The following is a 54,601-nucleotide window of genomic DNA, read 5'->3' as shown; positions in this document are numbered from 1 at the left end:
CTCCCCTCCCCCTCCCCCCCCCCCTCCCCCCCCTCCCCCCCCCCCCCCCCCCCCCCCCCCCCCCCCCCCCCCCCCCCCCCCCCCCCGCAGCACCGGATCATCCTGCGGTCCGAGCGAGGGCATCCGCCTCGGGCCGTCCCCAGATCTCCGACCACCGACAACCCGTGCAAGGAGTCAGGCAATGCTGAAACACAGATACCTCCTCCCATCCATCGCGGCCGCGGCGGCCCTTGTCGTGACTGCGGCCGGCGGCGCGCTCAACGGCGGCTTCGGCGGAACGGCTTCGGCCGCGACGAACGGCACCCTCGCGGCGACCGCCGGCTGCGGCAAGGCCCCCACGCTGGCCAACGGCACCCGCACGATCTCCAGCGGCGGACAGAACCGTAGCTACATCCTGCGGCTCCCCGACGGCTACGACCGCAACCGCCAGTACCGGCTGATCTTCGGCTTCCACTGGCTCAACGGCTCAGCCCAGAACGTCTCCTCGGCCGGCTACTACGGCCTCCTACCGCTGTCGAACAACAGCACCATCTTCGTCGCCCCCCAGGGCATCGACGCCGGTTGGGCCAACACCAACAACCGCGACCTCACCCTCTTCGACGACATCCGCACACAGGTCGAAAACGACCTCTGCGTCGACACCACCCAACGCTTCGCCCTCGGCTGGAGCTACGGCGGAGCTATGAGCTACGCCGTGGCCTGCGCCCGGCCCACCGTCATCCGCGCCGTCGCCGTCCTGTCCGGCGCCCAGCTCAGCGGATGCAACGGTGGCACCACACCTGTGCCCTACTTCGGCATCCACGGCATCTACGACAGCGTGCTGAACATCTCCCAGGGCCGGTCGCTGCGCGACACCTTCGTCCGGAACAACGGCTGCACGGCGCAGAGCCCGCGCGAGCCGAGCCGAGGCAGCCTCACCCACATCACCACCGTCTACACCGGCTGCCGCTCCGGCTACCCCGTGCAATGGGCCGCGTTCGACGGAGACCACACCCCCAGCCCCGTCGACGGATCCTCCAGCCCCAACGACTCCCGCACCTGGACCTCCGGAGAAATCTGGAGGTTCTTCACCTCACTCGGCTCCACCAACCCCACCACCCCACCCGGTAACCCCACCACCCCACCCGGCAACCCGACGACTCCGCCGGTGAACCCGACCACGCCGCCGGCCGGTGGTGCGAGCCAGATCGTGGGCGTGCAGTCGAACCGGTGCGTCGACGTGCCCAACTCCTCCCACAACAACGGCACCCGGGTGCAGCTCTACGACTGCAACCGGGGGTCGAACCAGTCCTGGACCTACACCTCGGACAAGCAACTTCGGGTGTACGGGGACATGTGTCTGGACGCGGCTGGTTCGGGTAACGGCGCGGCGGTGCAGATCTACAGCTGCCACGGTCAGACGAACCAGCAGTGGAACGTGAACTCCAACGGCACGGTCAGTGGTGTGCAGTCCGGGCGGTGCCTGGACGTGTGGAGCACGGCCAACGGTTCTCAGGTGCAGTTGTACGACTGCCACGGGAACACCAACCAGCGATTCAACCTCGTCCCCCTCGCCTGACGACCGTGACCGGCTCGACGAACGACGAGCCGGTCCAACCCACCGTTAGCACGCCGGCCCAGCCGCCTGGCCGGGCCGGCTATGGTGCGCCCGTGGATAACAGAGCCGGCGCTGTTGCGTTGCCGGTGGTCGTGAGCTGAGGCGGGCTTGACGGGTGAGGCTAATGCTCTGACCATGAACGTTCACGGTGTGGGTCAGGCTGCCGTTCGTACGGTGGGTTGACCCCATCGTCGTTGGCGTTCGGAGCGGATGCGACCGCGTTCGCGGCGTTGTGCGGCGAGGACGTCCGGGTGTCGGGCGTTGGCGTTGCGCCACCGTAGGTAGGCGTGGATCGCCCTGGTCGAGGACGGGTGGTTGGGCCGGTTCGACCGGGCGACGGTGAACATCCGCAGCGGTCCGAAGTGCGCCTCGATCGGGTTCGCCCAGGACGAGTACGTCGGCGTGAAACACAACGCGTTCGTATGGGTGTGATCGAGGCACCCCCGAGCGGTGAAGCGATCCGACCTTCGTTCTCCTCACCCGGCCCGGGGACCGGGCGCAGCGCCGTGGGAGACCACGTAGATCAGGACCCCGTGCTCCGTTGCGATTCTCGCCCGCGTGGGCAGTTCCAGAGGTCAGTCGGTGCGGAAACCCGCCACGTGGCGGGACAGTTCCCGGCCGACTGCGCGCCGGCATCCCGTACGTCGACGTGGCGGCCGAGATCGAGGCGAACGTCGACACGTTCGCGCACTTCGCGGAACGCGCCCGCGCCGCCGGCACCGTGGTGGTCCCGGCGATGGCCTTTTTCGGCGGCCTCGGCGACCTGCTGGTCACTACCGCGATGGGCGACTGGACGGCTGCAGACGAGGTGCACGTCGCCTACGGCCTGAGCAGCTGGCACCCGACCGACGGCACGCTCGCGTCGGGCATGGTCTCGTCGCAGCGGCGCGGTGGCCGCCGGGTCCGCTACAGCGGCGGACAGCTGCAGTACCACGACGACGCGCTGCCGACCCTGGAGTGGTCCTTCCCGGCCCCACTCGGCCCGCAGAGCGTCATCGGTGAGTTCACCATGGCCGACGTCGTCACCGTCCCCAGCCACCTGGACGTGCCGGAGGTCCGCACCTACATGACCGCCAAGGCGGCCTCGGACCTGTTCTCCCCCGACCCCACGGCACCGACCGCCGTCGACGATCGCAACCGCTCCGCACAGACGTTCGTCATCGACGTCTTCGTCCGCTCCGGCGACACGGAACGCCGCGTGGCCGCCACCGGTCAGGACGTCTACGCCATCAGCACGCCGCTCGCGGTGGAGGCCGTCGACCGCCTCCTCACCGGCCGGACCCGGGCAAGCGGCGTCGTCTCCGCCGGCGCGGTCTTCGACGCCCCAACTTCCTCAATGCCCTGTCCGCGCACCTCACGCTGCACGCGCCGGCCGACGCCCGCAGCTGACCAGCGACTCGTGCCGGCCCAGTCCTGGAACAGATCGTGCAGCCCGGCGCCAAGGTCGCTCCCACCGCCTGATCATGACCAACGCACTGGAAGAGGCATGCCTCGGCGGCGTTATCCAGGACTTCCTCGGGCACGCCGAGGCCGGCAGCGCGATCTGGATCTTCAACATGGACAAGGACGCTGTCAGGCCACTGATCCCGCGCTTCGCCGCTGTCACCAAGGACATGATCCGCCGGGACCTGATCGAGCTGATCCCGACCGACCGGTACGACGACTGGCCGAACCACGTACCGATGACTGAGTCTGAGATCGACGCAGCTCTCGCAGACCCCTACACCTGGATGTCCGGCGACGCGACCGGACCGATCATGCTGATGACCACCGACCACGCCGACCACCTACTCGGCCGCTGACCCGCCGTCTGCGCCCGGATGCTCGGGATCAGCCGATCCGGTGCTGCGCCGCGGCGATCGCCATGACCACGACGGGCCGGTACGCCGAGTTCGGTTCGCGCGCCTGCGCGTCGGGTCCAAAGGCGGCATCACGAGTGGCGATCCGATAGATAAGTGCTCGCACCAACATCTGGCCCCACTCCGGCAGGTGCGACCAGCGTTCAATCACCTGAGGACCGGCGCCATACCAGCACAAAGCGTCGACCACCGCGACCGCCGCCGCCCACGAGACTGGTCGCCAGTACGGCGACCAGTCGATGATCGCCGGCGCAACGCCGTCGGCAAACAACACGTTGCCCGCCAGATCCCCGTGAACGATCTGCTCCGGCAGATGCACTGGCCGACGAGCCAAAGCGAGCGGCTCCAGCAACTCCAGGTCGGCCGAACTCCCGGAGATCGGGGCCTCCTCCCACGCCACGCGATCTCCATACGACCATGGGTCCTCACGAGCATCGAGGAAGTCCGGACGCGGTAGATCAGCAACAGCGGCGTGAAACGCGGATCCCGCCCGGACCACCTCATCGATCCGCGCCGTGTCGGGTTCACCAGCGACGAGTCGCCATGCCTCCCAGCCATCAACCAACCAGCTCCCGTCCGCCGCTGGCACCGGACGTGGCACTCGGAACTCCGCCGACACCCGCACCACGGCGAGTGTCTCCGCTCGCCACCGCGACTCGTCGGCGCCCTCGGACGGTTTGAGCACCACATCACCAATACGCCAGGTTCCACCCTTGCCGCCGGGTAACACCTCCGGCACGCCTGAAACACCGAACGCGTGCAGGACCTCCAGCGGAGGGCCACTCGTCGCGGACTCCACGACGAAGGATCATAGATTCGCCCGCCCTCGACGCCATCCGGATTTCCCAACCGGGTCAACCGAGCAACGGACCACGTCCGTCGACGCACGATGAGGCCTATCCCAGGTTGCCGGTAGCGCTCGCAGCGCTTCCGGCTACGCCGCCGCTAACGGTGAACAGCCATCGTCACGATCATGGCGCGTTACACACCCTGGCACATGCCCTGCGGACTCGAACAACACCCTGGGCGCCCACAGCATGCCGCCGAGGCACCTCCCGCGACCCTGCGCACCTGAACCGCGACAACCCAACGCCGCGAGCACACCGAACGCGCCACGAAGAAAACGACAGATCGATGAGAAAATCGGCCGACAAACCTGTGAGAACCCCAGACACCGCCTCAGGTCAGGCGCCTGCCGACCGACAACTTCGCCGAGAACCTACAGCCCGTGTAGGTTCCCATTGAAGATGTCGCTTTCTCATGGACATGTCGTCTGACATGTCGCTTGCGACATCTTTGTGAGATGTTGAGCGCCCGACCTCGTACTCGCTCGGCCTCGCGCCCGGCTCGTCGGTTGGGCCCTTGTTCGTCCCTTCGCCCCGCTCTTCGACCAGCCCCATGGCTCAGCTCTTCGCTCGCCGCGCGGCTGCCATCCGGCAGCCGTTGACCAACCAACAGTGTGCGGGCGGCGAACGTGCCGCGGCCGCCCAGTCCGGCGTGCCGACCTATGCCGTCATCGAGGACGAACACGCCGTACATGCCCGCCTCGCCGCTGCACCGCTCCGGCCGCTGGACGTACCGCACGGTCTGGCTGGTGCGGTGGAATGCGGCGGAGCCGCCCGAAAGCCGCACCCGCCAGCCGCTAAAACTCGCTTTCTCCTGGAGCGGCACGTTCTCGCCTCGTCAAAGAGAACCGAGATCCCAGGCCAGTTTCGTTGAGACGAAGGAAGAGATTCCGGTGAAACCGCCCGACTTCATGAGACGAGCGGGCCGCGTCGGCGGGCGGTTGAGCACTCCGCCGGAGCTTGCCTCATAGGGTCCGTCGGAACGCAGGTCAACGCTTGATCATCCGCTACCTCGATTGAGACCGGTGATCAGCCCTTAACGGTCAGGATTGGGCGCAGTTCGGCGACCGGCTGGGCCACCTCGGCGCGCTGGAGGCTGTTCACCACCGGTCCGACATCCTTGTAGGCCCACGGCGCCTCCTGCTTGAGATCGCGGCGCCATGCCTCGATGATGTCGCGGCGGGCGGCGACCGCCGGGTCCCGGTGGTCGAGCGGGGTGACCACTCGGAACTCGCGCAGGAACGCGTCCAGTTCCGCGTCGCCGCCCCGGGACGCCGCGCCGCGCGGAATGCTGCGGCCCGCGCCGTGGCAGGCGCTGCTGATTGCCCGTACGCTGCCGAGCCCGCGGAGCAGATAGCTGGGCGCGCCCATCGAACCGGGTACGATGACCGGCTCTCCCCACAGCTCAGGTGGACGGTGCGCGTGGTCGGTGACCCCGCCGGCCGGCGTGGCGCCCTTGCGGTGGACCACCGTGCCGTCGTCGCCGGGCCAGAGCAGATTGTGCGGGGACTCGTAAACCAACCGGGAGGAGATGTCACCAGCGACGTCGGCCAGGCCGGCGCGCAGCATCATCGCCAGGAAGAACCGGTTACCGATGGCGAAGTTGGCCGCGTTGGCGAACGCGGTGAGGTACTTCTCCCGTCCCAGTGCGCCGCGCTCGTCGAGCAGCATCGGCAGGATCCGGTTGGCAGGCATCGGCACCCCGCGCGGCCAGGCGGCCCGCGCCTGCTCCTGGCCGGTTGCGTTGGCCTGGTGGCCTAGCGACAGCGAGCCGCTGTGGACCATCAGCACCACCTGGCCGGGCGTCAGTCCCCAGGCGTACGCGGCGGGGCCGTCGTGGATTGCCGAGACGTACTGCAGTTCGGCGAAGTGGTTGCCGCCGCCGACGCTGCCGATGATGCTGTCGTAGCTGGTCCCGCCGCCGCTGGCGATCCAATCGTCAAACGCTTTCGCCGATTCGACCGGGTAGCCGCTGGCATGCAGGCGCACGTCGACGTCGCGAGTGTCGTCCGGACCGACCTGCCGCCAGGCGCCGTCGGCGGTGGCCGGTACGCCGTCGGCGAGCAGCCCGGGCAGCCCTTCGCGGAGCAGTCCTTCCCGCTGGGTCGGGGTCAGGCCGATGTGCCGGCCGCCCTCGAAGAACAGGTGCCGGAGCCGCCCTTCGAGCCGGTCCAGGTGCGGGCGGAGCCGGTCCACGGTCAGGGAGGTGGCCTCTACCCGCATGCCGCAGTTGATGTCGTTGCCGACCGCCTGGGGGATCAGCGCGCCGACGGTGCGCAGCACCGTGCCGATCGGGATGCCGGCGCCCTTGTGGAAGTCGGGGGTGCACACCACCCGGTCGATGCGGGGTTCCTGGTCCAGGCCGGGCGTGGCCTCGGCCAGGGAACGTAGCGTGCGGGTGGTGTCGAGGACGGTGAGCAGCTCGTCGATCGCCGCCGACTCGATCGGTACGTCGGGACCCGCGCAGATCTCTACCGGTACACCGGCGGGGTTGGGCAGGGTGAGCCAGGAGTCATCGGTACGGACCAGACGCGGGTCTGGCCGCTTGAACGCGGACATGCGGGAACCTTTCGTGGCTGCCGAGGGATGTCATGAAGAATCGACACGCGCGTCGTCGCGTGTCGACACGGGACAGAACCCGTCTGTTATCCGGTTGTGTGCCTGACGGTTCAGCAGCCGCGAGGTCAGATCAGGGTAGAGGAGCGGGGATTGATTCCGCGACTCCTTTCAGTCAGCCTCGACGGGTTGGCCTCTGCGAACATGCCCGCGCCGCGCCAGTACCTGCCCACCGACCACGGCAGCGCCACCAGTAACGGCGCAGCGCTTCCGGATACGCCGCCGCTAATGGACGAGGTCATCGTCCAGCTCACCGCCCGTTACAGCAGGTTGTGCGGCTACCTCCGCCCGGTGACCGAGCAGCACAGGCCAACCACCGCGTGGTCATCAAGAAAACGACCGGTCGATGAGAGAAACCCACTGACTAACCGCTGAGAAACCCCGGTAAGGCCCAGGTCAGCCGCCCGACCAACGACAAGATCACCGAGACCCTACAGCCCGTGTAGGTGCTCATCCCCGATGGCGGACTCTCATGATCTTGGCGGTCGCAGTGGCGAATCCGCCAAGATCATGAAAACTGCTGAGTGTCTCTGAATGATCCTCGATCCGGGTCACCGAGGGGTCGACCGACACGATCCACTCGATCGGTTAGCCGTCGTTGAACACGGTCGCTCAAGGACCCCACCCATAAGGTCGGCGGAACACAACCTGCCGGCCGTGCAGCACTCGGGCGACCAGGGTCAACCTGTGTGGGAACGCGGGGGCGGCGGCTCGATTGCTGCGACGCGGTGGAATTGTTCAGTTTGTCGGGTGGGGGTCCTCGGTGAACGCTGTGGCGTGGTCGGCGGCCCACTGCCGGAACGTTCGCGGTGGCGTTCCGAGGATGTCGGCCACCGTGGAGGTGACGTACGCCGGCTGCCCCATCGCGGCGTCCCATGCGGCCAGGAGCATGTCCACCGCCGGGCGTGCGGCTTCCGGGGTCTCGCGCCGGAACTCGTCGGGCGACAGTTCCTCGAACGCGATCGTGCGGCCCAGGACGTCACCGATGATGCCTACCTGTTTCGCCTGACTGAGGGACTCGGGGCCGGTCAGGACGTAGTCGCCGCCGGCGTGTCCGTCCTCGTACAGCGTCCGCGCGACAACCGCTGCCACGTCTCGATCGTTGACGGGGGCCGTCTCGGCCGCGCCGTACGGCCACCGGACCGGGCGGTCGGCACGAATCCCGGCGGCCCACCAGAGCAGGGCGTTCGACGCGAACATTCCCGGCCGGATGATCGTCGAGTCGAGTCCGGTGCCGGCGATGAGCCGCTCGATCTCGGCGTGCAGCGCCGCCATCGGGTTCGGTTGCCGGAAGAACGGGTGCGGGGTCCGGTGCGGCGCGGACAGGTAGACGACCCGCTGTGCGTGGGCGGCCAGCCGGTCGACGACGGCCGCCGCGGTCTGCGGCGGGGCGGTCCAGACCAGGAAGACCGTACTGACGGCGTGCAGCGCGGCGTCGAGCGATTCGGGCACGGTGAGATCGCCGGTGACGATCTCGATGTTGGTGGGCAGCGTCCCCGCCGACTCGGAGCGGCGTACGAGGGCGCGGACCGGCACGCCGGCGTCGGTCAGCAGGTCGATCACGGAGCGTCCGACCCGGCCGGTCGCCCCGGTGACGAGCACCGGAGGTCCGTCAACGGGCGTCATGGCAACCTCGCCATCGTCGATGGGGTGCTGTGGGTGTCTGTCTGTCTCATGACCCTATCAAATCGTTACCGAGTTAAAAATGCAACTCGGTAATGAATGTTACTCTGTCAGGGTGATCGAACCGGTCGGGCTACGGGCCCGCAAGAAGGCGCGAACCCGAGACGTGATCGCTGATGCGGCGATCTCGCTGTTCCTGGCGCACGGCTTCGACCAGGTGTCGGTGTCCGACATCGCCGCGACGGCCGAGGTGTCGAAGCCGACCCTGTTCCGCTACTTCGCGACGAAGGAAGACCTGATCCTGCACCGGTTCGCGGACCACCAGGGCGAGGCCGCACGCGTGGTACGCGACCGCCAGTCCGACATGACGCCGATGACGGCGCTGCACCGGCACTTCCGGGCCGGTCTCGATCGCTTCGAGCCGGTCACCGGCCTCAACGATCATCCCGAGGTGGTGGCGTTTCACCGGCTGGTGTTCACCACACCGAGCCTGACGGGACGGCTCATGCAGTACATGCTCGATGACGAGGACGCACTGGCCGCCGTCCTCGACCGAGGCATCGGGGCCCGACTACAAGCCGCCCAGGTGATCGCGGTTCAACGCGTACTGGCCCGGACCAACTGGCAGAAGATCGCCGACGGACGGACCGCACGCGATGTCCAGCCCGAGGCAGTCGCCGACGCGGACCATGCCTTCGCCCAACTGCGCCGTGGAACAGACAATTCCTAGCCGTTACAGCGGCACACTCCAGCCAACGCCTCCGAGGAATTCGCCAACTCGCTGAGACGAATGCACCGCCAACCCGTTGAGACGGCCCAGCGAAGCGCAGGCCGCGAATACTCACACCGCCAAGATCACCGAGAACCTACAGTCGAGTGACAGGACTTACTGGTGCGCCGCCACGGTTGCCCCGCGCGTCAGCGCCAGTCGTACGTGCGGTCGGTCATGGGCGGCAGCAGTACGGGAACGGGCGGTACGCGCGCGGGCGTGTTCGGGCAGGTCGAGCAGGTGTATGACGACCGCGAGGAACACCGATCGGCCGAGTTGGACCGCCACGTACGCGCCGGCGAACACGACCGCGCGTTCGTTGAACCCCTGGGAGACGGCGACCGCCATCACCATGTTCGCACCGAACATGCTGGCGATGACGACGAAACCTGCATCGAACCCGGGATCAGTTCCACGCCCTTACTGCCAGCTCCGGGCACCATCTCGTCGGCGAAACGCTACGCCCGGAAACGACCGCGGCCGAGCGCCTACGAGAAGCAGACCGCCTGCTCGCCGGTGTACCGGTGGCGCTGGCCGAGTTCGCCTCGGCCCTCGGCGCGATCGTACGACCGTCTGCCGCACCGGCAGTGCCACCGCCAAGGGCAGCGTCTACCAACGCCGGTGCCCCGGTGAGCGCATCGCCGGGACGACCGGCGTCGGTACCAGCGGCCGTCACGCGCCTCGCCGGACGACTCGCCCCGTGGCGAGAGGGCGAGGACGCCAAGCGGTACGCGTTCGACGCCGACCGCAGGCACCTGGACGACGCACCCTTCGTCAGTGGCCGGGTCAAGTCCGTCGCATCGGGATTGCGCCCAGTCCGGGGCGGTGGCCTTCCGGTCACCGTGACCGATCACGTCGAGGGAAACGTCGCCGCCCGAATGCGCGCCGACGACGGGCCGCGCGAGGTCACCCTCGTGATCAACAAAACGCCGTGCGATGACCGGCCGTTCGGCTGCGACCAGCTACTCCCTCACTCATCCCGGCTGGGTCACGCCTTACCGTGCATGTGGTAGAAGCAGACGGACCCCGATTCCACCGCACGTACGAGGGCACCGGGAAGGCGATCGCAGCGTGAGTTATCGGATGATCTGGACCGGCGACAGCCGAACGGTCGCCACCGTTGCCGAGGTGGATGCGGCGCTCGATGACATCGCCGCACAGGCCGCCGTTGCCGTGCTCCCGTTCGTCGTCACGGTCCTACCGGCTGGCAGTGAGCACCTGTCCCCGTTCGACGAGGACTTCCCGGACTGCCTCGAAGTCGGGCTCGGCCACCCGGATCGGGCGTTCGTGCGTTGGATGGGCGACGGCGGCGGGTACGGCTACGACCCGGATCTCGAGCCCGGACCGACCGGACTCCGGTTCGACTACGGTGGACAACCGCTCTACCCCGAACCTAACGAGCTACGAGTGAGCCCGCTCCACGCCCGGCGGGCCGTGGACGAGTTCATCGCGACCGGTAAGCGGCCCACCCACCTGCACTGGCAACCGGCAGAATGAATGCGGGGAAGGCGCCGCCGAACCTGGCGCACCATCCTTTTCTGAGCTTCTTAACGCATTGTGCTGTCTCCTCATGCTCGGGCGAGTTGCCGGGTCCACGGCTAGATCGTGGCAGGGGCGGCCGTCATGGACGGAAACGACAACAGATCCAGAACGTACCCGAACAACCGCCGTCGGCGGCCGATCGCGGCTCGCCGCCGCCTGCGAGGTCGGCGCGGTTGGCGGCGTCCATCCCGCATCGAGATATGCGGGCGTGACGGCAGACCCATACCCTGTCAGTTCGTCAGCGGACGGCACTGCCGATGATCTGGTCGGCCTCCTCGGCCAGGTTCGTGAAGTCGGCGGTCACCGCCTCGGCGCGCATGGCCCGCGCCCGCAGCAGGGCCTCGACCCCGCGTGCGGCAGCCAACTCGGCGCGGGCCAACCCGAGACCGGCCCGGATCCGCAGCAACGGATAGCCCAGCCGCTCGCCCAGCGCGTACGCCTCGCCGAAGCAGCGCTCCGCCTCGGCGAGAGAGTTGGCCCTGAGCAGGGCGTCCCCGAGCGTGAACAGCAACTCCGCCTGGGCCCGCTGGTCCCCGGTCGTCCTGGTGAGCGCCAGCGCACGGCGGGCGGCGTCCACCGCGGCGTCGTGCTCGCCCAGCGTCGCGTACATCTGGCTCAGCTCGTCGAGCACGCACAGTTGGCCGGTGGGCGACCGGGTTTCGACGAAGTAGGCCAACGCCTCCTCCAGGTGCTCGCGGGCCTCCGCCATCCGCCCGAGCATCCGTAGCGCCATGCCCAGGTTGGACCGGTTGCCCGCCGCCGACTGCCGCCCGGCTGCCCGGCCCTCGTTGAGCCGCAGGGCCGCGGCGAAGTGCGCGGCGGCGTCCTCGGCCCGGCCCTCGTCGACGAGCATGGCGCCGAGGTCGTTGAGGGTGACCGCCTCCACGTGGATGCAGCCGCACGCCCGGCTGACGGTGAGCGCCCGCCGGTACCAGGATCGCGCCTCCGGGAGCCGGCCCAGTAGCTTCTGCACCAGGCCGATGTTGTGCAGCAGGTACGCCTCCCCTTCCGGCCACCCGTGCCGCTCGGCGAGGGCCAGGGCCTGCTCGTACTCGGCCAGCGCCTCGACGGCCTGCCCGAGCGACCACAGCGCCTGTCCGATGGTCTGGTGCATCGCCGCCCGGCCCCGCCCCTCTCCGGCCGTCTCGGCGGCGGTAAGCCCGGCCCGTCCGGTGGCCAGCCACGCGGCGGAGTGCCGGCGGACGAAGAAATAGCCGCGTAGCTGGTCGGCGAGCTGCCACGCGTACGCACGGTGATCGTCCCGTTCGGCTGCCTCCTCCACTGCCGCGACCAGTGCGGGCAGCTCGGCGTCCAGCCACACGGTTGCCTCGGCGGCGTCCCGGAACGCGCCGGTGTCCACGTTCGGTACCGGCAGCCGGACCATGCTCGGATAGATCAGCTCTGCCGCTGCGGCCACCCGGGCGAGATAGCCGTCGAGCATGTTCCGCAGCGCCTCGACACGCCGGTCGGCGGGCTCCTCGGCATCCAGCCGCCCGAGAGCGAAGATCCGGAGCAGGTCGTGGTAGCGGTAGCGGCCGTCGCCGGCCGGTTGCAGCAGGTTGCCGTCGATCAGGTCATCGAGTTCCCGCACCGTGTTCGCAACGGTGAGGTCGAGGGTGGCGGCGGCGATCGGGGCCACGAAGTCGGTGCCGGGCAGGAGCGCGAGCAGCCGGAACGCGCGAGCCGTGCGTACCGGAAGCTCCAGGTAGCTCAGCGCGAAGCTGGCTGCGACCCCGACGTCGCCGACCTGGAGCTCGGCCAACCGGTCACGCTGGTCGTCCAGCCGGTCGACCAGGTCCCGCACCGACCAGCCCGGACGGTTGGCGAGGCGCGCACCGGCCACCCGGAGCGCGATCGGCAGCCCGGCGCAGGCCGTGGCCAGCTCGGCCACCGCCTCCGGCTCGACGGCCACCCGATCGGCGCCGGCGGTGGCGGCGAGCAGCCCGACCGCCTCGTCCGGCGAGAACGGCGCCAGGTCGATCACGGCCACCCCGGCCAGGTCGGGCAGCCGCCACCGGCTGGTGATCAGTGCGACGCTGCCCCCGGGACCGGGCAGCAGCGGGCGGACCTGGGCCGCGTCCCGCGCGTTGTCCAGGATCACCAGCACCCGTCGCTCGGCGGTGATGCTGCGGAAGAGCGCCGCGCGTTCCTCGTGGTGCCTGGGAATGCGGCGGTCCTCCACTGCGAGCGCGCGCAGGAACCGTGCCAGCGCCTCGGCCGGGAGGAGCGGCCGTGCGCCGGCGCCGGCCAGGTCGATGTAGAGCTGGCCGTCCGGGTACGCGGAGCGGACCAGTTGCGCCGCCCGCAGCGCGAGCGTGGTCTTGCCGACCCCGGCCACTCCGAAGACCAGGCAGACCGGCGTCGGCTGCCGGGACAGCAGGCCGAGCAGCGTGCCGACCTCCTCGGTCCGGCCGGTGAAGTCACCGGGCGGCGCGGGCGCCTGCCACGGCCGGGGTGTACTGTCCACCGCCGCGTCCTCGGCCGGCTCCTGTCGGAGCACCGCCCGGTACGCCTCGGCCAGTTCGGTCCCTGGGTCGACCCCGAGCTCCTCGCGGAGCCGCCGTCGGACGTCGTGGTAGGCCGAGAGCGCCGCCGCCCGCCTGCCGGTCGCGCCCAACGCGGTGATCAGCCGGGCGTGCAGCGGCTCGTCCAGCGGGCGCACGGTGGCCACCGCGATCAGCCTCGGCAGCGCCACGTCGTTGCGGGACAGCGCGTCGGCCAGGTCGGCGTGCCGCACCGTGGCCGTCGCGCGTTCCTCCTGCAACGCCGCTGCCGCCGGATGCCCCCGCACCTCCTCGACGTCCGCGCACGGCTCGCCGCGCCACAGGCCCAACGCCTGGTCCAGCAGGTCGAGCGCGGCGTCGGGCCGGTCGGCGGTCCGCGCGGCGCCGAGCAGCGCCCGGAAGGTGGCCTGGTCCACCTCGTCGGCGCCCAACTCCAGCCGGTAGCCGCCGGCGGTCAGCACGACGGCGCCCGGCGAGAGCAGGCGACGTAGCCGGCTCACGTGGGTCTGCACCAGATTGACCGCCGACGGCGGCACCCGGTCGCCCCAGAGCAGGTCGATCAGCTCGTCGCGGTGTACGGCGACGCGCGGGGTGAGCGCCAGCCGGGCGAGTACCACCCGATGTCGTCCGGTGCCGAGCGCCGTCTCCGTCGTGCCCCGGTACACCACCAGCGGGCCGAGTACGCCCACCCGAACCGTCGCGTCCGGCTCGGCCATCCGGGTCTCCGGCCGGACCGGGCCGGCGGCGGCGCGGAAGGTCCTGGTCTCGGCCGGGTTCAGACCGAGCGCGACGGCCAGCGCGCGGACCGACCCGGTGCGCGGCCCACGGCTGCGCCGCTGCTCCAGATCGCGGATCGCGGCGGCACTCAGGCCGGTACGGTCGGCGAGTTCTCTCTGGGTCAGTCCGGCCTGTTCCCGGTATGCCTTCAGCAACGCGGCGAAGTCCACGGATGGGGACCTTAGTACGAATCCCCCGGTACGGGTCCGCTGCGGGTAGCGACCCTCCAGCGTGGAGCCAGGTGATCACCGCAAGCTGTCCCGACGACGGGGAGACGCTGGGGAGCGGACATGGAGGTACGGGTACTGGGTCCGGTCGAGGTGACGCTGGCCGGCCGGCCGGTGTCCCTGACCGCAGCCAAGCAACGGGCGTTGCTGGCGGCCTGCGCGCTCAACGTGGACCGGGTGGTGAGCACCGCGCGACTCGTGGACGCGGTGTGGGGCGAGGAGCCGCCGTCGACCGCGGAGGCGCTGGTGCAGACGTACGTGTCGGCGCTGCGCCGGAAGATCGGGCATCCGGACACGATCGTCACGCAGGCGCCCGGCTACCGGCTGGCGCTGGCGGCCGAGCACTGCGACGTGCACCGCTTCGAGACGCTGTTGGCGCAGGGCCGGGCCGCGGCCGTGGACGGGAACGACGAGGCTGCGGCCGACCGGCTGCGGCGGGCGCTGGAGCAGTGGCGCGGGCCGGCGCTGGACGGGCTGCACAGTCCCTATCTGCGGGCGTACGCCATCCAGCTCGACGAGCTGCGGCTCTCCGCGCTGGAGGAGCGGATCGCCGCCGACCTGCGCCTGGGCCGGCTGCACGAGTTGGTCGGCGAGCTGTTCCAGCTCGTCGACGCGCACCCGCTGCGGGAGCAGCTCCGTGAACACCTCATCCGTACGCTGTGGCGGGTGGGGCGGCGGGCGGACGCGCTGGCCGTCTTCCGGAAGGGGCGGGAGGCGTTGCGCACCGAGCTGGGTATCGAACCCGGCCCGGCTTTGCAGCGGCTGCACCGGGAGGTGCTCGCGGCCGACGAGACACCGGCGCCGACACTCGCCCTGTCGCCCGCGTTCCATCCGTTGGCCGGGCGGGACACGGAGATCCGACGGCTACGCCGGGTCCTGGGCACGGTGCCGGACGAGCCGGTGGTCGCCGCGATCTCCGGCATGGCGGGTGTCGGCAAGACCGCGTTGGCCGTGGCGGTCGCCCGGGCGGTCGTCGCTGGCTACCCGGACGGCATGCACTTCGTCCAACTGCCCGACCGGAATCCGCTGTACCCCAGCTCGCTGATGGTTCCCGGGTGGCGCGAGATCCTCGCCGACCGGCGGGCGCTGCTGGTACTCGACAACGTCGCCGACGAGGAACAGGTACGCGCCGCGCTGCCGCCACGCTTCCGGGGTGCCGTCCTGGTGACCGGCCGGCGGATGCTCACCGGCCTGGACTGCCACGCCCGCGTCGACCTCGACGTGCTGCCGTCCACGGCAGCGGTGGCGGTGCTGGCCCGGGTGGCCGGTCACGCCCGGGTGAGAGCCGAGCCGGACGCGGCGGCGGAGATCGCGCTGCACTGTGGTGGACTGCCGCTCGCGCTGCGGGCGGCGGGCGGCTGGCTGGCGGCTCGTCGCAACTGGCCGCTGGCGGCCTGCGCGGCCCGGCTCCGGAACGGCAACGGCCGCCTCGACTGGCTGGCGGCCGGCGGGGTGGACGTGCGGACCGCGCTGGCCTCGAGTTTCACCGGCCTCGGTGACGCCGAGCGCCAGGCGATGACCCGGCTGGCGGCGGCGGGCCGTCACGAGTTCACCCCCGGGCTGCTCGCCGGGCTGGTGGGTCTGCCGGTGGCGGCCGCGGAACGGCTGGCCGACCGGCTGCTCGACGCGAGGTTGCTGGACGCCGCCGGGGGACGAACCCCCGGCGGCGTCAGCTATCGGCTGCACGAGCTGGTCCGGCTGGTCGCACTGGAACGGGCGGCCGGGGACCGTCCCGGGCGGCCCGCCGATCAGGTGATCGCGCCGCCCAGGTCCTGCCAGGTCCACTCGCCGTTGGCCCAGTAGTTCTGCCAGAGCGAGCTGTCCTTGCCCCGGGCGAAGACCCGCAGCACGCTGCCGTGCATCACCCCGGAGGGTGCGCTGGTGATGGTGCCGCCGAGATCCTGCCGGGCCCAGGCGCCGTTGCTGTAGTAGTTCTGCCAGAGGGCGCCGTCGTTACCCCGGGCGAACACCCGGAGCACCTGGCCGTGCAGCACCGCGGACGGCGCGCTGGTGATCCCGCCGCCGAGATCCTGCCACGTCCACTTGCCGTTGGCCCAGTAGTTCTGCCACAGCGCGCCGTCCTCGGCACGGGCGAAGACGCGCAGCACGTCACCCTGGACGACGGCCGTGGGTCCGCTGGTGATCCCGCCGCCGAGATCCTGGGTCTTCCACTCGCCGCCGCTCCAGTAGTACTGCCACAGCGCGCCGTCCGTGCCACGGGCGAACACCCGCAGCACACCGCCGTACGCCACCACGGCCGGCTGGCCGACGATCGCGCCGCCGATCCGCTGCCAGGTCCAGCGGCCGTCGACCAGGTAGTTCTGCCAGAGCGCGCCGTCGCTGCCCCGGGCGAAGACCCGCAGGGTCCCGCCGTCGACCAGCGCGGACGGCCCGCTGGTGATGGCCCGGCCGAGATCCTGGGTCTTCCACCCGGTGCCGTCCCAGTAGTACTGCCAGAGGGCACCGTCGGCGCCACGGGCGAACGTCCGCAGCAGGTCGCCGTGGACGACCGCGCCGACGCCGGAGTTGACGACGTCGTCGATCACGTTCTTGTAGCGGTACGGCTTGTAGAGGCTGCGGCTGTACCCGGCGGCCGACCAGGTCCGGTGCTTGGTGTGCGGCGGGGTCTGCTCGTGGATGTGGAAGTCGCCGCCGACCGCGCCGACCCAGCCGGCGAAGATGACGACGTGCCCCTCCCACGGGTTGTCGATGTGGTACATCAGGATGTCGCCGGGCCGCAGGTCGTCGTACGAGGACAGCCGGTTGGACACCTCGTCGAGGTTGCCGGTGTTCAGGCTCTCCGGCAGGTTCCACGCCATCGAGACATAACCGGAGCAGTCGGTGCGGTAGCCGTTGTGGTACCTCTCCTGGCTGTACGATACCGCGTCCCAGGTACGCGCCCGGGCCAGTATCTCACTGCGGGTGATCGCCGGCCCCGGCTCGACGGCCAGCACCGAGAACCGGGCACCGCCCTGTGGGGCCGCTCCGGTGCTCGGGTCGGCCATCGGCGCGGGCTTCGGATCGGCTGCGGCCGCAGGTCCGGTCAGCACCGGCAGGGTGGCCACTGCCGTCGTCACCGCCGTCAGAAGTCCGGCCGTACCCAGGAATGATCTTCGCCTCATGGTCCCGTCTCCGTTCATCAGGTGATCGCTCCGCCGATCCGCTGCCAGGTCCATGTCCCGTTGGCCCAGTAGTTCTGCCACAGCGCCCCGTCGTTGCCGCGAGCGAACGCGCGGAGGATATCGCCGTGCATCATCGCGGAGGGGGCGCTGGTGATCCCGCCGCCCAGGTCCTGCCACGTCCACCTGTTGTTGGCCCAGTACGCCTGCCAGAGCGAGCCGTCGTTGGCCCGGGCGAAGACCCGCAGCACCGAGCCGTCCAGCACCGCCGACGGCGCGCTGGTGATCCCGCCGCCCAGGTCCTGCCAGGTCCACTCGCCGCCGGTCCAGTAGTTCTGCCACAGCGCGCCGTCGTTGCCCCGGACGAACACCCGCAGCACCGCACCGTGCACCACCGCACTGGGCGGGCTGCTGATGCCACCGCCCAGGTCCTGCCACGTCCACTTGTTGTTGGCCCAGTACGCCTGCCAGAGCGAGCCGTCGTTGGCCCGGGCGAAGACCCGCAGCACCGAGCCGTGCAGCACCGCACTGGGCGCGCTGGTGATGCCGCCACCGATCCGCTGCCAGGTCCAGTGGCCGTCGACCAGGTAGTTCTGCCAGAGCGCCCCGTCGTTGCCCCGGACGAAGACCCGGAGCACGTTGCCCTGCACCACCGCGGCCGGTGCGCCCAGGAAACCACCACCGAGGTCCTGCGTCTTCCACTCGGTGCCGGTCAAGTAGTACTGCCACAGCGCGCCGTCCGTGCCACGGGCGAAGACCCGCAGCAAATTGTCGTACACGACACCGCTGACTCCGGCCTCCGGAGCACCCCACATGGCCGCGGCGATGCGTACCGCGTCGGGTGCCTCCTCGCCGTAACGCGCCGGGAACGCGGACACCTGGATCGCCTGGCAGATCGGGCCGATCGCCCCGTTCATCCAGGAGTTGTTCGGATACCTGCGCAGCATCGCGTCGAGGAACGCGTTGGTGGCGTACGCCGGGTTCAGCAGTTCCGCCGGCGTACCCCAGCCCTGGCTCGGCCGCTGCTGGTAGAGGCCGAGGCTGTCCCGGTCGCCGTAGTCGAGGTTGGTGATCCCGCTCTCGACGATCGCCGTGGCGAGCGCGATCTCGGCGGCCCGCTGGGGCAGGTTGCGCTGCCGGACGACGTTGACGATGACCCGGGTGCACGCGGCCCGGGTCCCGTTGAAGGCGCCCTCGAGCTTCTCGGTCAGCACCTCGTTCATCCGCGCCGCGAACGCGGTGTCGGCCGCGGTCGGTGGCCCAGCCGTGCAGTTGGGCACCACGGCCGCGTTCGCGGCCGGCGCCACCAGCACCGTGGCGGTCGCCGCCGCGACGGTGAGCAGGGCGAGCCACCCCGCCCGAATTCGTCCCATCAGTGTTCCTTCCCCAACTCGGTCGATGCCTCGCCAAGAGGCTGCGCGGCGTCGCTGTAGTTCCGCTGCAGCCCGGGTGCAGCGGAACTCCGGTGCGACCCGGAATGTTGCGGGCGGCGGTCAGCACGACCGCCCGACTCGAAGGGAAAGTCATGGGAAAGAGGCCACTGCTGGCCGTGCTCGCCACGCTCACCTACGCCCTGGGTGGCGTGGCGGTGACCATGCAGCCCGCGCAGGCGGCGGGACCACGTCCCTTGTTCCAGCTTCCGTTCCATTGCGGACAGCAGTGGCGCCTGCAGACCTATCCGGGCCACGACGACTACGACATCGACATGTTCCGGGTCGGCGGCCAGACCGAGGGCTCGGACATCCTCGCGTCCTACGGCGGCACGGTCGAGTTCGCCGGCTGGGACGACGGCGCCGGCAACTACGTCAAGCTCAACCACGGCAGCGGTTGGCAGACCATGTACCTGCACATGATTGCCCCGCCGGTGGTCAGCACCGGCCAACGGGTGGTGCAGGGCCAGCTACTCGGCCGGGTCGGCAGCACCGGCCGGTCCAGCGCCCCGCACATGCACCACGAACAGCGCCGGGACGGTCAGAAGGTGGAGTCCTGGTTCAACGCCGTACCGTCCGGCATCACCAGCGACGACACGTCGCAGCCGGTGGTCCGGACCAGCAACAACTGCGCGGAGGCCCAGCCGGCGTCGCTGCAACGCGGGGTCAGCGCCATCGTGTACGGCAACGTGTTGCGCGCGTTCGCCCGGGGCAACGACGGGGCGCTGTGGCAGAACTACTGGGCCAACGGCACGTGGACCTGGCAGAAGATCGGCGGCGAGATCGTCGGCGCACCGACCGCGGTGAACTACGACGGCCTGCTGCGGGTCTTCGCCCGGGGCAAGGACAACTCGCTGTGGCAGTACTACTGGAACGGCACCGACTGGAAGACGCAGGACCTCGGCGGCGGCATCACCAGCGCGCCGGGCGCGGTCGTACACGGAGAGACGCTGCGGGTGTTCGCCCGGGGCAACGACGGGGCGCTCTGGCAGAACTACTACAGCGGCGGTGAGTGGACCTGGCAGGACCTCGGCGGCGCGATCACCAGCGCGCCGGGCGCGGTGCTGCACGGGTCGGTACTGCGGGTCTTCGCCCGGGCCAACGACGGCTCGCTCTGGCAGGCGTACTGGGCCAACAACAAGTGGACGTGGCAGGACCTGGGCGGCGGGATCACCAGCGCGCCGTCGGCGGTGCTGCACGGCTCGGTACTGCGGGTCTTCGCCCGGGCCAACGACGGCTCGCTCTGGCAGAACTACTACAGCGGCGGTGAGTGGACCTGGCAGGACCTCGGCGGCGCGATCACCAGCGCGCCGGGCGCGGTGCTGCACGGGTCGGTGTTGCGGCTCTTCGCCCGCGGCGCGGACGGCGCGCTGTGGCAGAACTACTGGACGGGCGGCGAGTGGACGTGGCAGGACCTCGGCGGCGGCATCAACTGAGAGCGGTCCGCTGACCGGCGGGGAGGGCGAAACCAGGCCCTCCCCGCGTACCTACGCAGCGGCACGGATGACGCCGCACGGTTGCGTCAGGAGCCACCGTACCCTCGTTCGACCGCGGTGATACTGGCCTGGCGAGGCCCGGCGTCCGGGCCTGCGATGGGTCATCGAGGCCCTGCGTGAGGCCGGTGCCGTTCATCTCGGCGACGTCGAAGATCGACAGCTGACTGCCTGAGGGTCGACCAACGGCCCGATCTTTATGATCAACTCAGCTCACGTTCGTGGGTCGCTGATCGTCTTCAAGATGTGAACTTGCCACTATCTTTCTGGTGCTCGCGGCCGAATGTCGCACGAGCAGCCCGCAGAGCGCTGGCCATGCTGGCGCCCACGTTCGCTGTGCTGCTCGTCGCTCGCGGGCTGGCGGGGTTGGCGTTGGGGGGCTTTTGGGCGGTGGTCCCGATTGTGGCCGCCCAGCTGGTGCCGACAGGCAAAGCGCATCGGGCGACGTAGATCGTGATTTCCGGGATATCGGCCGGTACCGTGCTCGGCCTACCTGCGGGCCAGTTCATTGAGGGCGCATGGGGTTGGCGGGCGGCGTTCGGCGCGGTCGCCGCGCTGTCCGCTGTCGTGCTGCTCGTACAGGCGATTGTCCTGCCTTTTATCGCCACCCGGCCGGGAATGTCCGCTCCCGGCGGTCTTGAACTGTCACCGCCGGTGCCGGCGGAGACGTATCCCTGAATGGACGAGCAAAATGACTATTGCTATCACTGGTGCTACTGGCGCTCTTGGGGGACTCGTTGCCGGGATACTGGCCGGCCGTGGTGTCGCGCAGCGCCTGATCGTCCGCGACGCCAGTCGTGCCCCCGGTTGGAAGGAGCGACCACGGCCGTCGCGGCCGCCGACCCCCAACGCCGTCGTAGCCGCGCTACTCGAACATGATGTCCACGTCACCTGCGCCATCGGCGGAACGCTAACCATCACCGAGAACCCCACCCAGGCGGCGACACACCGACCACCCGTGGGGGTTAACGTGTCCGAGCAACACAAACCATTCCCCCACGTCTAATACTACTCGAAAATCTGCCGTTACGATAGTCACCCCGACCTTCGAAGTTGCCCCAGATTCGCAAGAGGACCGCGACGCCAGCAAATCGGTGAGGACCTCCGAGTGGGATGCGGAACACCTCGCATCGCTCGGAGGCCCTCACGCTCAGATGGTTCGAGGGCGCTGTTGCGTTCGTTGTAGGTGTGATCGAGGCACGCTTGAGCGGCGAAGCTATCCGACCTTCGTCCTCCTTACCCGACCCGAGGACCGGGCGCAGCAGCAGGCGGTCAGGCTCGTCACCGAGGTGATGGCCGCGTTGCGATTCTCGTAGGGCCGATGAGCACGGGCGGAGACCTGTCGGGCGTAGGTGCGTCGCCTGTCTCGTTGCTAACCCTCGTAGGGCCGATGAGCACCCGGGCTACTCGTTCCGGTGCACGACTTCTGGCTGCTGTTGCTAACCCTCGTAGGCCCGATGAGCACGTTGGCGCGCATCAACTGCCGGCAGAGTTCGGAACCGTGCTCATCAGAGGGTAGTTCGGGAGGCTACGTCCGATGTGGGTTTGGCGGTTCGTTAGAGGCCATAGTGGTGGGGGTTACGCGGGCGTCCTCGGCGGGGCCAGGGTGAACAGTCCGGCCTCGGGTTCGGTGAGGATCTGGCGGGCGACGAGGCGTTTGAGCTTGGCGCGGAGGCCTTCGGTGTCCTTCGCGGTGGTGCCGGTGCCCAGCGCCTGGCAGATGTCCTTGGCGCGCATCGGTGTGGTGGCGGCGTGGTTCGAACAGCGCTACAACACCAACGCCCGGCCCTTCAAATGGAAGTTCACCACAACCGACCTCGACGACCTACTGGCCAGGATCGAACGCCACGAACCCGCGCAAACCCCCAACCCGTCCTGAACACCCCGACGAACTTCCAGCGCAGACCACTTAGCTACCTACCAAGGTAGAGGGCTCGGGCGACGGTTCCGCCAATGGTTCAGACACCGGTTCCGATGGTTGGCGAACTAGTCGCATAGGTTTTCACCTATCCCGATCATCGCCGCTGCAGACTATGGTAGAGACTTCGCCGGCCGGTCCGAGGAGGACTCCGTGAGACGGATTAAGCTCTATGTCGCTGCCGTCGCTCTTGCAACCACCGCCGTCGCGGCTGTACCGGTCTCGGCGTCGGCCTCGACGGTGACAGCGGGACTGACCTGCTACACCCTCGACGACCGGACCTACACCTGTGATGCCTGGGTTTCGCCCGCTGACGCCACGATCACGTGGACCCGCAACGGTCGAGCGCTTCCCGGATTCGACGGACGGACCTACATCACCGGTCAGGTCTGTTACCTCACCGACGTTCTCACGGTGACGGCGACCTACGGCGGCGAAACGGCGTCAGACAGCTGGTTCGGCTGCGACAGCTAGGGAACCGCCGGCACGATCCTCGACGCGGTGGCGAATCTGGACCGGGTTCGCGCCATTAACGGCCCGCTGTAAGGAACCACGCGGTCATGTGCCCGCCGGGCCGGGATGGTACAGGGTGTCCAGCAGGTTGAAGCCGGGGCGTCGCCGTCGCCGTCCCGGATGTGGAGGCGGGCAAGGTTGACGAGGGGCTCCAGTGCGTACCGCGCGACCTGCGCGCCCTGGGGAATGGCGCGCAGGTAGGCGTTGGCGTGTCGGTGGCACCACTGACGGGCCAGGTCCGGCAGACCGCAGTCCGAGGCGATGAGTGCCGCCTGGTTGTAGACGGCGGATGCGGCGGCCATGTCGCCGTTCCGCGCTGCCGCTTGAGCCCGAGCGCACAGGTCCCCGACTCGGGTCGAGAGGGCAACGTAGGCCGGGCGGGGGCGGGCCACGAGGGGGAACCTGAGAGGGCGATTCGGTAGCTTTTGTCCTTTGTGGGCTTGGGTCGATATGTGAATGTGAGCCGTGGTCGTAACCGGTGACGTGGTGGCCACGTTGAGCTGATCATGGGTGAGCGCGCGGCGTATCCGAGTGACCTGACCGATGGGCAGTGGGCGGTGGTCGGACCGTTCCTGCAGGCGTGGAAGGACCAGCATCCGTCGGTGTCGGGGCATCAGGGGCGTTACGAGTTGCGGGAGATCGTGAACGCGATCTTCTACCAGAACCGGACCGGTTGTCAGTGGGCGTACCTGCCGCACGACCTGCCGCCGAAGTCTGCGACGTACTACTACTTCGCCCTGTGGCGCGATGACGGCACCGACCACGTGATTCATGACCTGCTGCGCTGCCAGGCACGGGAGAAGGCCGGCCGGGCGGAGGACCCGACCGCGGTGGTGTTGGACACCCAGTCGATCCGGGCCGCCAACCACGTCCCGGCCACGACGACCGGCAAGGACGCCCTGAAGTAGGTCCCGGGCCGTAAGCGAGGCCTCGCGGTCGACGCCCTGGGGCTGATCATCGCGGTCGTGGTCACCGCAGCCTCGGTCACCGACAACGCGATCGGCGTGCGACTGCTCGACTCCGTCCTCGCGAACACCCCGACGGTGACCAAGGCGTGGGTCGACGCCGGGTTCAAAGACGACGTGCAGATCCACGGCGCCGTTCGCGGTATCGACGTCGAGCAGGTCAAACGATCCGACACCACGGCCGGGTTCGTGCCAATCGCCCGCCGGTGGGTGGTCGAGCAGACCAACGGCACCCTGATGCTGCACCGCCGTTTGGTCCGCGAGTACGAGAGCCGACCAGCCTCCGCAGTGTCCCGCACCTGGTGGGCGTCCACGGCGAACCTGGTCCGCCGGCTCACCGGGTCTGCCACCGCATCCTGGCGCGTCCCGGGCAGTCCGCGGTGACCCAGCCGTCGCTGCTGACCCTGCTCACCGAACGCGAGACCGCCGCCGGCCTCGTCGTCGAGCGGCTCCGCGTCCAGATCACCACCCTCACCGACCAACTCGCCGCGGCCGAGACCGAGGTGGCCGAGCTCGCCATCACCCGCAAGACGCTCCTGAGCCTGAACGGCCATCTCGACACAGCGGTCCCTGCTGACCCGACCGTCGCCAGCCCGGCCTACCAGCAGATCCTCGCCGCGTTCCACGCCGCCACCACACCGATGCGCGCCAAGGACATCTGCCAGGCGCTGGGCACCGGCACCACCGCGAAGGACACCGAAGGCCTCCGCGCCAAGCTCAAACGCCTCGTCGCCCGCCAGATCCTCACCGAACCCGAGGCCGGACTGTTCACCCTGGCCCCGCCGAGGACGCCCGCGTAACCCCCACCACTATGGCCTCTAACGAACCGCCAAACCCACATCGGACATAGCCTCCCGAACAACCCTCTCAGAGGGCGGTCCGGGAGGTTATGTCCGTTCCGGGTTGAGGGTGAATAGGCCGGGTTGGCTCTCGGTCAGGATCTGCCGGTTGACCAGGCGTTTCAGCTTGGCTCGGACACCTTCGGTGTCTTTGGGTTCGGTGTCATGCGGCAGATACGCCCACTGACACCCGGTCCGGTTCTGATAGAAGATCGAGTTCAGGATCTCCCGCAACGAGTAACGGCCCTGATGCCCCGATACCGCAGCGTCGGCTGGCCGAAGCCATGGAGCACATCCACTCTCCGGAGCACGACAACGACATGCTCGCCCGCATCGTGAACTTGCTCGCCACCGAGAACACCCAGTTCCCGGAGCCGCTCCACACCGCCCCATCAGCCCTCGTCCGCCCTCTCCGCCAGGTGCCGATGTAGCCCCAGCGACTCCATCGGCAAGCTCGGGCGTCGTGATACATGTGGCGGCCACCGTTTCTGCCGGGCAGGAACCGTTGTGTACCGGACTCCAGCAGCTCACTTCGACACCGCCACCAGCCCGTTGTCCGCATACGTGTCGCCGAAGGAGCGACACCGTAGCGGCGTGTCAGCCGATGTGTACGGGCGCTGCGTCCTCGGTGCGCTGCTGGGGGCTTGCGTTGAGCGTGGTGACGGTGATGACCAGCGCGGCCAGCAGGAAGCCGACGGCGGAGGCGAACGCGACGGTGTAGCCGTGGGAGAGCGCGTCGGCCGCCCGCTGGATCAGGGGCTGGTCGCCGCTGACCAGGCCGCGGAAGAACGCGTCGTCGGCGTGCGGCAGTTTGTCATCGGCGGCGCTGGTGGAGACGGTGGCCAGGACGGCCAGGCCGACGGCGCCGCCGATCTGCTGGGCGGTGTTGAGGATGGCCGAGGCGATGCCGGTGTGGTTGCGGTCGACGCCGGAGATCGCGCCGAGCGTCATCGGCAGGAAGCTGGCGCCCAGGCCGAGGGCGGTGATGAACATGGCCGGCATCAGGTGGGTGAAGTACGACGAGGACGGTTCGAGCAGGCTGGCCCAGAGCATCCCGCCAGCCGCGACGACCAGGCCGGCGCCGGTGAGCGTGCGTGGCGCGAACCGGCCGGCCAGGCGTGAGCCGATCCCGGCGGCCATCCCCATGCCGAGGCTGAACGGCAGATAGGCGAACCCGGCACGAACCGGGCTGTAGCCCTTGACCTGCTGCATGAAAAGCGACAGGAAGTAGAAGGTGGCGAACATGGCCGCGCCGATGAACAGCATGGTGACGTAGGACCCGGCCCGGTTGCGGTCACGCAGCAGCCGCAACGGCAGCAGCGAGTGCCGGTTCCTGCGCTGCGAGCGCAGAAAGGTGATCAGCAGGATTGCCGCGACGGTGAACATGCCGAGGGTGATGGGGTCGGTCCAGCCGCGGTCGCCGCCCTGGGTGATGGCGTAGACCAGGGCGGTCAGGCCGCCGGTGGCGGTGGCCGCGCCGCGCACGTCCAGTTCGCCGTGCAGCTTCTCGCCGCTGGCCAGCACGCGGGCGCCGAGCAGTACGAGCACGCCGATCGGGACGTTAACGAACATCACCCAGCGCCAGCTCAGGTAGTCGGTGAGCACGCCGCCGAGCAGCAGGCCAACGGTGGCGCCGAGCCCGGACATCGCGGCGTAGACGCCCATCGCCCGGTTACGGGCGGCACCCTCGGCGAACGTGGTCGCGATCAGTGACAACGCGGTCGGCGCGATGACGGCCGCGCCGAGGCCCTGCAGGACCCGGGCGGCGATCAGCAACTCCACGCTCGGGGCCAGGCCGCCCAGCAGGGACGCGCCGGCGAACACGGTCAGGCCGATCCGGAACACCCGCCGTTTGCCGTAGAGGTCGCCGGTGCGCCCGCCGAGCAGCAGCAGCCCGCCGAAGGCAAGGACGTAGGAGTTGACGATCCAGGACAGGCCGGAGGCGGACACCTCGAGGTCCTTCTGGATGCTCGGCAGCGCGATGTTCGTGATCGTGCTGTCCAATACGACCATCAGCTGCGCGGCCGCGATGACGATCAGCGCGAGGGCCGGATGGGTGGAGGTGCGCGGCGGAGCCGATTGTGCGGGGATGGACATCAGAAACTCCAGAACTAGACAGGTGTTGAGTTTTCGTGAGGCCGCGACAATATCTCAACGGTCGTCTAGTTTTTCAAGTAGGGATGTGCCGGCTTGTACGATCGGACGCCGACGTACGGAAAGGTGCTGCACGATGACTGAGGCCGCCGCAAAGGCGCCGCAGGGCGAACGCAAGGGCGAGCGCACCCGGCGGCGCATCCTGGAGGCCGCTCGCGCCCTGTTCGCCGAGCTCGGCTACGAGCGCACCACGATCCGTGGGATCGCCGCGGCGGCCGAGGTCGACAAGTCGTCGATCCTGCAGTATTTCGGCAGCAAGCAGCAGCTGTTCCGGGCCGCGGTGCACTGGCACATCCCGATCGCGGAGCTGACCACCGACGATCCGGCGCAGAGCGTGCACAACTTCATGCACGGCATGCTGAGCAGCTGGGCCGCCGACCCGAACAGCCCGATGGCGGTGCTCGTGCGCGCGAGCATGACCAGCGAAGAAGCAGCCGAACTGCTGCGGCGTCACATCACCACCGAGGTCGTCGACGCGATCGCCGCGACCGTCGACGATCCGGAAGCCCACCTGCGCGCTTCCCTGGCCGGCGCCATGATGATGGGCATCGCCGCGCAGCGCTACCTGCTGCGCATGCCCTACATCGCAGACGCCGACCTCGACGACGTCCTGCGCCTGGCCGGCCCGGCCATTCGCCACGTCATCGCCCCGCCGGCCTGACGCGTACGCGTCGGCGCCGAAGATCGCCGGCACCTGCTCGGCTGCAATGATGCTGAAAGCCGTCTGCTCGAACTGCTCTCGCTCGCCCTGTAGGCAGGTGCGCGACGGCACACCGCATCATGAAGTACTCCCCCCGGCACGCAGCGTGGCGTGCCGGGGGTCGACGGCTGGCCTCATCGAGGCGTACAGGTCCCTGACCAGGTTCCGCGAGGCCGTCGTCCGGGTTCAACAGACCACGCGCCTTCATCCAGAGGCAGCCGCAGCCGATACAGCCGACGAGCTGATGATCAAGATTCTCGATGAAGCGCCGGCGGCCCTCCAACTCTCGTTTCCAATCGCGAAACATGCCCTCAGTCCCGCTGGGTCGGCGCCGGCCGATCGGCAGCGTCGCGAAGATCTCCGCGACATCGGCAAGGTGAATGCCGAGTCGCCGAGCAACGAGGATCAGCGAGACGCGGCGCAGCATGTGCCTGCGGTGAGACGATGGTTGCCCTCACTGCGCTCTGCGACGATCAGCCCTTTGCTCTCGTAGAAACGCAGAGCGGGCGCCGCCACCCGGTACGGGCGGTGACCTCCCCCAGCGTCAGCAGATCCTCCGGGCTCGCCTGCTCGGAATGCTCCGCCGTCGTACGCGTCAAAATCCTCGCCGTGCCTTCTCGCCGAACGTAGAAACTGAACCCACGATGAGATCAATATCAATAGGTCAGCGTCGGGGCAGCCTTGCTCCACCGGCTGGTGTCGAGTTGGTCGAGCAGGAAGTTCGCCAGATCGGCACGGCTGAGCCGCGACCCACCGGGCGGGTTCTTCCCGTCCTCGACCCGGAACGTCCCGGTGGCCGGCTTGTCGGTGAGGTAACCGGCGCGGACCAGAGTCCAGTCGAGCCGGCTAGACCGCACGATGTCCTCCATCACGCCCATGTCCTCGTACAACTCACGCAGGAACAGCGGAATCATCAGCCGGAACCACCAGGGCAACCCGGGGTCCTTGGGCTCCACCCCGCCGGAGGAGACGACAATCAACCGCTGCACCTGAGCGTCCTGCAGCGCAGTGACTACCGCCTGACCACCCTTGGAGTAGATGCCGTGCGGATTCCGGGCCGTGCTGCCGATCGCGGAGATCGCCGCGTCGTGCCCGACAGCGATCTCCCGCAACGGGCGGCCACCGGCCAGCACGTCGGCGGGTTGCAACGCGAGATCGGGATGTGACGGCAGCCCGTCGAGATGACGGGCCACCGCGGTCACCTGGTACCCGCGGTCGAGCGCGCCGGAGACCACGAGGCGTCCGGTGCCGCCGCTGGCCCCGAAAACGATCAGCTTCATACAAATTCCTCAACCTGGTGGGTTCGTCGCAGGCAGGTCCCGGCAAGGGCGGAAGCCTCACCGGCAACCAAAAACTAGACAAGCGTTGAGATATTAGTCAGGCAGTTCCGGAGAGGCAACCCCGGCGCTCACCGCAGGCAGCGACATCACCCAGAGTGAGCTGATCTGCACCCGAGCGCCGCTGCGCCGGGGGCGGTTTGTGAGCTTTCTGTAGTTCGTCATCGCTCGATGTCGTGACCTTTGAGCTGCGCCGATGTCTGATTGGTGGAACTGCCGCCTGTTTCACCTTCGCGCCAGTAACGGCCGATTCACGTCTCGATCGTGGTAGCACGAGATGCCCGATCCAACCCGGAAAGAACACATCCCACTCGACTCAGCCCTGACCGGAATCGGCGCAATTAGCCCCTCGATCGTGTCTGGTTCACCTTCGCCGGTAATCGACGCACATGACGTCCATTGAGCCGGCACGCGGACGCCGTACTCCTGCTTCATGACCGAACGGCGAGCCTATCCGTGCGACCTGTCCGACCCGATGGGCCTTGATCGCACCCCGCCTGGCCGCCTGGCGACAGGCCCGCACCGACGCCGGCGTCAGCGGCCGCGCCCCCACCCACGACCTACGCAAGATCTTCAACGCCATCCTGTACGTCAACCGCACCGGCATCGCCTGGCGCTACCTGCCCCACGACTTCCCGCCCCACGCGACGGTCTACGGCTACTTCGCCGCCAGGAGCAAGGAAGGCATCTTCACCGAACTCAACTACGACCTCACCGGCCTCGTACGGGACCACCACGGGCGCACCATCGAACCCACAGCCTCCATCATGGACAGCCAAAGCGTGAAGACCTCCACCAACGTCCCACTGTCCACACAGGGCATCGACGCCGGGAAGAAGATCGCAGGCCGCAAGCGCGGCATCATCACCGACAGCCTCGGCCTCCTCCTCGCCGTCATCGTCACCGCCGCCAGCGCCAGCGACAACACCATCGGCATGGACCTGCTCGACCAGGCCACCACCGCCTACCCCACCCTGACCAAAACCTGGGTCGACGCCGGATTCAAGAACCGGGTCGTCGAACACGGCGCCGCACTCGGCGTCGACGTCGAGATCGTCACAAAAGACCCGCAGGTCAAAGGCTTCAGCGTCGTCAAACGGCGATGGGTCGTCGAACGCACCCTCGGCTGGCTCATGCACCACCGCCGGCTCGTGCGCGACTACGAAGCCCGACCCGACAACTCGGAGAGCATGATCACCATCGCCATGATCGACAACCTCGCCAAACGCCTCACCGCCGAAACCACCCCAACCTGGCGATACGGCTAAACCCATATAACCGGCAAAGTACGTGAATCAGACGTTCTCTGACAGGATGTTCTTCTCCTGCTCAAGTTCGGCGACCTGCCGGCGTAGCCGGGCGATTTCGGCGTCCCTGTCCCCCACCGACAACCCGCCACCGGACCGGGCGTGGCCTGCTGTTCCTCCTTGAGCACCCAGTTACGCAGGGTTTCTTGACTCATCCCCAACCCCGCGCGACCTCGTTGATCGGCCGCCCGGACGAGCGGACCAGGTTGACCGCGTCACGCCGGAACTCTTCCGTGTACTTCGATGGATGCCCCAACGGGGACACCCCTTCCTCTGGACCCGACATCCAGTCCAGGGGTGTCCACACCCCCAGGGGGAAGCCCACCTCACGGCGCTAACCAAATGTGCGGCAGAGGCGTTGTTCCAGTCCCTCCATCGGTGTCGACCGGAACGGCAATGATCGTGTCAGATCTCACTCTGCGGCCGATCCTCCGGCGTCATGGCGCTCAAGCGTGCCGCGTACTCGTGAGCGGGTGCCCAGTGTCGACGGCTTTGCTCCCTGTCGTACTCGTACAGGGTCGCCCGGACCGAGCTGTGCGCCGTACCGGTCAGCTGTTCGATGAGCAGATACAACCATGGGGGCCGATGGGGACTTCGGGTAATGCAGGTCTTCAGCGCATGCCCGGCGAGGTTGTGATCGAGGGCGAGCAGTTCCTCGACGAGTGCCCGCCGCTGGCCCGGCCCAGCGGCCGACACAAGTAGACGTACCATGAACTGCCATTTGGTGGCCGCAGTAACCTTCCACTTGACCGGCTCGGGGTGGCGGGCGTGGATCCGGCGTACGAAGGTCAAGAAGGTGTCGATCGCCTCTTGGCGGTCTATGGTGATGAGCCGTTCGGGCAGCCAGCCAAGTGCCGTCATCGCGGGTGTGAACGCCTGGAGCTGTTTGAGGTCGCCCAACTCGTAATCGGGGCCGAAGACCACGGACTCCAGTTCGGCCCGAAGTTCGTCCCGGATGCTGCGGTCGGTCGCGAGCGGCACCACCCGGGCCAGCAGCCCCGCGAGGATCTGCCGGGACAACTCCTCGCGGTTAGTTAGCCGACGCCGGGTCTCGGCCGGCTGGTCGTCGTGGTGGCGTGCCTCGGACCCTTCGCGGATGTACGTCCGCAGCACGTCTCGCAGTTGCGTCGCGTCGAGGTCGGTCCACGCGGGGTGCTCGACCATTGCCGCGGCGAACGAGAGCAGAGCGTTGATCAGTTCGGCGTCGCGAGTGCCAGCGAGCGCTCTCCCGATCTCGTCCGGCAGCGGCGCGTCGTCGGCGTGCCGGTCGACGAGAAGCCGCCAGAGCTTGTACCCCTGCCGCCGGAGATCGGGGCGGTCCTCCTCGACCATCGACCGGCGGATGGAAGCCGGTGTGGGCTGTACGGCGGCGTTGCGCAGATCGGCGGCGGACAACTTCTCCACGGCACCACACAGGTCCCGCGCGTCCTGGTTGAGCAGCGCGTCGGCACCGAGCAGCGACAGTAACCCGGGCGTGCTGCCGGCCCTGAACTGCAGGACCTTGCGGAGGTGGGTGAGGTCGACACCTTGTGACGGCGCCACGGCCTGACCTTCGGCGCTGAAGCACCAGGTGAGGGCTTGGATGGCAGAGGACACGCCCGCTGCGGCCGCGTCGACAACCACCGGGCCCAGTTCGGAAGGGGACAGCCACATGATCGCATCCGTCAGGTCCGGGGCGAAGAGCGCACGCAGGTCGTCGTCACCGAGATCCACGTTGCGCAGGGCGAGCACCCAGAACCGGCGCGCCACGCCGGGCCTGCGCAGGTCGGCACGGCATCGGACCGCTACATGGGGCGCGAACGGCAGGTCCGGCTCGGTGGTCGCTCCGACCAGCAACTCGGATCCGATCACGGTGCACATCTCCAGATCGCCGGGACCGGTCGGCACGGCCAGGGTGTCGTTCAGAGCCTGGTTCGCTGCGGCCATCGGCAGCCGAAGGATCGACGCCCCGATCCGCCGCATCCGGATGCGGCGCCACAGTTCCGCGTGCGTCCGGTCGGCGAGCACGGCGGCGACAGTGTCGATCGATCCCGAAACGCCCCGGTAGGTCAGATAGGCTCGCTGGAGCTCGGTGGTGGGATCCTGGGTGACCAGCTCACGCAGGGTGCCGTCGACCACCCCGAGGTCGGCGGGGAGGCGCAGCCCGTGCCGGCTGAGGAACTGCAACAGGTCGGTGAGGCCCTGGGTAACACCCAGCTCGCCGAATCGGGTCCAGAAGCCGAGGGCCTGCTCGCGGCAGCAGTCCGGGTCGACCTCGACCAGCGCCTCGAGCAGGAGCAGGTAGACGTGGTCGTGCCCGCGTAGCTGTGACTTGTCCTGGTTGCGCAGCCAGTTGAAGACCTCGAGCTCGGCTACCAGTTCTGCCGCGTCTTCCGGGTGCTGGACGGCGAGACGGATCACCGTCCGGACACATTCGAGTCGCAGCTCGGGGCGCTGCCACGCGGCGCTCAGGTCGCCGCGCCAGCGGTCGGCCCGCTGGTGGGTGACGGAGGGAAGTAGCCGGAGAAAATCGCGCCCGACCCGGGCGTCACAGCCGGCGAGCGCCGCCCGACCGGCAGTGGTCAGCGCTGGCGACGGCGAGCGGAATCTGGCGTACGTGCGCAGCCCGAGGACCCGAAGCCCGTGCTGCTGGTCGTTGAGCCACCCTGCCAGCAGCCGTTCGGCCACTGCGGCCGGCGTGCCGCTGCCGGCCTGCCGGCCGGCGAGCAGCAGGAGCTGACCGGCGACCTCGCCGTACAGCAGATCGTGCGGGTCCTCGGCAACGAAGGCGGCGAGCGCCTCGGCGGCGTCCGGCCCGCAGGCGGCCACCGCCCGGGCAGCGGCGTGCTCGAACTGGGTCTGGTGGAAGAACCACAGCAGGTCTGCCTTCGCCCGCACGACAAGCAGGCCGCGGGAGCGCATCAGCTCGACGGCGTCCCGGTCCCGCACGGTCGCCGCGCTGAGCCAGACCCGCAGCTCGCGCCAGCCGATGCTGATCTGGCCCTGCTCAAGCATGGCGAGCGCGGACCGCTGCACCGGCCCGCTCAGGTCGGTTTCGACGACCGGCGTGGCCCGATCGCGGTGGTCGGTGACCACGCGCCACTGCCAGAGCTGGTCGTAGAGGGCCAGGCCGTCAAGATTGGGGTCCGGGGGGTTCGGGGCGTAGAGCTCGAAGAGGATTCGCAGGGTCAGCGGGTTGCTGACCACCTCGCGCAGCGCGCGGCCCTGAATTGTGGCTTCCCTGATTACACGCGCGACTTCGTCGTGCTGGTCGCTCGGGTAGCAGGCCCGGGTGTACGCCGCGATAGCCGCTGCCACCTCGTCGCCCCTGTGATCGGTGAGGAAGGGCGGCAGTGAGACCGTCCTGATCGGCGGGTCTCCCAGGCCGTCAACCATGTCTTCGTCGTCGCGCAGTCCCAGCCAGCCGGCCTCGATCGGCCGGCAGGCCACGACCACCGGGACCGCCAAGCGGACCGCGAACCCGAGGACCTCGTCGACGGCCGCACGCGCTTCCGGGCTGTGCGCAAGCAGGTCCAAGGTGTCGACGAGAAGCACCGGACGGCGGCGTCGGCGGCGCGCCGTCCGCAGCGCTGTGGAGAGTTCCTCGATCGTGATCGCGTATTCGCCGTCGGGCCGCTCCAGCCCTCGCAGCAGCGCGGTGGCGGGAATCAGGAAGGGCATGAACCCGTCGTGCCCGGCCGATCGGTGCAGGTTCCACATCAGCGCGGTCTTGCCGTAGCCTGCCTCGCCGACGACGGCGGTCACCGACGGCGCCGACAACCGCTCCCGCAGGCCCGCTTCGACCCGTCGCGGGACGTACACCCGGCTTAGTGTGACGGAGCGGACGGTACCGAGGGTACCGACCCGGTCGCAGCTGCTCGCCGTCGCCTGGCTGAGCCGCTCGGCCTGCCGTAGGGCGGCAGCCGCAGCCTCGTCGACCGGCTCACTGCCGTCGCCCGACGTCGACCGGCTGATCTCAGCCACGGCCGCCTTGGGGTACGGCACGCCAGCAGCGTCGTCGCAGGTGCAGCGCACCAGTCGACGCAGCTCGCTGAGGACACGGGGGTCCTTGGGCGGGTACCGGCCCTGTTTCCAGTGGCTCAGGGCTTGAGGTGAGGTCCCGACGGTGATCTGCCGTTCGGGTGGCGCGGCCGCGTTGTGGTCCCGTACCGAGTCAGCCAGCTGGTCGGACAGCGACTTGGCCGACCGCCTGCCCCAGTGACCGGACAGGAAGTGCTGGACTGCGTCGCTCAGCGCCGGATAGCGCCGTTCGCTGTTCGCCGGCATTTCGCCTCTCTCGCACGTCTCGCACGTCTCGCGCGACCGGCCGCTGTATCGCGGTCGTGGCCAGCGGCGCTGTCGAAGTACGTATCGCAGCGTAACCGGGCGCCTCCCTAGACGGACCTGGCGACGGCAGCGTCCGGTGCACGGGCCACCGGCCCGCCCGCCGGGGCAGGGGCCCACCCCGGCGGACCGCATTACCGAGGACGTGATCCGCTGTGTTCCCCAGTCACCAGGTGGCCCCGCCGTGCGCCGAGGCCCCGTATCCAGTCCAAATTCCGCCGTACGCCCGGTTCGTCGGCGCGGCGGCGGCCCGGTCCGGGAGCGTGCCCGCCGCGTTCCGGGCCGTCTTCGACCGGGCCGGCGTGCCGGTCCGCGCCACCGGTGACGACTGCTGGCGGGATCCGGCGCCCGGCCTGCTGCTGGTCGGCGACCACCGGTGCCGACACGAATTCATCACCCTGTGCGCGTTGTTGGGCGCGGCGGACCGGCGGTACGCGACGGTGCTAGCGAAGCCGTACTCACGCACTGCGCGCATGCTGCGGGCCGTTGCTCCCGGCGACCCGGACATGGTCCTGCCGCTGGTACCTCGCACGCTCGCACGTGATCGGGCGAACGTGTGGAACCGAGATCTGCTGACTCGGCTGCGCCATGCGGATCGGCTGCTGAGCGCCGCCCACCTGGCCGAGGTGAACCAGCGGTCGATCGTCCGGGCGGGGCATCTGCTGGGCACCGGCCGGGCGGTAGTCATGTTCCCCACCGGCGGGGTCGACGACGCACTGCGGACGCCTTGGCGCCGGGGCGTCGGTCGTATCATCCGTGCGATCGAACCACCGGCGCGCGAGCACGTGCTCGTTGTCATGTTCCGCTGCGAGCGGTTCTCGCCCCGGCGGCTGGTCACCGCCTTGAATCGGTCGGGGGCTGCACCGCCACCGGCGATCCACGTCCGCCTGCACACCTGGGGGCACGCCGCAGAACTACCCGATGCCGCCCGCCTCCAACAGCGTTTCCGCGACGTATTCGGCTAATCGGTAACCGGGTCCGGTCAGCCGGACCCGGAATCCGACTCGATCGACGGCGGCCGAGTGCGGCTGCGGACCGCCCACTCGGCCAGATCCGCCGATACGGTCTCGCTGACCGCCGCCACCAGCACCCGGCCGGCGGTCTCCGACCGGACGTACGGCGGCAACCCGGCGCCAAACAGTGCGACCTGCCTCTCTATCTCAGACCTGACCTGCACCAGCCGGATCCAGTTCCGCTGCCAGTCGAAGATCTGCCGCAGGCCACCGCAGATCACCACGCCGGCACCGAGCAGCGCGGGGACCGCGACCGGGGTGCCGAGCGCCAGCGTCGCCGGGATGGCCGCGGCGAGCAAGAGATTGGCCAGCTCCAGCGTCTGGTGTGCCAACCGGGAGACCCGCGCCCGGGAGGCATACCACTCCCAGGTGCGGCGGACATAGTCCGGCACGGCTTCCCCGTTACGCCGAATGGTCGACAGCACCCAGTGCTGCCTGTCGCGGGTTGGCGAGGCGGTCATCGGTCTCCCGGGCGGGATCGGGGCGTGGGCTCTCCAGTATCGCATCGAATTGGACGAATCAATTCCTGCGTCGGGTCTGTGGATCTAACGGTGTTTCCGGCCTGACCCGCCAGGCGTTGTGCCTGGTGAGGAGGGTGCCGTGATGACCGCGACACTGAATGATCAGACCGGACGTAAGAAGCGATCCGAGCCGTCGGCGGAGGCGAAGGCCGCCGCTGAGTTGGTTCGGGCGGCCAAGGAACAGGGGCTGTCGTTGACGGGCCCGGACGGGCTGTTGAAGCAGTTGACCAAGACGGTCCTGGAGACCGCGTCGAACGAGGAGATGACCGGGCACCTCGGTTACGAGAAACACGAGCCCGCTGGGACCGGGTCGGGCAACATCCGTAACGGCAGCCGGCCGAAGACGGTGCTGACCGACAGCACGGGGCCGGTGCAGATCGACGTGCCGCGGGACCGGGCCGGCACGTTCGAACCGCGGATCGTCCGTAAGCGGCAGCGTCGCCTGTCGGGGGTCGACGAGGTTGTGTTGTCGTTGTATGCCAAAGGTTTGACGACCGGAGAGATCTCCGCGCACTTCGCCGAGATCTACGGGGCGTCGGTGTCGAAGGAGACGATCTCCCGGATCACCGACAAGGTGATCGAGGAGATGACCGACTGGTCGCATCGGCCCCTCGATGAGGTTTACGCGGCGGTGTTCATCGACGCCATCATCGTGAAGGTGAGGGATGGGCAGGTGAGCAACCGGCCGTTCTACGCCGCGATCGGGGTCACCCTCGACGGGGAGAAGGACATCCTCGGGTTGTGGGCCGGGACCGGTGGTGAGGGCGCGAAGTTCTGGATGAGCGTGCTGACCGACCTGCGTAACCGGGGCGTCAAGGACGTGTTCTTCCTCGTCTGCGACGGGTTGAAAGGCCTGCCGGAGGTCGTCACGAACGTGTGGCCCCGCACGATCGTGCAGACGTGCATCATTCATCTGATCTACAACACGTTCCGGCTGACCTCGCGGCGGTACTGGGACGAGTTGAAGCGGGACAGCAAGCCGATCTACACCGCGGTCAACGCCACCGCGGCCCGGGCCGCGTTCGACGACCTGGCCGACAAGTGGGGCGACCGGTATCCGGCGGTGATCCGGCTGTGGGACAACGCCTGGGCGGAGTTCATCCCGTTCCTTGACTACGACCTCGAGATCCGCACCGTCATCTGCTCGACCAACGCGAACGGGTCGTTGAACGCCCGCTACCGGCGGGCGGTCAAAGCCCGTGACCACTTCCCCAACGAACTGGCCGCGTTGAAGTGTCTGTACCTGGTGACCCGGTCCCTGGACCCCACCGGAGCAGGAAGAACCCGATAGACGATGCGCTGGAAACCCGCGTTGAACGCCTTCGCCATCACCTTCAGCGACCGCTTCCCAGCCGCTGAAACCTACTAACCAAGATCGCCAGAAACACCGTTGGCGAGACAGGCCCCAGCTCCGCGAGGGGCCAACACCTCCTACGCATGGCGGATTGATGATCGTAGGGCGCTTGCCGGTATGGTGCGGTCGGTAGTCGGTACGTCACCGGGGCGATTGGGTTCGGAAGTCGCCCCGATTGGTCTGGGGGAGGCGTCGTTGACTGGTCGTTGGGTTTTGCTTCCCGTCACCGTGGCGGGTGTGGAGCTTCAGGTCGAGGTGGCCCACCCGGTCGGTTCCGAGGAGACCGGGCACCGCGAGACGGTGCGCGACGCCGTGACGGACGCGTTCGATCGCGCCCAGGATGTGATTGTCGCGGTGGCGACGTCGACCGTGGACACCATCGCACGGCTGGGAGAGCGGTCGCTGCGACCCGACGAAGTTGAGGTCAAATTCGGTTTGAAGTTCTCGGCGAAGGGCAGCGTGATCGTCGCGGGCGTGTCGAGCGAGGCGACCATGGAGGTAGCGCTGACCTACCGCGCCGCGGCGGAGCACCAACCCCTATGACGCCTGACGAACGGGTTCCGGGGTTTCTCGGCCGGATCCTCGATGCGGCAGGCCGTCCCGAAGGCACATGTTTTCAAGTGGCGCCTGGCGTCTTCGTCACGGCGTGGCATGTGCTGCGGAACGTCAGCGCGGGCACCGACACGGGCGATATCGGCGGGCTGGTGCGGGTGGATCCGTTGGGCGGCGGAGACAGTTTCGCTGCGACAGTGATCAACGTCGACCGGGTGCACGATCTCGGTGTGTTACGCGCGGAGAGCAGGCTTCCCGCGGTCGTGCCGGGTGTGGCGGTCACGGATGACGTCGAGCTTCGCGCCGAGGTGGCGGTCACCGGTTCGGTGTACCTACCGGATGATCAGGAGTATCGCTTTCTGGATGCGCCCGGGCGGTGGGCGGGCGGCACGACCCGTGATGGGGTGCGGCTGGGTCGGTTGACGGCGAGCGATGTGATGCGGGGGATGTCGGGTGCCCCGGTGCTGGGCATCGACAACATAGTGGTGGGTGTCGTGTCGGCCCGGTACAACACCGCCGACAACTGGGGCAGGGACACGGTGTGGGTCGCGCGGACCGAAGACCTGGTGCCTCTACTTCACGACGTCCGTGTCGAGGTGCGGGCGCGAGGAAAGGCCGAGTACGTCGAGCCGCCCGCGCCGGGTGTCTGCCCCTACCCCGGCTTGTCGGCGTTCACTGCGGGTCAGGCCGACTGGTTCTTCGGCCGCAAGGAGCTGACCGCGAAACTGGTCGACAGGCTGGTGGTGGCCAAGGATCGTGGATTGCCGTTGCTCGTGGTAGGCGTGTCCGGCTCGGGTAAGTCGTCCTTATTGCGGGCCGGTCTCGTGCCCGCGTTGTCGCGCGGTGAGCTCCCGGTTCCCGGTTCCGCGGACTGGCCGCGGGTTCGGCTGACACCCGGCTCGCGGCCGCTGACCGAGTTGGTCAGCCATTTCGCGGTATTGGCGGGCACTTCCGTCGGGACCTCGGTGGACGAGGTACGGGCCGACCCGGTCAGGTTCGCGGCGCTTGCCCGCCAGGCGGCACTCGCGCACGCGGCCAGGAAGGGACTCGACGTTGCCGGGCCGGTGGTGCTGGTCGTCGATCAATTCGAGGAGATCTTCACGCGGTGCAAGGACGCCGCCGAACGTGCCGCGTTCATCGGGGCCCTGCGTGCGGCGGCCGACAGCGTCGCCGACGATGACACCACCCCGAGCGCGCTCGTGCTCGCCAGCCTGCGTACGGACTTCTTCTCCTCCTGCGCGGAGGAACCGGGCCTGGCCGGAATCCTGCAGGACAACCAGTTTCTCGTCGGGCCGATGAGAACCTCCGAACTGCGCAGCGTGGTGGAAGGGCCCGCAGCGGCCGTCGGACTCGACGTGGAGCGGGGTTTGGTCGATCGGGTGCTCGAGGACGTCGTCGGCGCCGCCGGCCATCAACCGGGCACCCTGCCGTTGCTTGCGTATGCGTTGGAGGCCACCTGGAACAAGCGACGAGGCAACACCATGGCCCTGGCCAGTTACCAGGAATCCGGTGGCGTACGGGGCGCGATCAGCGAGGCGGCGGAGAAGCTGTTCACCTCGATGTCCGAGCCGGATCAACGGATCGTGCGGCGGTTGTTGCTGGCACTGGTGGCAGTCGGTAACGGTGTCGATGACACCCGTCGCCGGGTGCCGAAGCCGGAGCTGACCGGTGGTGACGACGACTCGGTGACGGTACTCAACCGATTGGTCGCCACCCGGCTGGTCGCCGTTGACGAGGGCACCGTTGAGATCGCCCACGAAGCCCTGTTGCGTGCCTGGCCACGGTTGACCATCTGGCTAAGCGAGGACCGGGCTGGTCTCGTCGTACACCGCAGGCTTACTGATGCGACGAACGACTGGCTGAACCTGGATCGGGATAGCGGCAGCCTGTATCGGGGCGCTCGGCTAGCCGACATCCGGGCCTGGCTGGCCGAGCGCGACGACCGCGCGACCGGCCTCTCGGACGTGGAACGCGAGTTCGTCGCGGCAAGCGAGGCGGCGGAAGCGTTCGCACGGGAAGCCGTCCGGCGCAACAACCAGCGACTGCGTCGTGGGGTGGTGGCGCTGGCCGTCCTGCTCGTGGTCGCCGTGGTTGCGGGCGGGCTGGCGGTGTGGCAGCAGCGGGTCGCGGACGATCAACGGTCCCTTGCAGAGCAGCAGCGTGCCGTCGCGCTGTCCCGGCTGTACTCGTCGGAGTCATTGACCGCACGCGACACCGATCCGCGCCGGTCGCTGTTGCTGGCGGTAGCAGCATGGCAGGCCGCGCCGACTGAGGAGGCGCGCGGCGCTATCCTCAGTGCACAGAGCGTTCCCTACCGAGGTACGCTCGGCCCTCTTGAGGCCCGGCTGTTCGATACAGATCTCAGTCCTGACGGCACGCTCGCCGCGACAGCGACCACCGACGGTACGGTCACGCTGTGGGACACGACGAGTCATCAACGGCTCGCCGCGTTGACTGGCAAAGATGGCGAGCTTCCGATCGTCGAATTCAGCCCGGACGGAGCTATCCTCGCCACTGCCCATGGCAATAGTGAACCCGCCGAGAAACGGCTGAGGCTGTGGGACGTGCACGCCCGCAAGCTGATTCACAGCTTGCCCGGCGACGCCCTGAGCGTCGCTTTCAGCCAGGACGGGACCCGGATCGCGACCGCTTCCCGGAACGAGCCCACCATCGTGCTGTGGGATGTGGAAACCGGACGCCGGATGCGTACCTACGACAAGGGCGGCAGCGCGTTCGGAGTCGCGTTCAGCCCGGACGGTTCGCTGCTCGCGGCGGGTGGCGGGGATAACAGCGTCCGGATATGGCAGACCGCCACCGGACGTCAGGTAGCGGTTCTGGCGGGACACGAGAAGTACGTGACAAGCGTTGATTTCAGTATGAATAGCTGGCTGCTGGCCAGCGGCAGTGCCGATGGGACGGTGCGGCTGTGGGACGTACGCAACGGGCGGGCAGCGAGTGTGCCGGTACTGCGCCCGCCCGGCGGAGACGAGTTCATCAGGGAGGCGGAGTTCAGTCCGGACGGGCGACATGTGATCGCCGGTTTGAACCGAAGCAAAAGCGTGCAATGGTGGCGGGTCACCGACGGTGCCGCCATCCGTTCCTTTGTCGGACACACCGAAAGCGTCGGGTCAGTCGGGTTCAGCCAAGATGGGCACTCCGTGCTCAGCGGCAGCCTCGACCGGTCGGCGATTCTGTGGCGGGCGCAGACCAATGTGATTGACCAGTCACACCCACCCACCCGCGTGGCGTTCAGTCCGGATCGCCCTCTGCTGGCGTTTACCCGAGACAAGGCCGTCACACTGTGGGACATGACCAAACAGTCCGTTGTCCGAGAATTGAACCCAGGCGTAATCAACTCGCTTTCTTTCAGGCCGGACAGCGGCGAACTGGCGACGGCAGGTGCCGACGGGAGAGTGCGTCTGTGGAATACCACCAGCTGGCAGCACGGTACCCCAGGAAGTATCGGCGACGATGTAATACCTTATTTCGTCCGGTACAGTCCGGACGGAAAGGCCCTGGCTGTGATCGGCGGCCCGTCCCGGGACACGATGTCTTCAGGTGAGGCCGAATTCCCAAGCCGTTTTCTGTTGGTGCGATGGGACCTCACTAACTCCGACGCGTCGCCGGTTCGGATAACCTATGAAGTCAACGACGTGTCAAAGGACCCTTATCCGGGTGGCGAGATGGCTTTTTCCCCGGATGGGAGTTTGATCGCCGTCCCATTGAGTAACGGGATGATCGAGCTCCGCGAGGCGCGTACCGGTGATTTGATCCACACCGTGGATGGCCACCATGGTCTTGCCACCACCGTGGCGTTCAACAAAGACGGTACGATGTTGGCAAGCGGTGGCAGCGACCGGAACCTACGGTTGTGGGATGTTGCTACGCGAAAGCAGATCGGCGCTGCGTTGAGTGGGCACAACGGCTCGATCAGAGGACTGGCTTTCCTACCGAACGGCGGCACACTTGCGTCGGTCAGTGACTACGATGTATCGCTGCGGCTGTGGGACGTTTCGGCACACCGATTCCTGGCGGCGGTGCGCACATCCGGCTCCTCGAACGCTCTTGCCGTGCAGTCCGGTACCGGACTCATCGCCGTGGCAGGTGCGAATTCACAAGTAAGCATCGTGGATCCCGATCCCGATCGGGCGGTGTCCGACGCATGCTCCGCCTTCCGTGGCAGGCAGACGGTTGCCGAGGCGTGGAAAGCCACCGGCAATGATCCGGACCAGGCCCCACGATGCTGAGTTGTGGTCCTCGGCGATTCATGCCAGGGCAGATCGGCCAACTGCAAAGGTATTGCGGTGTCTGCGAAGTCCACCCTTGGTAACAGATCGATAAACATACCTTTACCAGTGGTTTGTTGGTAGGTCCACGTGAGATGGATCCAGCTGGCGGCACGTAGGCCCCGGAGGCCCCACCCCTGTGCCGTGCCAAAACTAGACGCACCGGCTGTGAGCTGTGGCATCGTCTGGCCGCTGCATGATCGCTTGATGATGGTCCGGATGCTATATCTGATCATGGTTCGGGTGTTCGGCTGGCTTGCGCTGCTCACCAGAAGCGACGCGACCAAGACCGCGGAGTTGCTCGTGCTACGGCATGAAGTCGCCGTGCTGCGCCGTCAGGTCGGTCGGGCACGACCGTCGTGGCCGGATCGAGCGGTGCTGTCCGCACTGACGCGGCTACTGCCCCGCGTGCTGCGGAAGCACCGGATCGTGACCCCGGCGACCCTGCTGGCCTGGCATCGTCGCCTGGTCCGGCGGCAATGGACGTATCCGAGCCGGGCGGGCCGTCCCCCGATCAGCGACGATGTTAGGGATCTGATCGTGCGCATGGCTCGGGAAATCCTGGCTGGGGGCATCGCCGGATCCAGGGCGAACTCGTCGGGGTCGGGCACCACGTTGGTGCCGGCACGATCCGCCGGATCCTCGCTCGTACCAGGATCGGACCGGCCCCACGCGGCGTCGACACCTCCTGGCGGACCTTTCTGCGCGCCCAGGCGTCCGGGCTACTCGCAACGGACCTCTTTCATGTGGACACCGTGACGCTGCGGCGGTTGTACGTCCTTTTCGTGATGGAGGTCGCCACCCGCAGGGTGCACATCCTCGGCGTCACCGCGCATCCGACCGCGGCCTGGACCACCCAGCAAGCCCGCAACCTGGTCATGGACCTCGACGAACGGATCGCGTCGTTCCGGTTCCTGATCCGCGACCGCGACGCGAAGTTCACCCGGCCCTTCGACGCGGTCTTCGCCGCCGAGGGCATCGATGTGGTCAAAACTCCGCCACGGACACCTCGGGCGAACTGCTACGCCGAACGGTTCATCCGCAGCGTTCGACGGGAGTGCACCGACCGGATCCTGCTCTACAACGAGCGCCACACCCGCACCGTGCTCGACGAGTACGCCGCTCACTTCAACGGACACCGACCACATCAGAGCCTCGCTCAACATCCACCGAACCACGACCCAGCCGTGGTTATCCCGATCAACGCCCCGATCCGACGCCAACGAATCCTGCACAGGCAGTGCTTCCGACGTCACCACTGGACTCGCGGTGACCAGCGAACGCCCGTGCGGTCGCATAGCTGAACGTGCGCTCGACCCACGTGATGACGGTGTGCCGTAACCAGTGCACGCTGATACCTTGCGTGGCGACCCAGGGCAGGTGCTCGCCGATCCGGGTCCAGAGGTGGTCGTAGCGCCGGTACGTGACAGGACGACGATGGCGGAACCAGAAGAGCTTGCCCGTGGGATCGCCGTCGCCGCGTTCGCCCCAGTGCGCGAGCAGGTGCCGCATCAGCGTGGGCGACACCGGCTGCCAGCGCTCAGTCCCACCCTTCTCCCGGAGACGGACAAGGCACTGCCTTTCGTCAAGGTCACAACGTCGGAGGCTGAGCGCTCCCCCGCGCCGGCAGGCGGTCTCGGTATGAAAACGCAACAGCAGCGAGTCCAGCGTGGGATCGTTGCCGGTGGTAGCGGCGATCTCGGTGATCTCGGTCAGTCGCTTGTCCGCCAACGCGTGCCGGTTACTGGCCTGCCGCCGTGGCTTGGCCACCCGAGCGGCCGGGTTGTCGGCCTCACTGACGAGCCCGTTGTCGACCGCCCGCTTGTAGAGACACCGCATCGCCGCGACGTAGTTCTCCTCGGCACCGCTCCCCCCGCGACCGTTGCGACGGATGACACGATTAGCCCGGATCCGCTTGCCCAAGCTTTCGATCTCCAGCGGACCGGGTTCGTTCAACCGCCGGGAACCCCACTCGTCAACGACCCGATTCCAGTAGGTCCCGTACGCCTTCAGCGTTCCTGGCATGACCGCGGCGGCGACCTTGGGGACGAACTCCGCGAACGTCGGTACCAGGGGCCGGTTCGCCTGCGCTCCCGCCAGCAGATCGGCGGGAGTAACCCCGAGCTTGGCGAGCAAGACCAGCGCAGCGTCAACCTCGGGTCGCCCCGAAGCCCCAACATCAACGCTCATGCGGCATCACCGCCGAACACGTCGGCGTGATGCCGGGTGATCATTGCGTCGAGCGCCGCCGGCGGATGGACAACCAATCGCCCCGCGTGCGGGTCGGCGACGAGCAGGACGCGGCTGCCAGCCTCCAGCCCGCACCAACGGCGAACAGGCGCGGGCACCCGAAGATGACCCTTCGGCGACAGCCGGACCGGACCACCTCGGTCGGCGGACACCACCACAAGACCGCCGCGCTCCCGGCATGTCACCGAAGTCCCGGGCACCCAGCCCAGCGAACCGAAGACGAGCCGCGAGGCGACCCGCCCACGATCATCGATCGCGGCAAACCCGTAGATGGACGAGCGCCCGCGAGGGGCCATCAGCCGAGGCACGGAGACATGCCGGTAGCCGACGGCGGGAAGAGACTGGCCCGGCCGCCCCGCGCGAGCCTTCCGGACCTTCGGCGGGATGAGCGGTGCCACAAGGCTGGTCACGACGACCACCTCTGACGCGGTCGATGACCCGCTGACACCGGTCGTCGGAAGCTACCGCAACGTCCTGAACCGCAACGTCCTGAGACGTGTTCAAGTAGCAGGATGCTGATGTTGCACAGATGCCACAGTTTTGTGTCCGAGGGGGGACTTGAACCCCCACGCCCTATACGGGCACTAGCACCTCAAGCTAGCGCGTCTGCCATTCCGCCACCCGGACTTACATGCCTTTCCACCGTTGACCTCAGAGCAGTTTCACGCTCGTTGGCTGCCCGGCGGGCCGCACGGTGGATTACTGTACACGCCAGGCGTCGATCATGCACAACGCCCACCACTCACCATCCTGACCTGGGCATATGTCCGTTCACGCGAAATCTCGATGGTGTCCTTGGGCACCCGCGCGGCACGATGACGCGATGACGATCACGCGTACGAACCCGGATGGGATGCACCCGACTCCGGGGTATCACCACGTGACGGTGGTGGCCGCCGGACGTACCGCCTATCTCGCTGGGCAGTGTCCTCTGGACCCCGGCGGTTCGCTGGTGGGTCCGGGCGACGTCGGCACCCAGGTCGACCAGGTGGTCGCGAACACCCTGACCGCGTTGGCCGCGATCGGCGCCGCACCCGAGGAGGTCGTCCGGACGGTGATCTACGTGGTCAGTGACGACCGTACGGTGTTGGCCACGGTCTGGTCGCGCCTGCGCGAATCGCCGCTCGCCGCCGCGTTCACCAGTGCCAGCACCCTGCTCGGAGTGGCGCAGCTGGGTTTCCCGGGGCAACTGGTGGAACTCGACGTCACCGCCGCCCTGGCCTAGCGCCAGCACCCGCCCGCTGTCCAGAATCCGACACGCGGAACGTCACTGGTCGACCGGATCACGACGGAACCGGTGCGGCCGGGTGGCGGGCCGGCCGGTGCGACGGGCACGATGGCGACGTGTCCCAGCCGCCGCCCCTACCCGCCGTCCGACGCAACGCCCAGGCGCTCTCCGACGCCGGTGACTCCCCTGCCGCCCGCCGACTGCTCACCCAGGCTATCGAGGCGGGCCGGCCGGCGTACGGGGAGGACGACCGGGAGGTGCTGGCCACCGGGCATCTGCTGGCCCGGCTGCACGTACAGGCGGATGATCCGGCCGGTGCGCGGCGGGTGCTGGAGGAGGCGCTCGCCGCCGGTCTGCGTCGCTGGGGTGAGGGCGATCCGCTGCTGTTGGCGATCTCGTTCGACCTCGGCACGGTCGCCGAGGAACTGGGCAACCGGCACGAGGCTCGCCGCAACTTCACCAGGGTGGCCACCGCCGGGCCTGCGGCGCTCGGCGCCGACCACTGGACGGTACGGGCAGCGCGCGAGTACCTCGACGGCTCGCCCTCGGCGGGTGGTGTCGGGACGATCCCGGAGCCAACCGCCCCCGCGTTTCCGCTGACCGTCCCGAGGATCCCGCCGTCGTTCACCGCCGCTGCGCTCGACGGCACCGCCGGAGCCACCGTGCCGAGCGCTCCGGTAGGCCCGAAGCAGCGGACCGACGGGTTGCCGCCGCCGCCGACCGACGGGATTGCCGGACCGGACACCTCGGTCGCGCCCCCGCCGAACCGGGCCGTACCGCCCCCCGTCACGGCCGGGTTCACCTCCACCACGGCCCCGGACGCGGCACCATCGATCGCCCCCCGGTTCACTCCGACGACCGCTCCGGACGCACCGCCACCCGCCGCGCCCCGGTTCACCCCGAGCCCGAGCCCGAGCTTCAGCCCAAGCCCGGAGGCACCGCCGCCGGCCACGCCCCGGTTCAACCCGGCTCAGGCCCCCACCTCGCCGGGTCCGGCCGCGCCAACCCCACCGGGGCCGATCCCACCGGGGCCGACGCAAGCCGCACCTCACCCTTCGGTGACGGCGCCACACGAGGCTCCGACACCACCGGCACCGCGGGCGTGGCCGGGACAGGGAACCTCCGAGCCGACCCACCCGCCGGGCCACGCGGCCCACCCGCCGGGCCCGCCGGCGTACCCGTCGGACCAGGTCACATATCCGTCGGCGCAGGCGGCGTACCCGTCGAGCCATCCGGCGTACCCGTCGGGGCAGGCTGCGGCGGTGGGGCCGTACCAGGTGATCACGACGCCGGCCCCGGTGGTGCCGGCAGCCGCCCCGCCGGGCCGGGGTCACGGTGCGGTGATCGCGGCCGGGATCGCGGCCGCGGCGGCGGTGCTGGCGGCCATCGTGGTGGTGGTCGTCACGCTGCTCGACCAGCCGGCCTCGCCGACCGGGCCGGACACCGGGCCGAGTGTGGGGACGGAGGCGGGGCCGGGTGCCGGTGGGGTTCCGCCGAGCCAGCTTGCCCTCCGGGACAACGGTACGGCGATCACGATCACCTGGACCGATCCGAGCGCCGGTACGGTGTCCTTCATCGTGGCCGGTGGCCGTCGGGGCCAGCCGCTGGGTCCGATGGCGACCGTCGATCCGGGTGCTACCAGCCACACGGTGAACGGGTTGAGCGCCAAGGTCGACTACTGCTTCACCGTGGTCGCCGTCTACTCGACCGAGGTGGTCGCAACGGCCGAGCAGGTCTGTACCGACCGGGGATAGACGCGGCGGTAGGGTCCATTGTCGGCACCGGCTGTGTCCACAGCCGCACCCGGCGGGTTCCCACCCGGATTGACCAGGCCATATGATGGCACCCGGTTTCTGGGAGGCGCGCGGTCGGATCCGGCCGCGATCAGGTGAGAGGCGGCCGGCTGTGGTCACCACAGACAACGGCACCACGAGCACCAACGACCCCGGCGGCAGCGACCCGTCGACGACGACCGGCCCGGCGCGGCGGTCCCGGAGGATGCGGGGCGGCCTGGTCACGATCGGCACGGTGGGCGCGTTGGTCGCGGCGATGGGGTTGACCGTGCTCGGGCTCGGCGCGGCCGACAACGCGGTTGCCAGCTTCGATGCCAGTTCCTGGTTGTGGAGCACGGCGCGCAGCGAGTTGGCCCGGGTCAACGGGATCACCGCGCGGGTGGACACCCGGATGCAGTTGCCGCAGGGGCGCAGTCATCCGATGCAGGTGGCCCAGACGGACAAGATGCTGGTGCTGCGTGATCTCACCACCGGCCAGATCAGCTCCCTCGACCTTGCCACGCTCCAGGTGGTCGCCCGTACGCAGACGACCTCCGGGCTCGGGGTCAACGTCGCGCTGCACGAGGACTCGGCGTTCGTGGTCGACGCGGTCCAGGGCGTCGTGCGCCAACTCGACCCGCGTTCGCTGGCGCCGATCGGCGAGCCGGTGCGGTTCCTGCCGGGGATCACCGGTGGTGCGTTCGACGGCAAGGGCCGGCTCTGGATCGGGGTGCCGAGCGAGGGCACGGTGTCGGCGATCACCCCGGCGGCGCTGCCGTCGGCCGCCGCCTCGCCGGCCGGTGGGTTGAGCCCGAAGGAGGTACGCAGCCTGACGGTCGCCGAACCAAGTCACGACCTGGCCCTCTCCACCCTGGACGACGGGGTGGCGGTGCTGGACCGGACGGCCGGCATGCTGACCACGGTCCGGGGCGAGGAGCAGCCGCGTACGGTCAAGCTGGACGTGAGCGGGCCCGCCGTCCTGCCGGTGCGTTCCACCGGGTCGCAGGTGGCGGTGACGGTGCCGGACGACCGTAACGTCTACGTGGTCGGTGACGGCGCGGTGCAGCAGCGGTTCGCGGTGCCGGGTGCGGGTCCGTTGAGTCCGGCGGTCGCCTGGGCGGACCGGTTCTACTGTGCCGACGAGCAGACCGGGACGGTCTACTCGTTCGACGCGGCCGGCAAGCAGGTTGACAAGATCGAGATTGCCGGGGCGAACGGGCCGCTGGAGTTGGAGGTGCGGGAGAACCACCTGTTCATCAACGCACCGAACTCGGCGAACGCGCAGGTGGTCGACGACAAGAACTCCGCCCGGCCGGTGAACAAGTATGCCAACGACATTCTCGGTGGGGATCCGCCGCCGGTCGCCCCGCCGCCGGCGCCGCCGCAGAAGCCGCTGGTCGGCAAGCCGGGTGCGCCGAGGAACGTGACCGCGTCGGCCGGTAACTCGCAGGCGCGGGTCACCTGGCGGGCGGCACCGGCGAACGGGTCGGCGATCACCCGGTACGTGGTGGAGGGTGCCGGCAAGGAGGTCGAGGTCGGTGCGAACCAGCGCTCGTTGGAGTTCACCGGGCTGACCAACGGGGAGTCGTACCGGTTCTCGGTCCGGGCGGTGAACGCGAAGGGCACCGGGCCGGCGAAGACGAGCAACGCGGTGGTGCCGACGTCCGAGGTGCCGGATCCGCCAGCGAGCGTGACCGCGCAGGAGCGCCCGGACGGCACGGTGCTGGTGAAGTGGCCGGCGGCGAACGGCCAGGGCTACAAGATCAGCCGGTACGCGGTGACCGCGATCTCGGCCGGTGCCACCTCCCTGGCCGGTGAGTCGACCAAGACCGAACTCGTCATTCCGGCCGGTGAACTCGACTACGGCAACCAGTACGCGTTCCAGGTCGTCGCGGTCAACGAGAAGGGCGCGGGATCGACCCCGTCGCCGGTGAGCAACTCGGTGGTGCCGTTCGCCAAGCCGGACGCGCCGACGAATCTCGCCGCGACCACGGTGGCCGGTGAGGCCGGGGCGATCTCGGTGGTCTGGGCCGACGCCCGCGACAACGGCCGGGCGGTGACGAAGTACGTGGTGACGGCCGGCGGCAAGACCGTCGAGGTGACCGAGCCCCGGGTGAAGCTGACCGGGCTCGGCGACAGCCAGACGATCACGGTGCGGGTGCACGCGGTCAACGAGGCCGGTGCCGGTGCGGAGGCGTCGGACACGGCGCGTACGGTGGCGCCGCCTCGGGTGACGGTCACCGGCAGCACCGCCGACGCCACCTCGATCACGGTCAACTTCACCGTGGACGCCGGTGGTGGGCAGGCCACCTGTTCGGTGACGCCGGCCGGGCGACCGGCGGTCAACGGCGCCTGTTCCAGCATCCGGGCCACCGGGCTGACCCCCGGCACGAACTACACCTTCAAGGTCATCGCGAACAACGCCGCCGGCCCCGGCGAGGGCGCCGGTGCCCAGCGGACCAACGACCTGTTCGGGATCGCGACCTGCAACAACGGCGAGAACGGCGACACCGCCACCTACTGCGACCGGGAGCGCGACGGGCGCAACGGTAACGAGATCTTCCGGGTGCCCGAGCAGGACAACGCCCGGCAGGCCGGCTGGGCCAAGCCCGGCACCCGGTTGCAGGCGTACTGCAAGGTGCAGGGTGATGACGTCGACTCGTACATCTACAACAACCAGAAGCGCAGCACCTGGTGGGTGCAGGTGAATTTCGAGGGGCGCAACTACATTCCGTGGGCGTGGTTGAACCTGGAGGGCGGCGACAACATCAACGTCCTGCCGAACTGCTGAACGGCGAGCGGGCCGCCGACGACCCGACCGCTGCCGAGGAACCGACCGTCACCGAGGAACCGACCGTCACCGAACCGGACCGACCGCGCGAGGAGCACCGTCCGCCGATGAACAGCCACGAGCCGCTCAGCCCGCAGCACGTGCAGGGCTTCGCCGCGCTGGCCGCCCGGCTCGCCGACGCCGTCAGTTCGGTGGTGCTCGGCAAGCCGGAGGTGGTCCGGTTGGCGCTGACCGCGCTCTTCGCGCAGGGTCACGTGCTGCTGGAGGACGTACCGGGGGTCGGTAAGACGACCCTGGCGCGGGCGATCGCGGCGACCGTACGCGGGCAGTGGCGGCGGATCCAGTTCACCCCGGACCTGCTCCCCTCGGACGTCTCCGGGGTGACGATCTTCAACCAGGCGACCCGTGGCTTCGAGTTCCATCCGGGGCCGGTGTTCGCCAACATCGTCATCGCCGACGAGATCAACCGGGCGTCGCCGAAGACCCAGTCGGCGCTGCTGGAGGTGATGGAGGAACGGACCGTGACCGTCGACGGCGTACGGCACCCGGTCCCCCAACCGTTCCTCGTCGTCGCGACGCAGAACCCGGTCGAGATGGACGGCACCTACCGGTTGCCGGAGGCGCAGCTCGACCGGTTCCTGGTGAAGTTGACCATCGGTTACCCGGACGAGGCGGTCGAGATCGAGGTGCTGCGCGGGGCGACGGTCCGTTCACCGGAGGCGCTGGAACCGGTGACCGACACCGCCACCGTCGGCGAGATGGTGCGGATGGCCCAGCGGGTGCACATCGCCGATCCGCTCTACGCGTACGCGGTCCGGTTGGCCGCCGCGACCCGCAGCCACGCGCAGGTGCGGGTCGGGGTGAGCCCGCGCGGGGTGATCGCGTTGACCCGGGCGGCGTGCGCGTACGCGCTGATCGACGGGCGGGCGTGGATCCAGCCGGAGGACCTGAAGGCGCTGGTCGAACCGGTCTTCGCGCACCGGATCCTGCTCTCCCCCGACGCCCAGGTGCGTGGGGTGACCGCCGCCGACGTGCTGCGTCAGGCGGTGGCGTCGGTGCCGGTGCCGCTCCCCTCCGGTCAGCTCACCCGGACCGGAGCCTGATCCGGCCCGCCCATGACGATCACTTCCCGGGGCATCGGCCTGCTCGTCGGTGCCTGCCTCCTGCTGCTGCTCGGATTCCGGTTCGGGTATCCCGAGCTGACCCTGCTCGGCACCGCCGCGGCGATCGCGGTCGGCTGCGCGGTCGCTGCCGCCGCCTGGCGTCCGCGGCTCGACGTGGACCGGCACGCCGATCCGGACCGGGTCGGTCGCGGTGAGCCGGCGACGATGACGCTGACCGTACGCAACGGTGCCCGGCTCCGGTCGGCGAACCTGATCGCCGAGGACCGGTGCGGCAACCGGCCGGTGCCGGTGCCCCTGCTGCGGCTGCGTCCAGGCCGGGACACCACGGTCAGCTACCCGGTGCCGACCCGCCGCCGGGGCGTGGTGCCGGTCGGCCCGTTGCGGGTCACCGGTCGGGACGCGCTCGGGCTGGTGGTGGTGGCCCGCGCACACGGCGAGGTGGCCCGGGTGTGGGTGCATCCGAGGATCCATCCGCTGACGGCCGTGCCGGCCGGCGTGGCGCGGAGCATGGACGGCCGGGTGGACCGGGTGCCGCACGGCTCGATCACCTTCGACTCGCTGCGGGAGTACGTGGTCGGCGACGAGTTGCGCCGGGTGCACTGGCGGACCAGTGCCCGGATCGGTGAGCTGATGGTCCGGGAGAGCCTCGACACCAGCCTGCCGCAGTTGGTGGTGCTGCTCGACGACCGGGCCGCCGCCCATCCGGTGGTGGTCGGCGGGGTGGCGGAGAGCTTCGAGTCGGCCTGTGAGGCGGCCGCCTCGGTGGTGGCCGCCGCCCGCCGCGACGAGCTGCCGGTGACCCTGGTCCTGGTCGCCGATCCGGGGACGGGTGACGACTTCCTGGACCGGCTCGCCGCCGCCGAACTGCGTACGACGCCCCGGATCGCGACCGAGGCGCCCGACGGCGTCGACGGGGGCGGTGAACCGCTGCGGGCCGTACTCAACCGGCTGCGGCAGCAGCGACTCGGCGACACCCTGATCTTCCTCACCGGGCCGGGTGGCCGCGACGACCTGGGGCAGCTCGGGACGCTGCGGGCGGCGTACCCGTCGGTCCTGGCCGGGGTCTTCGGCGACCCGGCGCGGACGCCGGCCGAGCCGGCCGGGGTACGGGTGCTCGACGTGGCCGACGGGGTCGAGTTCGCCGCCGAGTGGGACGGGGTACGCCGGTGGTGAGCCGTCTGCGGGTCGCCCCGCTGCTGCGGGCGATCCCGGTGCCGCTGGCCCTGATCACCATGATCGGTCTGGCCGGGGCGGTTCTCGGTCGGGTCTACGCCGGCGGGCTGCTGAGCCAGCTGCTGCTCGGCGCGGCGGTCGGTTCGGTCGGTGTCAGCGTCGCCGCCCGGCGGCTGCCGTCCTGGCTGGTCGCACCGGTGTCGGTGCTGGCCATGGCGGGCTACACCGCGTTCGCGTTGCGGTTGGCGGCGCAGCGCGCCGAACTGCCCGGTGGCTTCGCCGAGCTGGTCGCCGAAGCCGGCCGCAACGGCATTCCCCGGCTGCTCACCGCGATGATCCCGGTCGAGCCGGTGCCGGACACCGTGATCGTGCCGCTGGTGGCGACCTGGCTGGCCGGACTCGCCGGGGCCGAGGTCGCGGTCCGCGCCGGCCGGGTGCTGCTCGGGTACGCCGCACCGGTGCTGCTCTACGCCGGGGCCCTGTACGTGGTCGGTCCGAACGCCGAGCCGGCGATCTGGTGGACGGTGGTGTTCGCCGCCGCCGCCGCGATCGGGCTGGCCGTACCGTCAACAAGCGCCGTACCGTCGCCGAACGCCACACCGTCGACGAGCGCCGGACCGGCCGACGGCGAGGCGACGGTCGCCCCGGCGGTACGGGCCGCGATCCGGGCCCGGATGCTCGCCGGCACCGCCGCCGGGGTGGTCCTGGTCGTCGGCCTCGCCGCCCTGCTGGCACCGGTGGTCGCCGGCCGGGTCGGCGGCACCCCGGTCGACCCGCGCCGGTACGTGCAACCGCCCCGGGTGGACAGCCTGGACGAGAACCCGCTGATCCGGATCTCCGGTTGGGCGCTCGACCCCGACCAGAAGCTGCTCGACCTGCGCACCACGGGTGCACCGGCACCGGCCGGCGACGACGCCCCGCCGGTCGGGGACGGTGGCACCCCACCGGACGGGGCCGAGCAGCCCGACGGCGAGGACGGGGAAACCGGCGGCCGGGTCGGTGATCCGGGGCCGGCCACGACCTCGCCCCGCGCCGGTGGCGTACGGGTCCGGCTCGCGGTGCTCAGCGACTACGACGGGGTCACCTGGCGGGTCGGCGCCACCTACCGCAACGCCGGTCGGATCCTGCCCGCCGTGGCGCCGCCGCCGAACGTGACCGTGGACCGGATCCAGCAGGAGATCACGATCGGTGAGCTGGCCGGGCGGCTGCTGCCGGCGGTGCCGACGCCACGGGAGGTCGCCGGGGCGCGGGTCGCGTACGACCAGGGCAGCGGGACGCTGATCCGGCCGGAGGGGCTGACTCCGGGGCTGCGGTACGCGGTCACCTCCGTTCGGGAGGAACCCGACCCGAACCTGCTGCCCTCGGCGAACGTACCCGCCGGTGAGCAGGTGGTCCGGGTACTGCGGGTCGCCGACGGGGTGCCCGATCCGATCCGGCGGCTCGCCGACCAGTTGGCCACCGACAACGGTGCCCCGTACTCGCGGGCGGTGGCGGTCGAGGAGTTCCTGGCCGAGCACTACCGCCTGGTCGCCGACGCGCCGAGCGGGCACGCGTACCCGAACCTGAACTTCTTCCTGTTCGGTCCCCGTAACGGCGGCGGCCAGCGTGGCACGTCGGAGCAGTTCGCGGCCACGTTCGCGGTCCTCGGCCGGCTGATGGGGCTGCCGACCCGGGTGGTGGTCGGTTTCCACTCGGCGTCCGGGCAGGGCCCGGTCACCGGCCGGGACGCGTACGCCTGGCCGGAGGTGCTCTTCGACGAACTCGGCTGGGTGGCGTTCGATCCGCTGCCCCGCCCGGACACCGAGCCACGACCGGTCGAGGAGGACTTCACCCCGAAGCCGCAGGATCCGCCGCCGGTGCAGGACGAACCGGCGCCGGACGCCACACCGACCCCGCAGGCCAGTGCCGGTCCGGTTGCCGCGCCGGCCGACGGCTCCGGTCCCACGTTGCCGGTGCTGGCCGGTGGCGGGTCGGGTGCGTTGCTGCTGGTGCTGGCCGGTTTCGTGCTGGCGGTAACGATCATGCGACGGGGGCTGCGGCGGCGCCGGTTGGACGAGGGCAGCCCGGCGGACCGGATCGC

At 69.3% G+C, this 54,601-nt stretch carries 38 protein-coding genes, 1 tRNA gene and 5 pseudogenes (1 of these 44 running past the window's edge); 26 read left to right on the top strand and 18 right to left on the bottom strand.

Annotated features, from left to right (window positions below; translation table 11 throughout):
- Positions 1–181: 181 nt before the first annotated feature.
- Positions 182–1,558 carry a ricin-type beta-trefoil lectin domain protein gene (locus ACZ6QQ_RS15720; RefSeq protein WP_465876921.1) on the top strand — a complete coding sequence of 459 codons (1,377 nt, stop codon included), beginning with the start codon at positions 182–184 and terminating at the stop codon, positions 1,556–1,558.
- A gap of 194 nt (positions 1,559–1,752) precedes the next feature.
- Here the strand turns inward: ACZ6QQ_RS15720 and ACZ6QQ_RS15715 are convergent.
- Positions 1,753–2,010 (bottom strand): annotated as a pseudogene (locus ACZ6QQ_RS15715) (IS630 family transposase); the annotation flags it as partial.
- Between the two features lie 1,050 nt (positions 2,011–3,060).
- Between ACZ6QQ_RS15715 and ACZ6QQ_RS15710 the strand changes: the two are divergent.
- On the top strand, positions 3,061–3,399 hold the full coding sequence (locus ACZ6QQ_RS15710; protein WP_465876920.1) for a hypothetical protein: 339 nt from the start codon (positions 3,061–3,063) through the stop codon (positions 3,397–3,399).
- A 28-nt stretch (positions 3,400–3,427) separates the two neighbouring features.
- Here ACZ6QQ_RS15710 and ACZ6QQ_RS15705 read toward each other — a convergent pair whose 3' ends face one another.
- Positions 3,428–4,255, bottom strand: a complete 828-nt coding sequence (locus ACZ6QQ_RS15705) for a TIGR02569 family protein (protein ID WP_465876918.1) — start codon at positions 4,253–4,255, stop codon at positions 3,428–3,430.
- Positions 4,256–5,330: 1,075 nt separating this feature from the next.
- Entirely contained in the window at positions 5,331–6,860 is a 1,530-nt protein-coding gene (locus ACZ6QQ_RS15700; protein ID WP_465876917.1) for an RtcB family protein, read from the bottom strand.
- 150 nt (positions 6,861–7,010) lie between these two features.
- On the opposite strand from ACZ6QQ_RS15700, the gene ACZ6QQ_RS15695 reads away from it, so the two are divergent.
- Positions 7,011–7,292 (top strand): hypothetical protein, encoded by a 282-nt coding sequence (locus tag ACZ6QQ_RS15695; protein WP_465876915.1) that lies wholly within the window; start codon positions 7,011–7,013, stop codon positions 7,290–7,292.
- A 363-nt stretch (positions 7,293–7,655) separates the two neighbouring features.
- Here the strand turns inward: ACZ6QQ_RS15695 and ACZ6QQ_RS15690 are convergent, their stop codons facing one another.
- Entirely contained in the window at positions 7,656–8,543 is an 888-nt protein-coding gene (locus ACZ6QQ_RS15690) for an NAD(P)H-binding protein (protein WP_465876914.1), read from the bottom strand.
- A 79-nt stretch (positions 8,544–8,622) separates the two neighbouring features.
- Here ACZ6QQ_RS15690 and ACZ6QQ_RS15685 point away from each other — a divergent pair, with 79 nt between their 5' ends.
- A complete protein-coding gene (locus ACZ6QQ_RS15685) occupies positions 8,623–9,270 on the top strand; it encodes a TetR/AcrR family transcriptional regulator (RefSeq protein ID WP_465876913.1) in 648 nt (215 codons plus the stop codon).
- 156 nt (positions 9,271–9,426) lie between these two features.
- Here ACZ6QQ_RS15685 and ACZ6QQ_RS15680 read toward each other — a convergent pair whose 3' ends face one another.
- Positions 9,427–9,678, bottom strand: a complete 252-nt coding sequence (locus ACZ6QQ_RS15680) for a hypothetical protein (RefSeq protein ID WP_465876912.1) — start codon at positions 9,676–9,678, stop codon at positions 9,427–9,429.
- Positions 9,679–9,833: 155 nt separating this feature from the next.
- Between ACZ6QQ_RS15680 and ACZ6QQ_RS15675 the strand changes: the two genes are divergently transcribed.
- Positions 9,834–10,322 carry a DddA-like double-stranded DNA deaminase toxin gene (locus ACZ6QQ_RS15675; protein ID WP_465876910.1) on the top strand — a complete coding sequence of 163 codons (489 nt, stop codon included), beginning with the start codon at positions 9,834–9,836 and terminating at the stop codon, positions 10,320–10,322.
- Between the two features lie 58 nt (positions 10,323–10,380).
- Entirely contained in the window at positions 10,381–10,806 is a 426-nt protein-coding gene (locus ACZ6QQ_RS15670; protein WP_465876909.1) for an Imm1 family immunity protein, read from the top strand.
- A 283-nt stretch (positions 10,807–11,089) separates the two neighbouring features.
- Here the strand turns inward: ACZ6QQ_RS15670 and ACZ6QQ_RS15665 are convergent, their stop codons facing one another.
- Positions 11,090–14,302 carry a tetratricopeptide repeat protein gene (locus tag ACZ6QQ_RS15665; protein ID WP_465876908.1) on the bottom strand — a complete coding sequence of 1,071 codons (3,213 nt, stop codon included), beginning with the start codon at positions 14,300–14,302 and terminating at the stop codon, positions 11,090–11,092.
- Positions 14,303–14,422: 120 nt separating this feature from the next.
- Between ACZ6QQ_RS15665 and ACZ6QQ_RS15660 the strand changes: the two genes are divergently transcribed.
- Complete coding sequence (locus ACZ6QQ_RS15660; RefSeq protein WP_465876906.1) at positions 14,423–16,162, top strand: AfsR/SARP family transcriptional regulator; 1,740 nt, start codon at positions 14,423–14,425, stop codon at positions 16,160–16,162.
- On the opposite strand, the gene ACZ6QQ_RS15655 is transcribed toward ACZ6QQ_RS15660, so the two are convergent.
- Positions 16,108–17,481: a DUF8189 domain-containing protein gene (locus tag ACZ6QQ_RS15655; protein ID WP_465876905.1), complete on the bottom strand. Its 1,374-nt coding sequence runs from the start codon at positions 17,479–17,481 to the stop codon at positions 16,108–16,110. The two genes, ACZ6QQ_RS15660 and ACZ6QQ_RS15655, sit on opposite strands and share 55 nt — an antisense overlap.
- 17 nt (positions 17,482–17,498) lie before the next feature.
- A complete protein-coding gene (locus ACZ6QQ_RS15650; RefSeq protein WP_465876903.1) occupies positions 17,499–18,851 on the bottom strand; it encodes a PLL family lectin in 1,353 nt (450 codons plus the stop codon).
- Between the two features lie 152 nt (positions 18,852–19,003).
- Between ACZ6QQ_RS15650 and ACZ6QQ_RS15645 the strand changes: the two genes are divergently transcribed.
- From ACZ6QQ_RS15645 to ACZ6QQ_RS15620, 6 genes and pseudogenes are all read left to right on the top strand, one after another.
- The gene (locus tag ACZ6QQ_RS15645) at positions 19,004–20,344 is read left to right on the top strand and encodes a DUF8189 domain-containing protein (protein WP_465876901.1); all 1,341 of its coding nucleotides are present in this window, start codon (positions 19,004–19,006) and stop codon (positions 20,342–20,344) included.
- Positions 20,345–20,881: 537 nt separating this feature from the next.
- Entirely contained in the window at positions 20,882–21,079 is a 198-nt protein-coding gene (locus ACZ6QQ_RS15640; RefSeq protein ID WP_465876900.1) for a hypothetical protein, read from the top strand.
- Positions 21,080–22,082: 1,003 nt separating this feature from the next.
- A complete protein-coding gene (locus ACZ6QQ_RS15635; RefSeq protein ID WP_465876899.1) occupies positions 22,083–22,280 on the top strand; it encodes a hypothetical protein in 198 nt (65 codons plus the stop codon).
- 192 nt (positions 22,281–22,472) lie between these two features.
- Positions 22,473–22,793, top strand: coding sequence for a hypothetical protein (locus ACZ6QQ_RS15630; RefSeq protein WP_465876898.1), 321 nt, complete (start codon positions 22,473–22,475; stop codon positions 22,791–22,793).
- Positions 22,794–23,338: 545 nt separating this feature from the next.
- Positions 23,339–24,181 (top strand): annotated as a pseudogene (locus ACZ6QQ_RS15625) (IS5 family transposase).
- The gene (locus ACZ6QQ_RS15620; RefSeq protein ID WP_465876896.1) at positions 24,178–24,597 is read left to right on the top strand and encodes a hypothetical protein; all 420 of its coding nucleotides are present in this window, start codon (positions 24,178–24,180) and stop codon (positions 24,595–24,597) included. The pseudogene ACZ6QQ_RS15625 and the gene ACZ6QQ_RS15620 overlap by 4 nt, the downstream one beginning before the upstream one ends.
- A gap of 189 nt (positions 24,598–24,786) precedes the next feature.
- Here ACZ6QQ_RS15620 and ACZ6QQ_RS15615 read toward each other — a convergent pair.
- Positions 24,787–25,029, bottom strand: a pseudogene (locus tag ACZ6QQ_RS15615) (transposase); the annotation flags it as partial.
- 204 nt (positions 25,030–25,233) lie between these two features.
- Positions 25,234–26,733 (bottom strand): MFS transporter, encoded by a 1,500-nt coding sequence (locus ACZ6QQ_RS15610; RefSeq protein ID WP_465876894.1) that lies wholly within the window; start codon positions 26,731–26,733, stop codon positions 25,234–25,236.
- Between the two features lie 133 nt (positions 26,734–26,866).
- On the opposite strand from ACZ6QQ_RS15610, the gene ACZ6QQ_RS15605 reads away from it, so the two are divergent.
- Positions 26,867–27,451: a TetR/AcrR family transcriptional regulator gene (locus tag ACZ6QQ_RS15605; RefSeq protein WP_465876893.1), complete on the top strand. Its 585-nt coding sequence runs from the start codon at positions 26,867–26,869 to the stop codon at positions 27,449–27,451.
- Here the strand turns inward: ACZ6QQ_RS15605 and ACZ6QQ_RS15600 are convergent.
- From ACZ6QQ_RS15600 to ACZ6QQ_RS15590, 3 genes are all read right to left on the bottom strand, one after another.
- Positions 27,432–27,917, bottom strand: a complete 486-nt coding sequence (locus tag ACZ6QQ_RS15600; RefSeq protein ID WP_465876891.1) for a MerR family DNA-binding protein — start codon at positions 27,915–27,917, stop codon at positions 27,432–27,434. The two genes, ACZ6QQ_RS15605 and ACZ6QQ_RS15600, sit on opposite strands and share 20 nt — an antisense overlap.
- On the bottom strand, positions 27,896–28,006 hold the full coding sequence (locus ACZ6QQ_RS15595) for a MerR family DNA-binding transcriptional regulator (RefSeq protein ID WP_465876890.1): 111 nt from the start codon (positions 28,004–28,006) through the stop codon (positions 27,896–27,898). The genes ACZ6QQ_RS15600 and ACZ6QQ_RS15595 overlap by 22 nt, the downstream gene beginning before the upstream one ends.
- A gap of 140 nt (positions 28,007–28,146) precedes the next feature.
- Positions 28,147–28,770, bottom strand: a complete 624-nt coding sequence (locus ACZ6QQ_RS15590; RefSeq protein ID WP_465876889.1) for an NAD(P)-dependent oxidoreductase — start codon at positions 28,768–28,770, stop codon at positions 28,147–28,149.
- Positions 28,771–29,260: 490 nt separating this feature from the next.
- On the opposite strand from ACZ6QQ_RS15590, the pseudogene ACZ6QQ_RS15585 reads away from it, so the two are divergent.
- Positions 29,261–30,095, top strand: a pseudogene (locus ACZ6QQ_RS15585) (IS5 family transposase).
- A 444-nt stretch (positions 30,096–30,539) separates the two neighbouring features.
- Here ACZ6QQ_RS15585 and ACZ6QQ_RS15580 read toward each other — a convergent pair.
- Positions 30,540–34,400, bottom strand: a complete 3,861-nt coding sequence (locus ACZ6QQ_RS15580) for a hypothetical protein (protein WP_465876887.1) — start codon at positions 34,398–34,400, stop codon at positions 30,540–30,542.
- Positions 34,401–34,612: 212 nt separating this feature from the next.
- On the opposite strand from ACZ6QQ_RS15580, the gene ACZ6QQ_RS15575 reads away from it, so the two are divergent.
- A complete protein-coding gene (locus tag ACZ6QQ_RS15575; RefSeq protein WP_465876886.1) occupies positions 34,613–35,422 on the top strand; it encodes a hypothetical protein in 810 nt (269 codons plus the stop codon).
- 17 nt (positions 35,423–35,439) lie between these two features.
- Here ACZ6QQ_RS15575 and ACZ6QQ_RS15570 read toward each other — a convergent pair whose 3' ends face one another.
- Positions 35,440–35,931 carry a DUF4231 domain-containing protein gene (locus ACZ6QQ_RS15570; RefSeq protein ID WP_465876885.1) on the bottom strand — a complete coding sequence of 164 codons (492 nt, stop codon included), beginning with the start codon at positions 35,929–35,931 and terminating at the stop codon, positions 35,440–35,442.
- Between the two features lie 142 nt (positions 35,932–36,073).
- Here ACZ6QQ_RS15570 and ACZ6QQ_RS15565 point away from each other — a divergent pair.
- The 4 genes and pseudogenes from ACZ6QQ_RS15565 to ACZ6QQ_RS15550 all read left to right on the top strand — a co-directional run bounded on the left by ACZ6QQ_RS15565 (position 36,074) and on the right by ACZ6QQ_RS15550 (position 43,487).
- Positions 36,074–37,360, top strand: a pseudogene (locus tag ACZ6QQ_RS15565) (IS256 family transposase).
- Positions 37,361–37,582: 222 nt separating this feature from the next.
- Positions 37,583–37,888 (top strand): CU044_2847 family protein, encoded by a 306-nt coding sequence (locus tag ACZ6QQ_RS15560; protein ID WP_465876884.1) that lies wholly within the window; start codon positions 37,583–37,585, stop codon positions 37,886–37,888.
- Positions 37,885–42,144, top strand: coding sequence for an nSTAND1 domain-containing NTPase (locus ACZ6QQ_RS15555; protein WP_465876882.1), 4,260 nt, complete (start codon positions 37,885–37,887; stop codon positions 42,142–42,144). Before ACZ6QQ_RS15560 ends, ACZ6QQ_RS15555 begins: the two co-directional genes overlap by 4 nt.
- 827 nt (positions 42,145–42,971) lie before the next feature.
- Complete coding sequence (locus ACZ6QQ_RS15550; protein WP_465877149.1) at positions 42,972–43,487, top strand: integrase core domain-containing protein; 516 nt, start codon at positions 42,972–42,974, stop codon at positions 43,485–43,487.
- Here the strand turns inward: ACZ6QQ_RS15550 and ACZ6QQ_RS15545 are convergent.
- From ACZ6QQ_RS15545 to ACZ6QQ_RS15535, 3 genes are all read right to left on the bottom strand, one after another.
- Positions 43,384–44,373, bottom strand: a complete 990-nt coding sequence (locus ACZ6QQ_RS15545; RefSeq protein ID WP_465876881.1) for a tyrosine-type recombinase/integrase — start codon at positions 44,371–44,373, stop codon at positions 43,384–43,386. The two genes, ACZ6QQ_RS15550 and ACZ6QQ_RS15545, sit on opposite strands and share 104 nt — an antisense overlap.
- Positions 44,370–44,843: a hypothetical protein gene (locus ACZ6QQ_RS15540; RefSeq protein WP_465876880.1), complete on the bottom strand. Its 474-nt coding sequence runs from the start codon at positions 44,841–44,843 to the stop codon at positions 44,370–44,372. The genes ACZ6QQ_RS15545 and ACZ6QQ_RS15540 overlap by 4 nt, the downstream gene beginning before the upstream one ends.
- Positions 44,844–44,976: 133 nt before the next feature.
- Positions 44,977–45,060 (bottom strand) — tRNA-Leu (locus ACZ6QQ_RS15535).
- A 196-nt stretch (positions 45,061–45,256) separates the two neighbouring features.
- Between ACZ6QQ_RS15535 and ACZ6QQ_RS15530 the strand changes: the two genes are divergently transcribed.
- The 6 genes from ACZ6QQ_RS15530 to ACZ6QQ_RS15505 all read left to right on the top strand — a co-directional run.
- On the top strand, positions 45,257–45,658 hold the full coding sequence (locus ACZ6QQ_RS15530; protein WP_465876879.1) for a RidA family protein: 402 nt from the start codon (positions 45,257–45,259) through the stop codon (positions 45,656–45,658).
- Between the two features lie 119 nt (positions 45,659–45,777).
- A complete protein-coding gene (locus ACZ6QQ_RS15525; protein ID WP_465876878.1) occupies positions 45,778–47,415 on the top strand; it encodes a fibronectin type III domain-containing protein in 1,638 nt (545 codons plus the stop codon).
- Positions 47,416–47,659: 244 nt separating this feature from the next.
- Positions 47,660–50,224, top strand: a complete 2,565-nt coding sequence (locus ACZ6QQ_RS15520) for a fibronectin type III domain-containing protein (RefSeq protein WP_465877147.1) — start codon at positions 47,660–47,662, stop codon at positions 50,222–50,224.
- Between the two features lie 107 nt (positions 50,225–50,331).
- A complete protein-coding gene (locus ACZ6QQ_RS15515) occupies positions 50,332–51,327 on the top strand; it encodes an AAA family ATPase (protein ID WP_465877146.1) in 996 nt (331 codons plus the stop codon).
- Between the two features lie 12 nt (positions 51,328–51,339).
- Positions 51,340–52,521, top strand: coding sequence for a DUF58 domain-containing protein (locus ACZ6QQ_RS15510; protein ID WP_465876876.1), 1,182 nt, complete (start codon positions 51,340–51,342; stop codon positions 52,519–52,521).
- Positions 52,497–54,601, top strand: the 5' portion of a protein-coding gene (locus ACZ6QQ_RS15505; protein WP_465876875.1) for a transglutaminase TgpA family protein. 418 nt of this gene lie beyond the right edge of the window; 2,105 of the gene's 2,523 nt are visible here — the first part of the coding sequence; its start codon is at positions 52,497–52,499; its stop codon lies off the right edge, out of view. The genes ACZ6QQ_RS15510 and ACZ6QQ_RS15505 overlap by 25 nt, the downstream gene beginning before the upstream one ends.

It is taken from the genome of Micromonospora sp. NPDC049529 (assembly GCF_055586685.1).
This window is presented reverse-complemented; position numbering and strand designations above follow the sequence as displayed.

Bases quoted from the DNA above. Each gene is read 5' to 3' on its own strand.
- ACZ6QQ_RS15520 (WP_465877147.1), top strand. From the start codon at position 47,660: ATGCGGGGCGGCCTGGTCACGATCGGCACGGTGGGCGCGTTGGTCGCG.
- ACZ6QQ_RS15515 (WP_465877146.1), top strand. From the start codon at position 50,332: ATGAACAGCCACGAGCCGCTCAGCCCGCAGCACGTGCAGGGCTTCGCC.
- ACZ6QQ_RS15660 (WP_465876906.1), top strand. From the start codon at position 14,423: ATGGAGGTACGGGTACTGGGTCCGGTCGAGGTGACGCTGGCCGGCCGG.
- ACZ6QQ_RS15650 (WP_465876903.1), bottom strand. From the start codon at position 18,851: ATGGGACGAATTCGGGCGGGGTGGCTCGCCCTGCTCACCGTCGCGGCG.
- ACZ6QQ_RS15570 (WP_465876885.1), bottom strand. From the start codon at position 35,931: ATGACCGCCTCGCCAACCCGCGACAGGCAGCACTGGGTGCTGTCGACC.
- ACZ6QQ_RS15710 (WP_465876920.1), top strand. From the start codon at position 3,061: ATGACCAACGCACTGGAAGAGGCATGCCTCGGCGGCGTTATCCAGGAC.
- ACZ6QQ_RS15720 (WP_465876921.1), top strand. From the start codon at position 182: ATGCTGAAACACAGATACCTCCTCCCATCCATCGCGGCCGCGGCGGCC.
- ACZ6QQ_RS15550 (WP_465877149.1), top strand. From the start codon at position 42,972: ATGGAGGTCGCCACCCGCAGGGTGCACATCCTCGGCGTCACCGCGCAT.
- ACZ6QQ_RS15655 (WP_465876905.1), bottom strand. From the start codon at position 17,481: ATGAGGCGAAGATCATTCCTGGGTACGGCCGGACTTCTGACGGCGGTG.
- ACZ6QQ_RS15545 (WP_465876881.1), bottom strand. From the start codon at position 44,373: ATGAGCGTTGATGTTGGGGCTTCGGGGCGACCCGAGGTTGACGCTGCG.
- ACZ6QQ_RS15700 (WP_465876917.1), bottom strand. From the start codon at position 6,860: ATGTCCGCGTTCAAGCGGCCAGACCCGCGTCTGGTCCGTACCGATGAC.
- ACZ6QQ_RS15590 (WP_465876889.1), bottom strand. From the start codon at position 28,770: ATGAAGCTGATCGTTTTCGGGGCCAGCGGCGGCACCGGACGCCTCGTG.
- ACZ6QQ_RS15645 (WP_465876901.1), top strand. From the start codon at position 19,004: ATGGGAAAGAGGCCACTGCTGGCCGTGCTCGCCACGCTCACCTACGCC.
- ACZ6QQ_RS15690 (WP_465876914.1), bottom strand. From the start codon at position 8,543: ATGACGCCCGTTGACGGACCTCCGGTGCTCGTCACCGGGGCGACCGGC.
- ACZ6QQ_RS15610 (WP_465876894.1), bottom strand. From the start codon at position 26,733: ATGTCCATCCCCGCACAATCGGCTCCGCCGCGCACCTCCACCCATCCG.
- ACZ6QQ_RS15580 (WP_465876887.1), bottom strand. From the start codon at position 34,400: ATGCCGGCGAACAGCGAACGGCGCTATCCGGCGCTGAGCGACGCAGTC.
- ACZ6QQ_RS15605 (WP_465876893.1), top strand. From the start codon at position 26,867: ATGACTGAGGCCGCCGCAAAGGCGCCGCAGGGCGAACGCAAGGGCGAG.
- ACZ6QQ_RS15555 (WP_465876882.1), top strand. From the start codon at position 37,885: ATGACGCCTGACGAACGGGTTCCGGGGTTTCTCGGCCGGATCCTCGAT.
- ACZ6QQ_RS15530 (WP_465876879.1), top strand. From the start codon at position 45,257: ATGACGATCACGCGTACGAACCCGGATGGGATGCACCCGACTCCGGGG.
- ACZ6QQ_RS15680 (WP_465876912.1), bottom strand. From the start codon at position 9,678: ATGTTCGGTGCGAACATGGTGATGGCGGTCGCCGTCTCCCAGGGGTTC.
- ACZ6QQ_RS15685 (WP_465876913.1), top strand. From the start codon at position 8,623: ATGCAACTCGGTAATGAATGTTACTCTGTCAGGGTGATCGAACCGGTC.
- ACZ6QQ_RS15510 (WP_465876876.1), top strand. From the start codon at position 51,340: ATGACGATCACTTCCCGGGGCATCGGCCTGCTCGTCGGTGCCTGCCTC.
- ACZ6QQ_RS15600 (WP_465876891.1), bottom strand. From the start codon at position 27,917: ATGCTGCGCCGCGTCTCGCTGATCCTCGTTGCTCGGCGACTCGGCATT.